Annotated in this window: 47 protein-coding genes, 1 other RNA gene and 7 pseudogenes (1 of these 55 only partly in view); 22 read left to right on the top strand and 33 right to left on the bottom strand. The window is 74.9% G+C overall.

The window, feature by feature from the left end:
* From ABEB13_RS13865 to ABEB13_RS13850, 4 genes and pseudogenes are all read right to left on the bottom strand, one after another.
* Positions 1 to 36 (bottom strand): annotated as a pseudogene (locus tag ABEB13_RS13865) (energy-coupling factor transporter transmembrane component T family protein); it reaches 1,094 nt to the left of the window's first position.
* An 11-nt stretch (positions 37 to 47) separates the two neighbouring features.
* Positions 48 to 683 (bottom strand): SCO2322 family protein, encoded by a 636-nt coding sequence (locus ABEB13_RS13860; protein ID WP_345705770.1) that lies wholly within the window; start codon positions 681 to 683, stop codon positions 48 to 50.
* The gene (locus ABEB13_RS13855) at positions 680 to 2,038 is read right to left on the bottom strand and encodes an SCO2321 family membrane protein (RefSeq protein WP_345705769.1); all 1,359 of its coding nucleotides are present in this window, start codon (positions 2,036 to 2,038) and stop codon (positions 680 to 682) included. Before ABEB13_RS13855 ends, ABEB13_RS13860 begins: the two co-directional genes overlap by 4 nt.
* Before the next feature lie 316 nt (positions 2,039 to 2,354).
* A complete protein-coding gene (locus tag ABEB13_RS13850) occupies positions 2,355 to 2,951 on the bottom strand; it encodes a TetR family transcriptional regulator (RefSeq protein ID WP_345705768.1) in 597 nt (198 codons plus the stop codon).
* Between the two features lie 207 nt (positions 2,952 to 3,158).
* Here ABEB13_RS13850 and ABEB13_RS13845 point away from each other — a divergent pair, with 207 nt between their 5' ends.
* The 3 genes from ABEB13_RS13845 to ABEB13_RS13835 are packed head-to-tail and all read left to right on the top strand — an operon-like array spanning position 3,159 to position 6,314.
* Positions 3,159 to 4,475, top strand: a complete 1,317-nt coding sequence (locus ABEB13_RS13845; RefSeq protein WP_345705767.1) for a glycosyltransferase family 4 protein — start codon at positions 3,159 to 3,161, stop codon at positions 4,473 to 4,475.
* Between the two features lie 49 nt (positions 4,476 to 4,524).
* Positions 4,525 to 5,259, top strand: coding sequence for a class I SAM-dependent methyltransferase (locus ABEB13_RS13840; RefSeq protein ID WP_345705766.1), 735 nt, complete (start codon positions 4,525 to 4,527; stop codon positions 5,257 to 5,259).
* A complete protein-coding gene (locus ABEB13_RS13835) occupies positions 5,256 to 6,314 on the top strand; it encodes a prenyltransferase (protein WP_345705765.1) in 1,059 nt (352 codons plus the stop codon). Before ABEB13_RS13840 ends, ABEB13_RS13835 begins: the two co-directional genes overlap by 4 nt.
* A gap of 69 nt (positions 6,315 to 6,383) precedes the next feature.
* Here the strand turns inward: ABEB13_RS13835 and ABEB13_RS40540 are convergent.
* The 4 genes and pseudogenes from ABEB13_RS40540 to ABEB13_RS13815 all read right to left on the bottom strand — a co-directional run bounded on the left by ABEB13_RS40540 (position 6,384) and on the right by ABEB13_RS13815 (position 10,657).
* Positions 6,384 to 7,315, bottom strand: a pseudogene (locus ABEB13_RS40540) (hypothetical protein).
* Positions 7,316 to 7,529: 214 nt separating this feature from the next.
* Entirely contained in the window at positions 7,530 to 8,435 is a 906-nt protein-coding gene (locus tag ABEB13_RS13825) for an N-acetylmuramoyl-L-alanine amidase (RefSeq protein WP_380232669.1), read from the bottom strand.
* A 73-nt stretch (positions 8,436 to 8,508) separates the two neighbouring features.
* Entirely contained in the window at positions 8,509 to 9,177 is a 669-nt protein-coding gene (locus tag ABEB13_RS13820; RefSeq protein WP_345705762.1) for a hypothetical protein, read from the bottom strand.
* Between the two features lie 811 nt (positions 9,178 to 9,988).
* Positions 9,989 to 10,657, bottom strand: coding sequence for a class I SAM-dependent methyltransferase (locus tag ABEB13_RS13815; protein WP_345705761.1), 669 nt, complete (start codon positions 10,655 to 10,657; stop codon positions 9,989 to 9,991).
* A gap of 233 nt (positions 10,658 to 10,890) precedes the next feature.
* On the opposite strand from ABEB13_RS13815, the gene ABEB13_RS13810 reads away from it, so the two are divergent.
* On the top strand, positions 10,891 to 11,973 hold the full coding sequence (locus ABEB13_RS13810; protein ID WP_345705760.1) for an alcohol dehydrogenase catalytic domain-containing protein: 1,083 nt from the start codon (positions 10,891 to 10,893) through the stop codon (positions 11,971 to 11,973).
* Between the two features lie 67 nt (positions 11,974 to 12,040).
* Here the strand turns inward: ABEB13_RS13810 and ABEB13_RS13805 are convergent, their stop codons facing one another.
* The 4 genes and pseudogenes from ABEB13_RS13805 to ABEB13_RS41110 form a co-directional block, all read right to left on the bottom strand.
* On the bottom strand, positions 12,041 to 12,196 hold the full coding sequence (locus tag ABEB13_RS13805; protein ID WP_345705759.1) for a hypothetical protein: 156 nt from the start codon (positions 12,194 to 12,196) through the stop codon (positions 12,041 to 12,043).
* A gap of 214 nt (positions 12,197 to 12,410) precedes the next feature.
* Entirely contained in the window at positions 12,411 to 14,414 is a 2,004-nt protein-coding gene (locus ABEB13_RS13800) for a S9 family peptidase (RefSeq protein ID WP_345705758.1), read from the bottom strand.
* A gap of 133 nt (positions 14,415 to 14,547) precedes the next feature.
* Positions 14,548 to 15,273 carry a hypothetical protein gene (locus ABEB13_RS13795; RefSeq protein ID WP_345705757.1) on the bottom strand — a complete coding sequence of 242 codons (726 nt, stop codon included), beginning with the start codon at positions 15,271 to 15,273 and terminating at the stop codon, positions 14,548 to 14,550.
* Between the two features lie 112 nt (positions 15,274 to 15,385).
* Positions 15,386 to 15,706: pseudogene (locus ABEB13_RS41110) on the bottom strand (class III lanthionine synthetase LanKC N-terminal domain-containing protein); the annotation flags it as partial.
* A gap of 566 nt (positions 15,707 to 16,272) precedes the next feature.
* Here ABEB13_RS41110 and ABEB13_RS13790 point away from each other — a divergent pair.
* The 3 genes from ABEB13_RS13790 to ABEB13_RS13780 are packed head-to-tail and all read left to right on the top strand — an operon-like array spanning position 16,273 to position 19,040.
* The gene (locus tag ABEB13_RS13790) at positions 16,273 to 17,109 is read left to right on the top strand and encodes a Nif3-like dinuclear metal center hexameric protein (protein ID WP_345705756.1); all 837 of its coding nucleotides are present in this window, start codon (positions 16,273 to 16,275) and stop codon (positions 17,107 to 17,109) included.
* Positions 17,110 to 17,146: 37 nt separating this feature from the next.
* A complete protein-coding gene (locus ABEB13_RS13785) occupies positions 17,147 to 17,890 on the top strand; it encodes a zinc ribbon domain-containing protein (protein ID WP_345705755.1) in 744 nt (247 codons plus the stop codon).
* A 4-nt stretch (positions 17,891 to 17,894) separates the two neighbouring features.
* Positions 17,895 to 19,040, top strand: a complete 1,146-nt coding sequence (locus tag ABEB13_RS13780; RefSeq protein WP_345705754.1) for a bifunctional RNase H/acid phosphatase — start codon at positions 17,895 to 17,897, stop codon at positions 19,038 to 19,040.
* 41 nt (positions 19,041 to 19,081) lie between these two features.
* Here the strand turns inward: ABEB13_RS13780 and yaaA are convergent, their stop codons facing one another.
* Together yaaA and ABEB13_RS13770 are read right to left on the bottom strand one after the other, a co-directional pair.
* Positions 19,082 to 19,879, bottom strand: a complete 798-nt coding sequence (gene yaaA, locus ABEB13_RS13775) for a peroxide stress protein YaaA (RefSeq protein ID WP_345705753.1) — start codon at positions 19,877 to 19,879, stop codon at positions 19,082 to 19,084.
* 72 nt (positions 19,880 to 19,951) lie between these two features.
* Positions 19,952 to 20,416, bottom strand: a complete 465-nt coding sequence (locus ABEB13_RS13770; protein WP_345705752.1) for a DUF3995 domain-containing protein — start codon at positions 20,414 to 20,416, stop codon at positions 19,952 to 19,954.
* A 148-nt stretch (positions 20,417 to 20,564) separates the two neighbouring features.
* On the opposite strand from ABEB13_RS13770, the gene ABEB13_RS13765 reads away from it, so the two are divergent.
* On the top strand, positions 20,565 to 22,016 hold the full coding sequence (locus ABEB13_RS13765) for an RNB domain-containing ribonuclease (protein WP_345705751.1): 1,452 nt from the start codon (positions 20,565 to 20,567) through the stop codon (positions 22,014 to 22,016).
* Between the two features lie 71 nt (positions 22,017 to 22,087).
* A pseudogene (locus ABEB13_RS13760) lies at positions 22,088 to 23,347 on the top strand (DHA2 family efflux MFS transporter permease subunit); the annotation flags it as partial.
* On the opposite strand, the gene ABEB13_RS40535 reads toward ABEB13_RS13760, so the two are convergent.
* The gene (locus ABEB13_RS40535; RefSeq protein WP_425559877.1) at positions 23,242 to 23,475 is read right to left on the bottom strand and encodes a hypothetical protein; all 234 of its coding nucleotides are present in this window, start codon (positions 23,473 to 23,475) and stop codon (positions 23,242 to 23,244) included. The pseudogene ABEB13_RS13760 and the gene ABEB13_RS40535 overlap by 106 nt on opposite strands.
* Positions 23,476 to 23,626: 151 nt before the next feature.
* Here ABEB13_RS40535 and rnpB point away from each other — a divergent pair.
* An RNA gene (rnpB, locus tag ABEB13_RS13755) (RNase P RNA component class A) lies at positions 23,627 to 24,029 on the top strand.
* A 96-nt stretch (positions 24,030 to 24,125) separates the two neighbouring features.
* On the opposite strand, the gene ABEB13_RS13750 is transcribed toward rnpB, so the two are convergent.
* The 3 genes from ABEB13_RS13750 to ABEB13_RS13740 form a co-directional block, all read right to left on the bottom strand.
* Entirely contained in the window at positions 24,126 to 25,787 is a 1,662-nt protein-coding gene (locus tag ABEB13_RS13750; protein ID WP_345705750.1) for a hypothetical protein, read from the bottom strand.
* Positions 25,788 to 25,986: 199 nt separating this feature from the next.
* Complete coding sequence (locus ABEB13_RS13745; RefSeq protein WP_345705749.1) at positions 25,987 to 28,767, bottom strand: protein kinase domain-containing protein; 2,781 nt, start codon at positions 28,765 to 28,767, stop codon at positions 25,987 to 25,989.
* Between the two features lie 64 nt (positions 28,768 to 28,831).
* A complete protein-coding gene (locus ABEB13_RS13740; protein WP_345705748.1) occupies positions 28,832 to 29,983 on the bottom strand; it encodes an FHA domain-containing protein in 1,152 nt (383 codons plus the stop codon).
* Between the two features lie 322 nt (positions 29,984 to 30,305).
* On the opposite strand from ABEB13_RS13740, the gene paaK reads away from it, so the two are divergent.
* Positions 30,306 to 31,655 (top strand): phenylacetate--CoA ligase PaaK, encoded by a 1,350-nt coding sequence (paaK, locus tag ABEB13_RS13735; protein WP_345705747.1) that lies wholly within the window; start codon positions 30,306 to 30,308, stop codon positions 31,653 to 31,655.
* Positions 31,656 to 31,704: 49 nt separating this feature from the next.
* On the opposite strand, the gene ABEB13_RS13730 is transcribed toward paaK, so the two are convergent.
* A complete protein-coding gene (locus ABEB13_RS13730; protein ID WP_345705746.1) occupies positions 31,705 to 32,973 on the bottom strand; it encodes a PucR family transcriptional regulator in 1,269 nt (422 codons plus the stop codon).
* 111 nt (positions 32,974 to 33,084) lie between these two features.
* On the opposite strand from ABEB13_RS13730, the gene ABEB13_RS13725 reads away from it, so the two are divergent.
* Positions 33,085 to 34,041, top strand: a complete 957-nt coding sequence (locus ABEB13_RS13725) for an esterase/lipase family protein (protein WP_345705745.1) — start codon at positions 33,085 to 33,087, stop codon at positions 34,039 to 34,041.
* 85 nt (positions 34,042 to 34,126) lie between these two features.
* On the opposite strand, the gene ABEB13_RS13720 is transcribed toward ABEB13_RS13725, so the two are convergent.
* The 5 genes from ABEB13_RS13720 to ABEB13_RS13700 form a co-directional block, all read right to left on the bottom strand.
* Positions 34,127 to 34,672, bottom strand: a complete 546-nt coding sequence (locus tag ABEB13_RS13720; RefSeq protein ID WP_345709663.1) for a serine hydrolase — start codon at positions 34,670 to 34,672, stop codon at positions 34,127 to 34,129.
* On the bottom strand, positions 34,573 to 34,800 hold the full coding sequence (locus ABEB13_RS13715) for a hypothetical protein (protein WP_345710006.1): 228 nt from the start codon (positions 34,798 to 34,800) through the stop codon (positions 34,573 to 34,575). The genes ABEB13_RS13720 and ABEB13_RS13715 overlap by 100 nt, the downstream gene beginning before the upstream one ends.
* An 11-nt stretch (positions 34,801 to 34,811) precedes the next feature.
* A complete protein-coding gene (locus tag ABEB13_RS13710) occupies positions 34,812 to 35,141 on the bottom strand; it encodes a serine hydrolase (protein ID WP_345705744.1) in 330 nt (109 codons plus the stop codon).
* Positions 35,142 to 35,346: 205 nt separating this feature from the next.
* Positions 35,347 to 35,745, bottom strand: a complete 399-nt coding sequence (locus tag ABEB13_RS13705) for an ACT domain-containing protein (RefSeq protein WP_345705743.1) — start codon at positions 35,743 to 35,745, stop codon at positions 35,347 to 35,349.
* A 176-nt stretch (positions 35,746 to 35,921) separates the two neighbouring features.
* Entirely contained in the window at positions 35,922 to 36,503 is a 582-nt protein-coding gene (locus ABEB13_RS13700; RefSeq protein ID WP_345705742.1) for a hypothetical protein, read from the bottom strand.
* A 601-nt stretch (positions 36,504 to 37,104) separates the two neighbouring features.
* Between ABEB13_RS13700 and ABEB13_RS13695 the strand changes: the two genes are divergently transcribed.
* The gene (locus tag ABEB13_RS13695; RefSeq protein WP_345705741.1) at positions 37,105 to 37,620 is read left to right on the top strand and encodes a VC0807 family protein; all 516 of its coding nucleotides are present in this window, start codon (positions 37,105 to 37,107) and stop codon (positions 37,618 to 37,620) included.
* A gap of 196 nt (positions 37,621 to 37,816) precedes the next feature.
* Here ABEB13_RS13695 and ABEB13_RS13690 read toward each other — a convergent pair whose 3' ends face one another.
* Entirely contained in the window at positions 37,817 to 38,335 is a 519-nt protein-coding gene (locus ABEB13_RS13690; RefSeq protein WP_345705740.1) for a hypothetical protein, read from the bottom strand.
* 854 nt (positions 38,336 to 39,189) lie between these two features.
* On the opposite strand from ABEB13_RS13690, the pseudogene ABEB13_RS13685 reads away from it, so the two are divergent.
* Positions 39,190 to 39,866, top strand: a pseudogene (locus ABEB13_RS13685) (PadR family transcriptional regulator).
* Between the two features lie 39 nt (positions 39,867 to 39,905).
* Here ABEB13_RS13685 and ABEB13_RS13680 read toward each other — a convergent pair.
* Positions 39,906 to 40,121, bottom strand: coding sequence for a hypothetical protein (locus ABEB13_RS13680; protein ID WP_100892895.1), 216 nt, complete (start codon positions 40,119 to 40,121; stop codon positions 39,906 to 39,908).
* A gap of 466 nt (positions 40,122 to 40,587) precedes the next feature.
* Between ABEB13_RS13680 and ABEB13_RS13675 the strand changes: the two genes are divergently transcribed.
* Positions 40,588 to 41,283, top strand: coding sequence for a bifunctional DNA primase/polymerase (locus tag ABEB13_RS13675; RefSeq protein WP_345705739.1), 696 nt, complete (start codon positions 40,588 to 40,590; stop codon positions 41,281 to 41,283).
* A 148-nt stretch (positions 41,284 to 41,431) separates the two neighbouring features.
* On the opposite strand, the gene map is transcribed toward ABEB13_RS13675, so the two are convergent.
* Entirely contained in the window at positions 41,432 to 42,277 is an 846-nt protein-coding gene (map, locus tag ABEB13_RS13670; protein WP_345705738.1) for a type I methionyl aminopeptidase, read from the bottom strand.
* A 214-nt stretch (positions 42,278 to 42,491) separates the two neighbouring features.
* On the opposite strand from map, the gene ABEB13_RS13665 reads away from it, so the two are divergent.
* Positions 42,492 to 42,653, top strand: a complete 162-nt coding sequence (locus ABEB13_RS13665) for a hypothetical protein (RefSeq protein WP_345705737.1) — start codon at positions 42,492 to 42,494, stop codon at positions 42,651 to 42,653.
* Between the two features lie 43 nt (positions 42,654 to 42,696).
* On the opposite strand, the gene ABEB13_RS13660 is transcribed toward ABEB13_RS13665, so the two are convergent.
* Positions 42,697 to 44,079: an MFS transporter gene (locus ABEB13_RS13660; protein ID WP_380232451.1), complete on the bottom strand. Its 1,383-nt coding sequence runs from the start codon at positions 44,077 to 44,079 to the stop codon at positions 42,697 to 42,699.
* 135 nt (positions 44,080 to 44,214) lie between these two features.
* Positions 44,215 to 44,804: pseudogene (locus ABEB13_RS13655) on the bottom strand (hypothetical protein).
* Between the two features lie 61 nt (positions 44,805 to 44,865).
* On the opposite strand from ABEB13_RS13655, the gene npdG reads away from it, so the two are divergent.
* Entirely contained in the window at positions 44,866 to 45,552 is a 687-nt protein-coding gene (npdG, locus tag ABEB13_RS13650) for an NADPH-dependent F420 reductase (RefSeq protein ID WP_345709661.1), read from the top strand.
* A gap of 84 nt (positions 45,553 to 45,636) precedes the next feature.
* Positions 45,637 to 45,822 (top strand): hypothetical protein, encoded by a 186-nt coding sequence (locus tag ABEB13_RS13645; RefSeq protein WP_345705736.1) that lies wholly within the window; start codon positions 45,637 to 45,639, stop codon positions 45,820 to 45,822.
* Positions 45,823 to 45,851: 29 nt separating this feature from the next.
* Here ABEB13_RS13645 and ABEB13_RS13640 read toward each other — a convergent pair whose 3' ends face one another.
* Positions 45,852 to 46,664: a site-2 protease family protein gene (locus ABEB13_RS13640; protein ID WP_345705735.1), complete on the bottom strand. Its 813-nt coding sequence runs from the start codon at positions 46,662 to 46,664 to the stop codon at positions 45,852 to 45,854.
* 208 nt (positions 46,665 to 46,872) lie between these two features.
* Here ABEB13_RS13640 and ABEB13_RS13635 point away from each other — a divergent pair, with 208 nt between their 5' ends.
* Positions 46,873 to 50,310, top strand: coding sequence for an AfsR/SARP family transcriptional regulator (locus tag ABEB13_RS13635; RefSeq protein WP_345705734.1), 3,438 nt, complete (start codon positions 46,873 to 46,875; stop codon positions 50,308 to 50,310).
* A gap of 29 nt (positions 50,311 to 50,339) precedes the next feature.
* On the opposite strand, the gene ABEB13_RS13630 is transcribed toward ABEB13_RS13635, so the two are convergent.
* From ABEB13_RS13630 to panB, 3 genes are all read right to left on the bottom strand, one after another.
* Positions 50,340 to 51,161 carry an ABC transporter permease gene (locus ABEB13_RS13630; protein ID WP_345705733.1) on the bottom strand — a complete coding sequence of 274 codons (822 nt, stop codon included), beginning with the start codon at positions 51,159 to 51,161 and terminating at the stop codon, positions 50,340 to 50,342.
* Positions 51,158 to 52,171 carry an ATP-binding cassette domain-containing protein gene (locus ABEB13_RS13625; protein WP_345705732.1) on the bottom strand — a complete coding sequence of 338 codons (1,014 nt, stop codon included), beginning with the start codon at positions 52,169 to 52,171 and terminating at the stop codon, positions 51,158 to 51,160. The genes ABEB13_RS13630 and ABEB13_RS13625 overlap by 4 nt, the downstream gene beginning before the upstream one ends.
* A gap of 166 nt (positions 52,172 to 52,337) precedes the next feature.
* Positions 52,338 to 53,222 (bottom strand): 3-methyl-2-oxobutanoate hydroxymethyltransferase, encoded by an 885-nt coding sequence (panB, locus tag ABEB13_RS13620; RefSeq protein ID WP_345705731.1) that lies wholly within the window; start codon positions 53,220 to 53,222, stop codon positions 52,338 to 52,340.
* A gap of 249 nt (positions 53,223 to 53,471) precedes the next feature.
* Between panB and ABEB13_RS13615 the strand changes: the two are divergent.
* The 3 genes and pseudogenes from ABEB13_RS13615 (at position 53,472) to ABEB13_RS13605 (ending at position 56,894) form a co-directional block, all read left to right on the top strand.
* Positions 53,472 to 55,063 (top strand): annotated as a pseudogene (locus ABEB13_RS13615) (MFS transporter).
* Positions 55,064 to 55,087: 24 nt separating this feature from the next.
* Positions 55,088 to 55,759, top strand: coding sequence for a TetR/AcrR family transcriptional regulator (locus ABEB13_RS13610; RefSeq protein WP_345705730.1), 672 nt, complete (start codon positions 55,088 to 55,090; stop codon positions 55,757 to 55,759).
* Positions 55,760 to 55,880: 121 nt separating this feature from the next.
* Positions 55,881 to 56,894, top strand: a complete 1,014-nt coding sequence (locus tag ABEB13_RS13605) for an endonuclease/exonuclease/phosphatase family protein (RefSeq protein WP_345705729.1) — start codon at positions 55,881 to 55,883, stop codon at positions 56,892 to 56,894.
* Positions 56,895 to 56,955 lie beyond the last annotated feature (61 nt).

Here is a 56,955-nt window from a genome sequence, read left to right as displayed (position 1 = left end):
CCGGGCGGCGACGCGTGGCGCGGAGGTCGGGGACATCGGGCCGTCCGTCAGTGCCGGCGCCGGGAGCGCAGGTAGGCGCCGGCGCCGAGGGTCAGGACGAGCACACCGCCGAGCACCGACCCGAGCGTGCCGCCGAGGGTGCCGGAGCCGCCGTGGTCGGGGGCCGCGTCGGCGACGGCCTCGCCGCAGCCCGCCCGCGGGTACCCGGCGATGGCGCACAGGATGCCGTTGGTGTCGTACCGCAGCGGCGGGGCGAGTGTCGCCAGCACCTCGGCCGAGGTGGCGGCTGCGGGCACGGACGCGCAGGCGCTGCGGGCGGCCGGCAGGGCCCCGGCGCCGGCCGGTGCGTCGGCGGCCGTCCCGAAGTCCAGCACCACCGCGACCCGCTTGTGGCCGGCCCGGGCCGGGGTGGCGGCGCAGAGCGCGGCGAAGTCGCCGGCGCTGCCGGGCCGGGCCGCGTCGCGGCCGCCGTCGGGGCTCAGCGCGAACCGCCAGCCGTCCACCGAGCCGTCCGGCGGCACGTACAGGGCGGGGCCCTGCTGCTGGTAGGCCCAGGTGCCGCCGGACCACGACCAGAACGACCAGTACCGGTAGGCGGAGGCCTGGGCTGGGGCGGCGGCGAGCAGGGTGGCCAGGACGGCGACGGCCGCGGCCGCCGCCGTCCTGCGCAGCGCGGAGGTCACGACTGTCCGTCGCCCCCGGCGGCGGCGTCGTCACCGCTGGGCGCGGCCGCGGCGGCCGCGGCCTGGCGGCGCCGGTTGATGCTGATCAGCAGACCGCCGCCGATGCCGACCACCAGGCCGATGCCGACCAGCCAGATCGGCGAGAAGCCGCCGTTGTCGTCGGCCTCGGTGATGCCGGAGCCGGGCGCCTTGGTGCCGTCCGGGTTCGCGGACGCGGCCGACGCGGCGGCCGCCGGGGTCTTCGCGGCGGCCGGGCCGGCGTCCAGCAGCAGCTGCACCAGGTTGGTGCCGCCGAAGTTGTACGGGTCGAGCTTGGCGGCCTGGGCGACCAGCAGCAGGGTGGCCGCGGCGGACGGGTCGGTGCCGTTCTTGCCCTTGGCGGCCCAGGTGTAGCCGTTGCCGGCCAGCCAGTCGGCGGCGGCCGCCGCCTGGTGCGGGTGCCCGGCCCGGACGAGCGCCAGCACCGCCCAGGAGGTGGCGTTGAGGTCCGGGGCCGGCTGGGCGCCCGGGGTGGTGAGCATGAGGTGCTGGCCGTTGGCGCCGAGCTGCGCCACCAGGTACGCGGCGGCGGCCTCGGCGGACTGCGCGTGCGGCACCGTCCGTGAGGTGTCGCCGGCCGGGCAGGCGAGCGCGGCGGGCGCGGCGTCGAGGCGGTCGGTCGTGGTCACCGGCAGGGCGCCGCCGGCCGCGGCCAGCGCGGCCTGCGCGCTGGCCAGGTCGTTCGCGGCGAGCGTGCCGTCGGGCGCCGGCTGGTAGGCGAAGGCGCCGCGGGCGGTGGGCGCGGTGCAGCCGAGCTGGAAGCCGGACAGGCCGTTCCAGGCGTTCCCGCCGGCCTTGGCGACGGTCGCCGGGTCGATGTGCGCGGCGGTCAGCGCGGCGGCCGCGAGACCGGTGGAGTTGGCGTCGCCGGGGCTGCCCGGGTTGTACGCCCAGGTGCCGTCGGTGTTCTGGTTGGCCTTCAGCCAGCCGACGCCCTTGGCCACGGCGTCCTGGTGCCCGCCGAGCGCGGTCAGCGCCTGGACGGCGACCGACGTGGCGTTGGAGTCCTCGGTCTTCGGGTCGCAGGCCGCGGTGGTGGCGGCGCGGAACGACGGCCAGCCGCCGTCGGCGCACTGCTGGCCGGTGAGCCAGTCGACGGCGCTCGCGGCGGGCACCACGTGGGCGCTCGCCAGGGCGGTCAGCGCGAGCGACTGGCGCCAGACGCCGTCGTACGTCGGGTCCCCCTTGCCGTACAGCGCGGCGGGCGGCGTGACCGGCGACGGCGCGGGCGTGTCGGCCAGGGCGGGGGCGGCGGCGCTGCCGGCCAGCAGCAGGCCGGCCAGCGCGGTGGCGCCCAGGCGGGCGGCGGTGAGCATGGTGAGGGTGAGCCTTTCGATGAGCGGTGCAGCAGCCCTGGCGGGCCGCCCGTAGACCTCGACGGAACCGGACGAGCCGGCCGGCCGCTCGCCCCCGGCCCGGGCAGTCCGGCTCGTCCGCCGGGACGGCGGGCTCACGGTTGCGGGTCAGCGCCGGATTCGCACCGGCTTCCCCCGGGAGGGGCGGATGGAGTTGTCGTGCGCAGCGAACTCTAACCGGCCGGGCCCCGGCGGCCGCAGGCACACCCGGTGGAACGTGTTGCAGTTCCGGCTCCGGTGCGGGGCCCGTCGCGCGGCTCCGGGCCCTGCCCGGGCCTCAGTCGGGCGGGGTCAGCAGCCGGGCCGCCGTCCGCAGGTCGGCCCGCACCTCGGCGAGCGAGCTGCGGCCGGACAGCCAGGCCAGCAGGCTGGCGTGCCAGGTGTGGCCGATCACCCGCAGCGCGGCCTGCTGCTCGGCCGTCGGCGGCTCCGCCAGGCCCGCCGCCTCCAGCACGATCTCCGAGGTCAGCGACGCGACGGCGTCCACCTCGCGGCCCACCGAGCGGTCCGCGAAGGACAGCGCCCGCACCATCGCCTCGGCCAGCCGCGGCTCGCCCTGCAGGGCGTGGAAGGCCTGCGCCAGCGCTGCGGCGACCCGCTCCGCGGGCCCGTCGCCGGCCGGCGGGCGACGCCGCACCTCCTCGCGCAGCCGCCGCAGCTGGGCCTCCATCACCGCCACCAGCAGGTGCACCTTGGACGGGAAGTAGCGGTACAGCGTGCCCAGTGCGACCTGCGCACCTTCGGCGACCTCGCGCATCTGGACGGCCTCGTAGCCGCCCCGGGCGGCCAGCGAGGTGGCGGCGCGCAGGATCGCCAGCCGGCGCTCGGCCTGGCGCGGGGAGAGGTGAACCCCTGCTGCGGTACTCGGTGCCAACGGTGCCCCCAGTGCGCCGACGGGTACGGACGGCCGGCGTGGCGTGAATCACCAGCCCCGGCCCGAAACGGGAAGCTACGGGCCGGTATCTTCGAGGTCTCTCGTCGTTCACTTGCCCGACGACGACCGCCACACCACCGTGAAACGTGATCTACTTTAACCGCTGCGGCCGCCGGGGCTGGGTTGGAGTAGGGATAAGGGGCCAGCATGACCGCGCTGCCGCGACCGCTGCGGATCGCCCTGCTCTCCTACCGTGGCGACCCGTTCTGCGGAGGCCAGGGCGTGTACGTGCGCCACCTCTCCCGCGAGCTCGCCCGGCTCGGCCACCACGTCGACGTGATCGGCGCCCAGCCGTTCCCCGTGCTCGACGAGGTCGACGGCCCCGGCAGCGTCCGGCTCGTCGAACTGCCCAGCCTCGACCTCTACCGCAGCGACGACCCGTTCCGCACCCCGGCCCTCGCCGAGTACCGCGGCCCGGTGGACGTCCTCGAGTACGCCACCATGCGCACCGGCGGCTTCCCCGAGCCGCTCACCTTCTCGCTGCGCGCCCGGCAGTACCTCGCCCGGCACCGCGGCCGCTACGACGTCGTCCACGACAACCAGACCCTGGGCTACGGCCTGCTCGGCCTGGAGCGGCACGGGTTCCCGCTGGTCACCACCGTCCACCACCCGATCACCGTCGACCGCCGCCTGGAGCTGGAGGCGGCCCCGACCGCCCTCAAGCGGCTGTCGCTGCGCCGCTGGTACGCCTTCACCCGGATGCAGAAGCGCGTCGCCCGGCGCCTGGAGCACATCATCACCGTCTCCGGCAGCTCCCGGGCCGAGATCGTCGAGCACCTCGGTGCCGCGCCCGGCGCCGTCGCCGTGGTACCGATCGGCGCCGACACCCGCCTCTGGTCGCCGGACGCGGCCGTCCCCGTGGTGCCCGGACGGATCGTCACCACCTCCTCCGCCGACGTCCCGCTCAAGGGTCTCGTCCACCTCGTCGAGGCGCTCGCCAAGGTCCGTACCGAGCGCGAGGCCCACCTGGTCGTCGTCGGCAAACCGCAGAAGGGCGACGGGCCGGTCGCCGACGCGGTGCGCCGCTTCGGCCTGGAGGCACACATCGACTTCCGCACCGGCCTCACCGACGCCGAGCTGGTCGACCTGTACCGCTCCGCCGAGGTGGCCTGCGTCCCCTCCCTGTACGAGGGCTTCTCGCTGCCCGCCGCCGAGGCCATGGCCACCGGCACCCCGCTGGTCGCCACCACCGGCGGCGCCATCCCCGAGGTCGCCGGCCCCGACGGCGAGACCTGCCTCGCCGTGCCGCCGGGCGACGCCGGGGCGCTGGCCGCCGCGCTCGGCCGGCTGCTCGACGACCCCGACCTGCGCGAGCGCCTCGGCGCCGCCGGCCGCGCCCGGGTGCTGGCGAACTTCACCTGGCAGCGGGCCGCCGAACTCACCGCCGAGCGCTACCGCGCGGCCGTCGCCACCGGGGCCGGGCAGCGCGCCCGCGCCGGGCACGGCTGGCGCTACGTCGCCTGACGCTCCGTCAACCCTCTTCAGTACAGCAGCAACGAATGGGAGCCCCGCAGTGCTGACCGTCGATTTCTCCCGCTTCCCGCTCGCCCCCGGCGACCGGGTGCTCGACCTGGGCTGCGGCGGAGGCCGGCACGCGTTCGAGTGCTACCGGCGCGGCGCCGACGTCGTCGCCCTCGACCAGAACGGCGACGAGATCGCCGAGGTCCGCAAGTGGTTCGCGGCCATGGAAGAGGCCGGCGAGGCCCCGGCCGGCGCCTCCGCCACCGCGATGGAGGGCGACGCGCTGAACCTGCCCTTCGACGACGACACCTTCGACCGGATCATCATCTCCGAGGTGATGGAGCACATCCCGGACGACAAGGGCGTCCTCGCCGAGATGGTCCGCGTCCTCAAGCCCGGCGGCCTGCTCGCCGTCACCGTGCCCCGCTACCTGCCCGAGAAGATCTGCTGGGCGCTCTCCGACGAGTACCACGAGGTCGAGGGCGGCCACATCCGGATCTACCGCGGCGACGAGCTCGTCGAGAAGGTCCGCGGCGCCGGCCTGGAGCCCTACGGCACCCACCACGCGCACGCCCTGCACTCCCCGTACTGGTGGATCAAGTGCGCGGTCGGCGTGAACAACGACAAGGCGCTGCCGGTCAAGGCCTACCACCAGCTGCTGGTCTGGGACATCGTCGGCACCCCGGTGATCAGCACGATCACCAAGGCCGCCGAGAAGGCCCTCAACCCGGTCATCGGCAAGAGCTTCGTGGTCTACGCCGCCAAGCCGCACCGGGCGGGCAAGTGACGGCCGCCGTCCCGGAGGCGCTGCTGCTGGACGGGGTGCTGGACGCCGAGCAGGCCGCCGCCACCGTCCGCTCGATCCTCGCCGACCAGCAGGCCGACGGCGCCATCCCGTGGTTCACCGGCGGCCACCTCGACCCCTGGGACCACACCGAGGCCGCGATGGCCCTGGACACCGCGGGCGAGCACGCCGCCGCCGAGGCCGCCTACCGCTGGCTCGTCGAGCACCAGAACGCCGACGGCTCCTGGTACGCCGCCTACACCGCGGGCGAGGTCACCAACGCGTCGAAGGAGACCAACTTCTGCGCGTACATCGCCGTCGGCGCCTGGCACCACCACCAGGCCACCGGCGACGACGCCTTCCTGGAGTGGATCTGGCCGACCGTGCGCCGCGCCCTCGACTTCACCGTCGGACTGCGCCTGCCCGACGGCCCGATCGCCTGGCGCCAGGACGAGGACGGCACCGCCCCGAACGAGGCGCTGCTCACCGGCTCCTGCAGCATCCTGCACGCGCTGCGCTGCGGACTCGCCGCAGCCGACCACCTCGACGACCCCCAGCCCGACTGGGAGCTCGCGGCCGGCCGGCTGCGCCACGCCATCGCCCACCACCCCGAGCGGTTCCTCGACAAGGACCGCTACTCGATGGACTGGTACTACCCGATCCTCGGCACCGCGCTGCGCGGCGAGGCCGCCGACCGCCGGATCGCCCGGGACTGGGACCGCTTCGTCGTCCCCGGCCTCGGCGTGCGCTGCGTCAGCGACCGCCCCTGGGTGACCGGCGGCGAGAGCGCCGAACTCGCCCTCGCCCTCTGGGCGGCCGGCCAGTCCGACCGCTCGGTGGAGATCCTCCGCTCGATCTCCCACCTGCGGCACACCGACGGCTCGTACTGGACCGGCTACGTCTTCGAGGACGACGCCCTGTGGCCCGAGGAGCGCACCACCTGGACGGCCGGTGCGCTGCTGCTCGCGGTCGCCGCGCTCGGCGGCGACCACGCCACCGTCACGGTCTTCGGCGGCGACCTGCTGCCCGCCGGCCTGGTGGTCAACGACTGCTGCTGAACCGGCCGTACAGCAGAGTGGGGCGGCTCCCGACCGGGAGCCGCCCCACTCTGCGCGTCGTGCCGCGGATCAGCCGCGCTGGATGCCCGAGGTGTCGGCCAGCAGACCGTGCGAACCGTCCTGCAGCTGCGCCACCAGGGCGCCGCCGCGCTGCTCGACCGCCAGGTACCAGGTGCCCGGCACCAGTTCGCCGGCCGGCGGGGCCGCCGGGTTGTCCTTGTTGGCCAGCTGACGGACGGCCGGCACCGCGAACCAGAACGGCTGGAACGGGGCGGCGGGCGCCTCCTGCACCGCCGGCTGGACGGCGGTGGCCGCCGGAGCGGCCTGCGCCTGCGGGGCCTGCGCCGCACCCGGGTAGCCGTAACCGCCGGCCGGCTGCGCCTCGCCGCCGTACGCCTGGGCCTGCAGGCCGCCCGGCTGGGGGCCTGCACCGCACCCGGGTAGCCGTACGGGCCGGGCTGGCCCTGCTGGCCCACGCCCTGCTGCCCCGCGCCCTGCGGGTAGCCCGGGTAGCCCTGCGCCGCGGGGGCGGCCGGGGCGGCCGGCTTGTCGGTCAGCAGCGGGGCCTGCAGCGCGGGCACCAGCGGACCCGCCGCGGCCGCACCGGCCAGCACCAGCGTGGACAGCAGCGCCAGCCAGGCGCCGAGACCGTGGCTCTGCGCGTCGCCGCCGCCCGCCAGCGCCCACAGCGCGCCCCAGAACGAGGCCACCGACAGTGCGGTGCCCCACTGGTCCAGCCGCAGCCCGAGGACCTGCCGGTCGGCCGAGGCGGCGCCCTGGAAGCGGTGCACCAGGATCAGCGCGGCCGCGATGATGCCGAGCAGGAACACCGACGGCAGCAGCGGGAAGAGCGCGGACTCCCAGGCGTTCGTCGACGAGGACTGGCACTTGCCGAGAATGCAGATGCTGACCGTCAGGTACGGCAGGAAGGACGCGATGAAGAGCAGCACGGCCGCACCTGCGACGGCTGCGTCTCCCCGCGTGAGAGCGCGCAGATTCACTGACATTCCCCTCGTTGGTGTGAGTCGTGGACTGCGTGTCGGGCTGGTCCGCCGACAGCCCGGGATGTGCCCGGACGGCCAAGAGCCTAGGCCCCGACCGCTGTGCGGTGCACAGCGCCCCGGGGATACCCCGGATTTCGGCGCCGAACCGGGGCGGCCCCGGGAAGGGACCGTGACGGTGGCCCCGCCGTCCGCCGCCGGGGCCGCCGCGCGGTCAGCGGCCGGCCGTCAGGTACGAGGTCAGCGCGTCGGCGACGGCCAGCGCCGCCTTCTGCCGCCACTGGGCGTCGGTCATGTGTCCGGCATCCTCGGTGTTGCGCATGTTCCCGCATTCGATGAACACCTTCGGCACCCGCGACAGGTTCAGCCCGCCCAGGTCCGTCCTGGTGTCCAGGCCGTCCTTGCCGATGTACGTGGCGTACGGCTCGCCCGTCGCCGTGTGGAAGGTGTCGCGCAGCAGCACGCCCAGCCGGTGCGACGGGTCGACGATCGCCGAGGTGTCGGCGGGCCCGGCCACCACCTTGCCGGGCATGATCACGTGGAAGCCGTGGGCGGAGCCGGGCGCGCCGTCGGCGTGCACCGACAGGGCGACATCCGCCTTGGCGTTGTTGCCGATCCGGGCCCGCTCGTCGATGCACGGGCCCCACGGCCGGTCGCCGTCCTGGGTCAGCACCACGGTCGCGCCGCGGGACTTCAGGATCTCGCGGGCCCGGTGCACCACGTCCAGGGTGTACTCGGCCTCGCTGTACCCGGCGTTGGTCGAGGTGCCGGTGGTGTCGCACTCCTTGCGGGCGTTGCCGATGTCGACCGTGCGGTTGATCTCGGTGGTGTGCGCGGCGTTGCCGGTGTTGTGCCCGGGGTCGAGCAGGACCGTCCGGCCGGCCAGCGGCCCGGCCCCCGAGGGCGCCGCGGAGGCCGCCCCCGCCGGGGCACCGCCCGCGGACGCGGACGGGCTGCTCACGGCCGTGCCGAACGGCGAGGGGAGGCCGGCCAGCGGGTCGAGCTCGGACGGGCTCTCGGCGGGCGGCGCGGCGGCCGGCCGGTTGTCGTCGCCGCGGGCCAGCGCCTGGCGGCCGAACCAGCCCGCCGTGCACAGGGCCAGGACGGCGCAGACGAGCACGACGGCGCGCAGGCGGGCGGAGCGGCGGGGGCGCTCGGGCTGGGGGTGGTACGTGGTGCCGGTCACGGGTGCGTCAGATCCTGTCCCAGGTGCGCTCGGTCAGTCCGTAGGTGGAGGCGATCGCGTTCCACTTCGCCACGAAGTCCCGCTTGGACTGGGTGGCCTGCGGGTTGAGGTCGTTGGCGCGCTTTCGGTCGGCGGTGTTCGGGGCGGTGCTGCCGCTGCAGCCCTGGCTGCTGACGGTACGGGCCCAGGCGGCGTACGCCCGGTCGATGTCGCCGGACTGCTGCCAGGCGCTCTTCAGCAGCACGGCGGCGTCGGCGCCGCCCGGCAGGTCGTGCAGGTCCAGTTTGGCGAGGTCGCCCAGCAGGGTGTCGCGCTGGGTGGCGCCGTCGTCGAAGACCTGGGCGGCGCTGTCGATCTCGGCCTTCGCCGGGCAGCTGGCGACCTTGGCCACCGCGCTGCCGATCGGCGCCTTGGCGCTCTCTCCGCGGGCCAGCAGCGCGTCCAGCGCCTTGGCCTCCGCGGCGGCCCCGGCCCCGGCGCTCGGGGAGGCCCCCGCCGAGTCCGAGGGCGAGGCGCCCGCGCTCGCCGGGGCACTCGCAGCGGCGGAGCCGCCGCCCGCCGCGGGCGGCGGTGCGGCCGTGCCGGCCGCCTTGCCCTTGCTGTCCGAGCCGGAGCCCTGCAGGGCCCAGACCGTCCCGCCGCCGAGCAGCAGGACCAGCGCCACGGCGCCGCCCACCAGCAGCGGTGTGCGGCGGCGGGCGGGCTCCTCGGCCCCCGGGTCCTCGTACCCGCCGCCGGGCCCGCCCGGGGCCTGCCCGCCGAAGGACTGCCCGGCGTACCCGGGGCGCCCCCGGCGGGCTGCCCGCCGAAGCCCTGGCCTGCGAAGCCCTGGCCGCCGTGGGCCGGGCCCTGCGGGGGAAGCCGGTCGGCGCCGCGCCCGGGAAGCCCTGCTGCGGGAAGCCCTGAGGCGGGGGCGGGAAGCCCTGCGGCTGCGGCGGGCCGAAGCGCTGCGGCGGGGCCGGCGGGAAGCCGGGCTCGGCGGCCGGGAAGCCGGGTCCGCCCGCCGCGGGCGGCGCCGCGGTGACGTACGGGCGGCCCAGCGGCGGGCCGTCGTCGAACCCGCCCGGGACGGGCGGCAGCAGCGTGGTCGCGTGGTCGTCCGGCCCGGCCGCGGGGGAGGGGGCGGGCGGCCCGGGCCTGCCCGGCGGCGGCTGGCCGCCCGGCGCCGGGACCGCAGGGGGACGCGGCGGTGCGGGCGGCGGTGCGGCCGACTCCTGCCTGCGGCGCACCCAGCCGCCCGCACCGCCCCGCGCGGTCGGGTCCCAGACCGCCGGCGCGGTGTTGTCCTGATCCGTCATTCCCTGCCCTCGCCCGCTGTCTGTCGCGTCCTGCCCACCGCGCCGTGCCCAGCCGTTCGACTGCTGTCGGACACCGTACCGACCCGTGGCCCGCCGTGGCACGGCGGCACCCGGGCGGCAGGGGCCGTGTCGTCAGACGGTGGAGCGGGCCCGAAAGTGCCCGGAACGGCGCAGCGGATCAGGACGGGCTCAGCGGGCGGTGCGGCGCAGCACCCGCAGCGAGCCGGTCACCGAGACCTCCTCGAAGCCCTCGGCGAGCGCGCGCAGGTAGACCCGGTACGGGGCCTGGCCGCCGTCCGCCGGGTCGGGGAAGACGTCGTGCACGACCAGCAGACCGTCCTCGGCCAGGTGCGGCACCCAGCCCGCGTAGTCGCCGCCCGCGTGCTCGTCGGTGTGGCCGCCGTCGATGAACACCAGCGCCAGCCGGCCGCCCCAGAGCGCGGCGATCTGCGGCGACCGCCCGACCAGGGCCACCACGTGCTCCTCCAGCCCCGCGTGGAACAGCGTCCGGCGGAAGGGCGGCAGCGTGTCCATCCGGCCGACCTCCGGGTCGACCAGCGACGGGTCGTGGTACTCCCAGCCGGGCTGCTGCTCCTCCGAGCCCCGGTGGTGGTCCACGGTCAGCGCCACGGTGCCCGTCCGGCGGGCGGCGTCCGCGAGCAGGATCGCCGAACGGCCGCAGTAGGTGCCGATCTCCAGCACCGGCAGGCCCGTCCGTCCGGCCGCCTCCACCGCGGCCGCGTACAGCGCCAGGCCCTCGTCGAGCGGCATGAAGCCGGTCGCCGCCTCGAAGGCGGCCAGCACCGCGGGCTCCGGACGGGCCGTGGACCGGGCGTCCGGCTGGTGGAGGTCGGTCATGGTGCTGCTCCCTGCTGGGCCGTGCGGACGGGGCGGTGGACCGGACCCTACCGGAGGGTAGCGGCGGTCCGTGCGCCGCTCGGCCCCCGGTCCGCGCTCCGTCGTGGAGGCCCGGGCGACGGGGCCGTGCGGGCGGCGTGACGAACGTCCGGTACCCGTCGGCGCGGGCCGACCGTACGCTCGGGTGGCCGCCGACGGCGGCCACGGGCGGGTACGAGGAACGGGAGCAGACCATGCGCGCAGCGATCCTGCACGAGACCGGACAGGACGTGCTGGAGGTCCGCGACGACGTCGAGACCGTCCCGGTCGGCCCGGGCACCGTCCGGGTGCGGCTGCACGCGGCGGGGCTGTGCCACTCCGACCTGTCGGCGATGAGCGGGGTGCTGCCGCAGCCGGCGCCGTTCGTGCCCGGCCACGAGGGTGCGGGGGAGATCGTCGAGGTCGGCCCGGACACGCCCGGCCGGGCCGTCGGCGACCGGGTGGTGCTCTGCTGGATGCCGCCGTGCGGCTCCTGCCCGCTCTGCCTGCGCGGCGAGACCCACCTGTGCACGGCCGGCCTGCGCCGGCTCTCCGTGCCCGGCTTCCGGCTCGGGGCGGACGGCCGCCCGGTGTACGGCTTCTACAGCACCGGGGCGTTCGCCGAGGAGGTCGTCGTCGCCGCGGACGCGGTGCTGGAGGTCCCCGCGGACCTGCCGTACGAACTGGCCGCCCTGGTCGGCTGCGGCGTCACCACCGGCTTCGGCGCGGTGGTCAACACGGCCGGGGTCGAACCGGGGGCCTCGGTCGCGGTGCTCGGCGCCGGCGGCGTGGGGGTCGCCGCGGTGCAGGCGGCCCGGCTGTGCGGGGCGGCCCGGATCACCGTGGTCGACCCGGTGGCCTCCCGCCGCGAGCGGGCGGTCGCCCTCGGCGCCACCGACGCCCTCGCCCCCGAGGAGCTGAAGTCCGCGGCCCGGGGCCTGCCCGCCGGCGGCTACGACTACGTGCTGGAGGCCGTCGGCCGGGCGCAGACCGTCCGGGCGGCGTACGACGCGACCCGCCGCGGCGGCGCGGTCGTGGTGGTCGGCGCCGGAGCCAGGGACGACCTGGTCTCCTTCAACCTCGGCGAGCTCTTCTTCAACGAGAAGCGGATCCTGTCCTCGCTGTACGGCGGCGGCGACGTGGCCCGGACGGCGGCCCGGGTCGTCGAGCTGTGGCGGGCCGGCCGCTTCGACCTGGCCGGACTGGTCACCCACCGGGTGCCGCTGGCCGGCGTCAACGAGGCGATCGCGCAGATGCGGGACGGCACGGCGCTGCGCACCGTGGTGACGATGGACTGACCCGCCGGGCGGTGCCGACACCGCGGCCCGGGGCAGTCTGCCCCGGGCCGCGGTGGTGGATCGCGGGTCAGCGCCGGTGCCGTCCGTGCGGGTCGGCGTCGGGGAGGTCGTCCGGGGCCGTCGAGCCCCGGTGCCGGCCGTGCACGTCGTGCTCGGCCGTGGCCTCGTCGGCGCCGGGCGCGGTGCGGTCGTGCTCGGTGGTGTCGGTGAGGGTTTCGGACATCAGGTCTGTCTTCTCCGTGCTCTGCGGTGCGGAAGGCGCACCGTCGGGCGGGCCGGGTGCGGTCACGGCCCGGGCTGGCGCCGCCGAGGCGGCCGAACGCCACAGGAGCCTACCCAGCCGGTCACCGTCCGCGCACGGCGTCCGCGCATCGGGGCCCGCGCGCCGCAGTGCGCGGACGGCCCGCCGGGCGGCGGCCCGGCCGCCGCCCGGCGGTTCAGCCGGGCTGCCCGGTGCGCAGGAATCCGGCGAGCAGTTCGTGCAGCACCGCGGCGCCGTCCTCGGCCAGCAGTTCGTGCCCGGCCCCGACCGCCTCGACGTACCGGAACGCGGCGCCCTCCGCGCGGCCCAGCCGCAGCAGCTCCTGCCGCAGCGTGCGGGACTGGCCGACCGGCACCACCTCGTCGCGGTCGCCGTGCAGGATCAGCAGCGGCGCGGCGATCCGGTGGGCGAGCTGCAGGACGTCGCGCGGGCCGCGGGCGTCGTCCAGCGGGACGTCGCCGCCGAGCCGGGTGGTCAGTGCCCGGACGGGCGCCGCCGACTCGGCCAGCAGCCGCTGCCCGGACAGGAACGGGGCGACCACCGCGCACCGGGCGACCTGCCCGGCGGGCGCGTGCGCGGCGGCGAGCAGGGCGAGGAAGCCGCCGTAGCTGACCCCGAACAGCGCGGGCGGCTCCAGGCCGAGCGCGGCACGCTGCCCGGCGAGGACGTCCAGCAGGTGCAGGACGTCGTCGAGGTCGGGGCCGCCCCAGGCGTCCTGGATGGCGGCGGCGTGGTCGGGCCCGTAGCCGCTGGAGCCGCGCTGGTTCGGGGCGACCACGGCGAGGCCGGCGGCGGCCATCCGCTGCAGGGCGGGGTCGAACTCCAGCCGCCAGGCATCGGCCGGGCCGCCGTGCAGGGCCAGCACCAGGTGCGGGGCGGCCTGCCAGGTGTCCCCGCCGTAGACCACGGCCTCGACCGGACCGGCCGCGCCGGTCAGCTGCAGGGCCCGGGCGCCGTGCCAGCGGCCGCCGTCCGCGGGTGCCGTCGATCCCTCCAGCCGCCAGCCCGCCGCCGCTCCGGCCGGGCCGGCGGCGCGGGCGGCCGGGATCCGGGCCGTCTCCGGTCCGGCGGCGGGGTGCGCGGCGCCCGGCGGGGGCAGGTGCAGCGGGGCCAGGTGCAGCGGGAGCGGTCCGCCGGCGGCCACGGTGGCGGCGCCCGGTCCCGCGGCGGCGGCGTCGACGTCCAGGGTGGCCAGGGCGGCCGGGTGGTCGGGGGCCGAGTACGGCATCCGCAGGCCGGCCGCGGACCAGTGCGCGACGGCCCCGAACCGGCCCGGCGGGACGGCCAGCGGCACCGGCCGTGCGCTGCCGGGCCGCCACAGCAGCAGGGTCGACGCGGCGCCGCGGTCGGCGAGCAGCACCACCCGGGAGCCCTCGTCCGGGGCCGCGGCGGGGGCCAGGGCCACCGGCTGCAGGTGCGGGCCGAGGGCGTGCAGGTACTCGGGGAAGCGGATCGGGCCCGCGCCGCCCAGCAGGCCCCAGCCGAGCCGGTCGGTGCCGGGTGCGTCGCTGCGGACGAGCCCGAGGCCCGTCCGGACGTCGTAGCGCAGCAGCCGGTCGTTGCTCTGCTCGCCCAGCTCCAGCAGCGGGGTGACGGCGCCGGAGGCGAGGTCGACGGCGACGGTGCGGACGTGTCCGGCGGCGAGCCGGTCGACGGCGAGCAGCCGGCCGGTGTCGTCCAGCCACACCCCGCCGCCGTGCAGTCCGGGGAGTTCGGCGAGCGGCTGCGGCGGCCCGCCGTCGGCGGTGACCAGCCAGACGGTGGTGACCGGGCGGGCGTCGGTGCCGAGCGCGAGTGCCACCGGGCCGCCCGCCGCGGCGCCCGCAGGCAGCGGCAGCAGCCGCAGAGCCGGCACCCGCAGCACGGCGATCTCCCGCTCGCGGGCCTCCTCCGCGGCGGCCAGCAGGACGAGGGCGTGCCGGTCGCCCTCGTGCCGGCAGAGCAGCACGCGGCCGTCGGGCAGGGCCAGCGGCTGGGCGAGCATGCTCTCGGTACGGCCGCCGGGCAGCGCGAGCGCGGTGACGGCGGCGGGCGAGCCGTCCGGGGGCAGCTGCCAGCTCTCCGCGAACCAGCCGCCGTTCGGCCCGGCGGCCAGGCAGGCGGCGTGCGAGCCGTCGGGGGCGAAGGTGAAACTGAGCCGGCGCAGGGCCTGAGCGGCGGTGCGGGCGACGGTGCTCACGGGCGGCTCGCCTCCTTGGGTGGCGGGGTGCGGCGGGGGCCCGGGGCGGCGGGCGCCGCCCCGGGGCGGGACGGGCCCGGTCGGGCGGACCCGGCCGGGCGGACCGTGCGGCACCGTCCTCACCCCGGTGCCGTCAGCAGCCGGTGGTGAGGACGGACCTGGCGCGGGCCGTCGTCCACCGTTCGGCGGGGTCGGCGGCGCGCAGACCGAGGACGGCCGGGGCGAGCCGGCGGGCGCTCTCGCCCTGCCGGCCGGCCAGGGCCAGCCAGCGGCCGAGCCGGACGAGGTCGGGTGGTGCCTGCGGGGCGCCGGCCCGGGCCTCGGGGAAGCCCTCGGCGAGGGCCGCCGGCCGGCCGGTGGCGAGCAGGAACAGCAGCCCGCCGAGGGCGTGGCCGTCGGCGCCGTGCCGGGCCCGGCGGGCGGCCAGGGTGCCCGGTTCGGCGCATGCGAGGGCGTGGACCAGCCGGACACCGCCGTCGGGCCCCACCACCACCGACCCGGGGGTGAGCCCGGTCGGCGGCAGGCCCTCGGCGCGGGCGCCGTCCACCAGGTCGAGCAGGGCCAGCGCGACCGGCCCGGCCTCGGCCCAGCAGACGCCGGGATCGCCGTCGTGCCGCAGCCGGTCGGCCACCCAGCCGTCCAGCGGCCGGCCGGGGACGTGGCGGCGGACGAGGTGCAGCATGCCCTCGTGGCCGATCAGGCCGAGGGCGCGCGGTGCCAGGCCGGCCCGGCCGAGCCGCGCCCGCAGCCGGGCCTCCCGGCGCAGCGCGTCGCGCGCGGCCGTACCGCCGGGGCCGTCGAGCGGCGCCCGCCGGACGACGACCGGCTCGCCGGTCAGGGTGTCGGTGCCGAACACCACGCCGCCGCCGCCGGGTGGTGCGGGCGGCAGCGCGTAACGGCCCCCAGCAGACCGTCGGTCGACCCCTCCCCTCGACGGGGTCGACCGACGGGCGTGCCTCGGGGCCCGGGCCGACGGGCGTGTCGGCGAGCACGGCGGTGCCGGGCAGCGCGGCGGTGGCCCGCCGCAGGGCTGCCGTGAGCCGCCGGGTCTGGGCTTCGTCGACGGGCAGCACGGTGACCGCCCGCCCCGGCAGGCGTGCCGGGGCCGCCTCCGGGCGTTCGCCGGCGGGTGCCGCCTGCTCCGCGGTGAAGCGGAACGGGCACGGGTCCGCGGCGACCACCCGGGCCACCGCGGCCAGGACGGCCGGGTACGCCCCGGGGGCGCGCCGACGTGCAGCCGCGGGCCGGGCGGCGTGCCCGACCCGGTCGGCGCGGGCGGCCGCATGGTGCACCAGGGGCCCTCGACCGCGACCCCCAGCCGCCGTCCCCTCCTTGCCCCCGGGCACCTGCCACGGCCGCCCGCGCCACCTCCAGCAACGAGGCCACCGGCCCCGGCCGGGCGGCCGAACGCAGTGGTGTGCCTGTGCCCATCCCGCTCCACACCCCTTCGTCTCGGCGTCCGGTGCCCACTGCTCCGGCACCGCTGCCCGGTTGTTCCTGGAGGACGAGCGCAGCCCGGCGCCGCACCGCCGAGCCCCCTTCCGCCATCGGCCCGGGATTCGGCGCGGCGCCCTCCGACCCCCACGGCCTGGGCAACTCTCGTTCGCGGAACTGAAGTTACTTCCGAGGTGGATGGGGCTCAACGCAGCCCGGGTCACTTCACTCGTACGAGTGATCCAGATCGCGTTTCCCCCATGGGCCGATCCACCGGTGTGGGCGTGCGCCGAAAGGGAGCGCCGGGAGCGGCGACCGTCCGCACCCCCGGGCGGGCCGCCGGTGCCGGTTGACGCGCACCTGTGCGGTGCCGGGCGGCCCCGGAGCGGGCGGCCCGGCCCGCCGGGCGCGGTAGTCTCGACAGGTGCCGAAACTGTCCGACGTCATCACCGCGCTCGAAGAGCTGTACCCGCCGCAGTGGGCGGAGTCCTGGGACGCCGTCGGCCTGGTCTGCGGGGATCCCGAGGACGAGGTCCGCCGGGTGCTGTTCGCCGTGGACCCGGTGCAGGCCGTCGTCGACGAGGCCGTCGGCTGGGGCGCCGACCTGGTGGTCACCCACCACCCCCTGTACCTGCGCGGCACCACCACCGTCGCCGCGAGCACCGTCAAGGGCCGGGTGGTGCACACCCTGATCCGGCAGGGCATCGCCCTCCACGTCGCCCACACCAACGCCGACCACGCCGACCCCGGCGTCTCCGACGCCCTCGCCGAGGCCGTCGGCCTGCTGGTCACCGGCCCGCTCGTCGCGGACCCGACCGACCCGGCGGGCCGCCGCGGCAGCGGCCGGGTCGGCATGCTGCCCGAGCCGATGCCGCTCTCCGCCTTCGCCGCGCAGGTCGCCGCCGGCCTCCCGCCGACCGCCGCCGGCGTCCGGGTCGCCGGGGACCCGCAGCACACCGTCAGCCGGGTCGCGGTCTGCGGCGGCGCCGGCGACAGCTTCCTCGCCGAGGCGCGCGCCGCCGGTGTCGACGCCTACCTCACCGCCGACCTGCGCCACCACCCGGCCTCCGAGGCCGCCGAGGCGTCCCCGGTCGCCCTGCTCGACGCCGCGCACTGGGCCACCGAATGGCCCTGGCTGACCCTGGCCGACCGGGCCCTGACCGACGCCGCCGGCAAGCACGGCTGGCAGCTGGAGACCCGGGTCTCCCGCCTGGTCACCGACCCGTGGACGGGGCACGCCCCGATGCCCTACACCGCCTGATCCCCGCCGACCTGACGAATCCCACAGGAGCCCCCGCGTGAACGCCGCGCCCGCCGACCAGATCCGCCTGCTCGACCTGCAGGCCATCGACTCCCGCCTCGACCAGCTGGCCCACCGGCGCCGCACCCTGCCCGAGCTCGCCGAGATCGAGAAGGTCGCCGCCGACCACGTCGCGCTCAAGGACCTGGTGATCGCCGCCCAGGCCCAGCTCTCCGACACCACCCGCGAGCAGACCAAGGCCGAGCAGGACGTCGAGCAGGTCCGCACCCGCGCCGCCCGCAACCAGCAGCGGATGGACTCCGGCGCGGTCACCTCGCCGAAGGACCTGGAGAACCTCCAGCACGAGATCGGCTCGCTCGCCAAGCGCCAGTCCGACCTGGAGGACGTCGTCCTGGAGGTCATGGAGCGCCTGGAGTCCTCGCAGACCCGGGTCACCGAGCTGACGGCCCGTCTGGAGCACTCCACCGTCGTCCTCAAGGAGGCCGAGGAGCGCCGGGACGCCGCGTTCGCCGAGATCGATGCCGACGTCGAGAAGGTCGGGCGCGACCGCGAGGTCGTCGCCAAGGTGATCCCGGCCGACCTGCTCAAGCTCTACACCCGGCTCCGCGAGCAGCAGGGCGGGGTCGGCGCGGCCCGGCTCGCCCAGCGCCGCTGCGAGGGCTGCCGGGTCGAGTTCGCCAACGCCGACCTCAACGCGATCAAGGCCGAGCCCAAGGACGCCGTCGTCCGGTGCGACAACTGCGGCCGCATCCTCGTCCGCACCGCAGAGTCGGGCGTCTGACCAGGTGGCGCGCAGGTTCATCGTCGAGGCCGACGGCGGGTCCCGGGGCAACCCGGGGCCGGCCGGCTACGGCGCCGTCGTCCGCGACGGCGACACCGGTCGGATCATCGCCGAGGCCGCCGAGTTCATCGGGCACGCCACCAACAACGTCGCCGAGTACCGCGGCCTGATCGCCGGCCTGCGGACGGCCCACGACCTCGACCCGGACGCCACCGTGGACGTCCGGATGGACTCCAAGCTGGTCGTCGAGCAGATGTCCGGGCGCTGGAAGATCAAGCACCCCGACATGCAGCCGCTCGCCGCCGAGGCGCGCACGGTCTACCCGCGCGGCCAGGTCGCGTACACCTGGATCCCGCGCGAGCGGAACAAGGACGCCGACCGGCTCGCCAACGAGGCCATGGACGCCGGTCGGGCCGGCCGCCAGTGGGAGCCCAGGGCGCGCCCGGCGGAGCCGGCCGCCCCCGTCGAGGAGGCGCTGCCCGCCCCGGCCGCGCCCAAGGCCGGCTGGGCCGCCCCCGCGGACCTCGGCACCCCGACCACGTTCGTGCTGCTCCGCCACGGCGAGACGGCGCTCACCCCGCAGAAGCGCTTCTCCGGCAGCGGCGGCAGCGACCCGGAGCTCTCCGAGCGCGGCCGCTGGCAGGCCGAGCGGGCCGCCGAGGCGCTCGCCGCCCGCGGCAGCGTCCAGGCCGTGGTCAGCTCGCCGATGCGGCGCACCCGGGAGACCGCGGAGGCGGTCGCCGGCCGGCTCGGCCTCGAAGTCCGGATCGAGGACGGGCTGCGCGAGCTCGACTTCGGCGCCTGGGAGGGCCTCACCTTCGCCGAGGTCCAGCAGCAGTACCCGGACGACCTGGACGCCTGGCTCGGCTCCGCCAAGGCCAGGCCCACCGGCAGCGCCGAGTCGTTCACCGCGCTGACCCACCGCTCGGGCGTGGCCCGCGACAAGATCCTCGCCCGGTACCCGGGGAAGACCGTGCTGGTCGTCTCGCACGTCAGCCCGATCAAGACCCTGGTCCGGCTGGCGCTCGGCGCCCCGCCGGACGCGGTGTACCGGATGGAGCTGTCCGCGGCCTCGATCTGCGCCGTCCAGTACTACAGCGACGGCAACGCCTCCGTGCGGCTCCTCAACGACACCTCGCACCTGCGCTGACCCGGGCCCACCGGGCGGGCGTGCCGCCCGGTGGGCAGCGGTCAGTGGATCTCGTCGACGACCACGTCGAGCTGCCAGGGCCGCCCGGCGGCGCCCCGGGCCGACACCTCGACGCGGTACCCGAGCCCGGCGAGCGCGTCCACCAGCTCGCCCGGCCCGGCCGGCTCGGCGCCCGCGGTCAGCAGGTCCCGGACGAGCCGCCCCTTGGTCGCCTTGTTGAAGTGGCTGACCACCGACCGCTTCAGCACGCCGCCCACCTCGCGCTCGTGCAGCACCCGCACCGTCGCCGTCCGGGCCGCCACCTCGCTGGCCGGCTTCCACGCCGCCGCGTACGCCGCACTGCGCAGATCCAGCACCAGCCCGTCGGCGACCTCCGGCAGCACCGCCCCGGTCGCCGCCCGCCAGTACGGCCCGAGCGCCCCGAGACCGGGCAGCTTCACCCCCATCGAACAGCGGTACGGCGGGATCCGGTCGCCGATCCGCACCGCACCCCACAGGCCGGAGAACACCAGCAGCGAGCCCTCGGCCCGCGCGTACGCGGCCGCGTCCAGTGTCGCCAGGCCCAGGTTGTCGAACAGCACCCCGGTGTAGACCTCGCCGGCCGGCAGCGCCCCCGCCGCCGGCAGCCCGGCGTTGCGGGCGACCTCGCCGCGCAGCCCCTTCGACAGGCCGAGCACCTCGGCGGCCTTCTCCTCGTCGCCGCGGCACAGCTCCACCAGGGCGTCCAGCACCGCCCGCCGCCCCGCCGTCAGCCCCGGCAGCGACAGCGCCCCGAGGTCCACCGGCACTCCGGCGCCCGACGCGGCCTTGCCCTCCGACGGCGGCAACAGGACCAGCACAGCGGCACTCCTTCAACAATCCGTGGCACGACCCCGCCACCCTACCGAGGCCGCGGCACGGACCGCGCCGGGCTACCGGCCCCCGGCCGCCACCACCGCCGCGCCCGCGCCCAGCACCAGGCAGAGCGGCGCGTAGTACCGCCGGTCCAGCCGCACGAAACGCTCCGTCCGCACGATCCGCCCGCGGCCGTACAGCACCGGGCCGATGGAGCCGCGGGCCAGCAGCACCCCCGCCACCCCGGCCGCACCGGCCGTCCGCAGCACCCGGGGCCCGGCCGCCGGCAGCACCCCGGCCCGCGCCCCGACCAGACCGGCCGCCGCGCCCAGCGCGCCCGCCACCCCCAGGCACATCGCCGGAGTCGGCACCCGCTCCACCCCGACCCCGACCACCGCGTCCGCGAAGTCCGCGCGATCCGCCAGCGGCCACGGTGAACGCGACCACACCGCATGGAGCCCGGCCACCGCCGCCAGCGCCCCCGCCGTCACCGCCCCCACCGCCCGCACCGGGCCCGCAGGCCGTCCCGCAGCTGCCGTCATGGTCTCCCCCTCGGTCGTCCGGCCCGGCCGGCCGGAGCCCCAGGCCACCCTACGCCGATGACACCCCGTCAGCCCGGGGCACCCCCGCAGCGGTGACGCCGGGCCCCCTCGGGGCGCCGAGCGGCCCGTTGCGCCTTACGCTGCGACCATGCCGCGCCGACAACTGAGCGTCCGCACCGCCGACACCGCCCGGATCAACACCGAGCTCGACGAACTCCGCACCCGCCTGGAGATCCGCACCGACTGGCCCGCCGACGCGCTGGCCGAGGCGGAGCGCGCCGCCGCCCTGCCCCGGCTGCCCGACCTCGACGCCACCGACCTCGACCTGTTCACCCTCGACCCGCCCGACTCCCGCGACCTCGACCAGGCGATGCACCTCGCCCGCCGCGACGGCGGCTACCGGGTGCACTACGCCATCGCCGACGTGGCCGCCTTCGTCACCCCCGACGGCGCCGTCGACACCGAGGCCCGGCGCCGCGTGCAGACCCTCTACTTCCCCGACAGCCGGGTGCCGCTGCATCCCGCCCGGCTCTCCGAGGGCGCCGCCAGCCTGCTGCCCGGCGAGCTGCGCCCCGCCGTGCTCTGGCAGATCGACCTCGACGCGGACGGCGCCGTGCTGCTCGCCGACGTCCGCCGGGCCCGGGTCCGCTCGCGCCGCCGGCTCGACTACGACGCCGTGCAGGGCGCGCTGGACACCGGCACCGCCGACGAGCAGCTCACCCTGCTGGCCGAGATCGGCCGGCTGCGCGAGCAGCAGGAGGCCGCCCGCGGCGGAGTCAGCCTGCCCGTGCCCGAGCAGGAGGTCGAGCCCGCCGACGGCGGCTACCGGCTCTCCTACCGTGCCGCCCGTCCCGCCGACGGCTGGAACGCCCAGATCTCGCTGCTCACCGGCATGGCCGCCGCCGACCTCATGCTCGACGCCGGCATCGGCGTGCTGCGCACCCTGCCCGCCGCCCCCGGGAGCGCCTACGCGCGGCTGCGCCGGATCGCCCGCGGGCTCGGCGTCGACTGGCCGGACACCCTGACCTACCCCGCGCTGATCCGCACACTGGATCCGGCGGACACCCGCAACGCGGCGTTCCTCAACGAATGCACCGGCCTGCTGCGCGGCGCCGGCTACGCGGCGTTCGACACGGCCCGGCACGTGCCGCCGCCCGCCGACCCGGGCCACGCGGCGCTCGCCGCCCCGTACGCGCACTGCACCGCACCGCTGCGGCGGCTGGTCGACCGGTACGCCCAGGAGATCTGCCTCGCGGTGGCGGGCGGTGCCGACGTCCCGGAGTGGGTGCGGGACGGCCTGCTGGACCTGCCGGGGCTGATGGAGCGCGGCGACCGGCGGGCCCACGAGGTGGAGCGCGCCTGCGTCGACCTGGTGGAGGCCGAACTGCTGCGCGGCCGCGAGGGCGAGGACTTCGACGCCGTGGTGATCGACGTCGACGAGAAGCGGCCCCGCAGCGGGACGGTCCAGCTCGCCGACCCGGCCGTGGTCGCCCGCTGCGACGGCGCGGCCGACGGCGGACTGCCGCTCGGCCAGCGGATCCGGGTCCGCCTCGCGACCGCCGACCCGGCGACCCGTACCGTCCGGTTCGCCGCCGTCTGACCCGCGGCACCGCCCGGCCGGCGTTCTCCCCACCCCGTCCCCCTGCCCCCGAACCCCTGCGAGTCGCCCGGATGTCCACGATCCGACCCGTACCGGCACAGTCCGGACCCAGGTGTGATGATCGTTCCGTGAACGAAGAATCGGCCGGCCGTGCCCGGCGCCGACGCCTGCTGATCCTCGCCATCTGCTGCCTGAGCCTGTTCATCGTCGGCCTGGACAACACGGTGGTGAACACCGCCCTGCCGTCCATCCAGCACGACCTGAACGCCCCGGCGTCCGGCCTCCAGTGGGTCATCGACGCCTACACCCTGGTGCTGGCGGCCCTCCTCATGCTCTCCGGATCCGTCGCCGACCGGATCGGACGCCGCCGGGTCTTCCTCACCGGCCTGCTGGTCTTCGCCCTCGGCTCGCTCCTGTGCAGCCTCGCACCCGGCCTCGGCTGGCTGGTCGGCTTCCGCGCCCTGCAGGCCGTCGGCGGGTCGATGCTCAACCCGGTGGCGATGTCCATCATCACCAACACCTTCACCGACCGGCGCGAACGCGCTCAGGCCATCGGCGTCTGGGGCGGTGTGGTCGGCATCTCCATGGCACTCGGCCCGCTCGTCGGCGGCTTCCTGGTCGACAGCTACGGCTGGCCGTCGATCTTCCTGATCAACGTGCCGGTCGGCCTCGCCGCCTTCGCCCTCACCCTGCGCTACGTGCCCGAGTCCCGCGCCCCGCGGGCCCGCCGGCTCGACCCGGTCGGCCAGGTGCTCATGCTTGTGCTGCTCGGCTGCGGAACCGCCGCCATCATCGAGGGGCCCTCGCACGGCTGGACCTCCCCGCTGATCCTCGGGCTGGCCACGGTCGCGGTGCTCGCCCTCGTCGCCCTCCCGCTGTGGGAGCGGCGGGTCGCCGAACCGCTGATCGACCCGCGCTTCTTCCGCAGCGTGCCCTTCGCCGGAGCCACCGTCACCGCGGTCTGCGCCTTCGCCGCGCTCGGCGGATTCCTCTTCCTCAACGCCCTCTACCTGCAGGACGTCCGCGGCTACAGCCCGGTCGAGGCCGGCCTGTGGACCCTGCCGATGGCCCTGGCCATGCTGGTCTTCGCCCCGCTGTCCGGCCGGATCGTCGGCCGGCAGGGGCCCCGGCTGCCGCTGGTCGGCGCCGGCGTCGCGCTGGCCGCGAGCGGCCTGCTGCTGACCCGGCTCACCGCCGGCACGCCGGGCTGGCTGCTGCTCGCCGCCTACCTGCTCTTCGGGATCGGCTTCGGACTGGTCAACGCGCCGATCACCAACTCGGCGGTCTCCGGCATGCCGCTCGCCCAGGCCGGGGTCGCGGCCGCGGTCGCCTCCACCAGCCGGCAGGTCGGCCAGTCGCTGGGCGTCGCCGTGATCGGCACCGCGGTGACGGCGGCCGTCGTCGGACCGTTCGCCGCCGGGTTCCCGGCCGCCAGCCACGTCGGCTGGTGGATCGTCACCGGCCTCGGGCTCACCGTCCTGGCACTCGGTCTGGTCACCACCACGCCGTGGGCCGCCCGCACCGCCGCCCGCACCGCGGAGCTGCTCGACCCGGCCCGGCCCGGTGTGCCGGGGAGCCCGCCGAGCGGCTACGATGACCACTACGGCGGACGAGCCGGCCGGGCGGTCGCGACGGGTCTCCACGAGGCCCGCCGAGGAACGTCCGGGCTCCACAGAGCAGGGTGGTGGGTAACGCCCACCCGGGGTGACCCGCGGGACAGTGCCACAGAGAACAGACCGCCTGCGGCTTCGGCCGCAGGTAAGGGTGAAACGGTGGTGTAAGAGACCACCAGCGACCGAGGTGACTCGGCCGGCTCGGTAAACCCCACTCGGAGCAAGGTCAAGATCGGTGCCCCTCGGGGCGCCGTGCGCGGATGATCGAGGGCTGCTCGCCCGAGTCCGCGGGTGGACCGCACGAGGCTGCCGGCAACGGCAGCCCTAGATGGATGGCCGCCTCCCCGGGCCGCGCAAGCACCCCGGGAGACAGAACCCGGCGTACAGGCCGACTCGTCCGCCGCCCAAGGCGTGCACCCGTGCGGGCCCCCGACTCCGGTCGGGGGCCCGCACTGTTCATGCCCGGTGTCCGTCGGCCCGGGCCGATGCCCTTGGGTCAGCCCGTGGTGCCGAAGGTGCCCGTCACCTGCCGGACGGTGGCCGGTCCGCCGGTGGTCACATCGGTGATCAGGTGGGCCGTGACCGTACCGTCCGTGCCGACGGTCCAGAGGTCGGGCACCCGGTCCCCGTCGATGTCGGCGGCGTGCAGGTCGATGTCCTCGCCGGTGTGCCAGCCGGTCGCGATCGGATAGGAGTCGGCGTACACCTCGCTGTTGTCGACCTCGGCCGAGATGCCGTTCCACAGGACGAGGTCCCCGGTCGCCTTCTTCCAGAGGAAGAGGACGGGGTAGTTCCTGTCGGGGTCCGTGGGTATCTGGACGGAGGCGATCGTCCACTCGTTCCAGTCGGCGGTGCCGTCGGGTGTGGTGATGTCGAGCGCGACGGGTGCCCGGTAGGTGCCGACGGTGTCCCCGGCCGCGTAGAGGTTGAGCCGGTAGCCGTCGGTGTCGCTGCCGGAGATCCCGAGCAGGTCCGAGGGGCCGAAGCGGCCGGTCGCGTGACCGGCGTTTACCAACTGGGAGGGGTCGTGCCCGTTGGCGTCCCGGAACGTGCCGGGAGGCAGGCTGTAGTGCGTATCGGAGCCCGGGTCGAGCGGTGCCCCGGTCCCGTTGCCCTTGATGATCGAGGCCGAGCCGGTCGCCGGGTGGTAGCTGAGCACGTCCTGGGTGCCGCTGCCGGTGAAGCGCCCGGTGAGGACGGTCGCTCCGTCGAAGGAGGCCGGTCCGGTGCCTGTGCCGTCACCGTTGGCGCCGATGTTCACAGCGGCGGCGACGCGGCCGTCGTTCGACCCGGCGGCCAGCCAGAGCCCGGAGGGCACGCCGCCACGGCCGCCGACGACGAGAAGGTCGGACACCCCGTCACCGCTGAGATCCTCCTCGGCCGGGATCGGGGGCGGTGGCGGCGGAGTGGAGGAGATCGTGATCGTCGCGCTCTCGCCCGGGTTGCCTCCGGCCGAAAGGCCGGTCACCGTCAGGATTTCGGTGGCCCTGGGCGGAGTGAAGGTCATGGAGGCGTGGCCGAGGGCATCGGCGGCGACCTCGCCGTTCACGGTGGCGTCGGGGGAGAGCATGTACTGGTACCGGCTGGGGACGACGCCGTCCCCGGTGGCCGCCGCCCCGACGGAGATGGTGACCGGTGTGCCGACCGCGGTCGGGCCGGGCGTGGAGATGACGGGGAGCCGGGGCCGCGTCGGGTCGAACGAGAAGTGGCAGGTGGGTGACCAGTCGCTCTTGTGCAGGGAGTCGGCCGCCCGTGCCTTCCAGTCGAACCGGGTGATCCCGCCGGCCGCGGCCTTCAGCAGGAGATCGCGGCTGAGGACGAACGCGGCCGTGGTGCCGGAGCCGGCGGGCAGCGTGCTCGTCTCGGCGACGACCGCACCGGTATCGTGCCGCGTCACCCGGAAGCCGGCGGTGAGGGTGGCGTCGTCCGGGTCCGTGACCTTCGCGTAGAGGGTGACGTCACCGGCGCCGAGGATGTCCTGACCCTGGCAGGTGGAGGCCGGGGACGTCGTCAACGGGCCGGGTACGGCCGGCGGCAGGTTGCGGGCCGCGGCAGCCGCACCCGGGGCGGCAGCGCCGCTCGCCGCCACCAGGACAGCGGCTGCTGCGGCGGTCGTGACGGCTCGTCGGATCCGTGGGACAGGGGATCGCAGGGGCATCGGCTGCTCCTTCTCGGCTGGATGATCTTTCATGATCGTCGACAACCTAGGGCACGCACCGTGCGGCGCAACAGTGGTTTGTGTCGGTACGGAGGGTGCGGCGGGGCGAACCGCCCCTCCGGGCCGCCGCGTCTGCCTGCGGCCCGTGGGGCACGTCGCGGGCGGGCCTGGCGGCACTAATGGTCGCCGGGACTTCCGGTCAACCCCAGGTGCGGCGCAGGCGGTCGGAGACGCGCTGCCAGAGGGCGACGCCGGGGTGGGCCGTTTCCAGGCGGGTGACGTGCTGGGCGGCGCTCTTGTCGCCGTTGGCCACGGCCCAGCGGTACCAGTCGAGGGCGTCCCGGTGGGCGCCGCGCTGTTCGTGGATCCTTGCGCCGTCCATCGCGGCCGCCGCACTGCCCGCCTGCCCGGCCCGGTGCAGCCAGACCAGGGCGGCCCGGACGTTGTCCTCACCGCCCCTGTCCAGCCGCACCCTGGCCACCGCCCGCATGGCCTTGGTACTCCCCGCCTCGGCCGCCTGGACCTGCCAGTGGTTGGCGTCGTGGGCGCCGTGCTCGACCAGGGCCTGCATGGCCCGGACGTCGCCGGTAGCGGCGAGTTCCCGGTAGCGCCGCAGCGCCCGCTTCCTGAGCCGGCGCTGCTCCTCGGTGTCGGACGCCCGGTCGCGGAGCCGCAGGCACAACCGGGCGACGTCCCACTTCGAGGCCTGGTCGGACAGCTGCTCGGCCTGGGTGTAGCAGCGCACGGCGTCCTCCAGCCGGCCGGCCTGCTCGTGCGCCCTTGCCTCGGTGCGGGCGGCGGCCACCAGGTCCGCGACGGGGCGCTTCGCCTTCTTGGCGGCGGATTTCGAGGTCGCGGGCTTCGGGGTCGCGGGCTTCGGGGTCGCGGGCTTGGCAGCGGCCGGGGCGGCCGCGGGCTTGGGCGTGGCGGTCTTCGTCGCCTTCGGACCGGTTGCCCTCCACGCGAGGGCGGCGCGGATCCGTTCGGCCTCCTGCGCCGCCCCGGGGTGTCCCTTGGCGGCGGCCCGCTCGTACCACTCCCGGGCGCGGTCCTCCTGCCCGTTCTGCTCCACGAGTTCGGCCACGGCGAACGCGGACGGGGCGTGGTCCTTCTCGGCGGCCTGGCGGAGGCGGGCGAGCGCCTCAGGCCGGCGGCCCTCCGCGCGCAGGCGCTGCCCGAGCCAGTACAGGGCCTCGGTGTTCCCGGCCGCCGCCGACCGGTGGTACCAGTCCAGCGCCTCGGCCTGCCGCTGCGGGTCCTTGGCCAGGAGCTGGCCGGTGAGCAGCATGCTGTGCGGGTGGCCCGCCTCCGCGGCCCGCCAGTACCAGAGCAGGGCGTCCTGGGGGCGCTTCTCCTTCTGGTACCAGTTCCCCAGCGCCAGGATGGCGTCGATCTGTCCCTCCAGGGCGGCGGCCCGGTGCTCGCGCAGTACGGCGCGCTCGGCGGCGGGCACCGCGGCCAGCGACACCGCGGACCGGACCCGCAGTACCGCCGCCCGGGACTTCCCGTAGTTGTGGACGGCCGCCCGCTCGAACCACGGCAGGGCCTCCTCCAGCCCGCCGGGTTCCTGTTCCAGCAGTTCGCCGAGCCGCATCGCGGCATGCAGGTCCCCGGCCTCGGCGGCCCGCCGGTACAGTGCCGGCACCTGGCGCTGCTGCTCCGGGAAGTGCTTCTCGATCAGATGAGCGGCCTCGCGCGCACCGGTGGCGTTGCCGGCCTCGGCAGAGCGCAGGTACCAGTGCAGGGCCGACGGACGGTCGCCCGCCTGCTGGTGGGCGGCCGCGAGCCGTCGCATGGCCTCCGAGTCCCCGGCATCGGCCTCCGCCCGGAACTTCGCACCGGGCCCGGTCGGCTTGGCCGCGGCCGGCCTGGCCGGGGCCGGGCGGTCCGCCGTCGGTGGCGCTGCCCCGGGCACGGCCCGGGGTGGCGCTGCGACCGGCGGCAGGGTGGTCGCCCCCTCCCGGGCCGGGGCGGGCGAGGCGCTGGTGCGGTCGGACCGGCGGTCCGCCGGCGGCCCGGTCGTCGGTACCCGGGCGGGCGCGGGGCGGGCGGGCGCGCCCCGGCGGGGCCGGATGGGTTCGGCGAGGTCGAGGGCCGTCCCGGCGCGCTCGTCGACGGCGCCCCGCAGCTCCGGGGACAGCCACTCGTGCCCCTTCGGCGACCCGTCGGCGGGCAGCAGCGCGGAGAGCTCGTCGAGGCCGGGACGGTTCCGGGTCTGCGGCTCCAGGCAGGCGCGGACGACCTTGGCGATGTCGGGCGGCAGCCCGTCGAGCCGGGGGCGGCCCTGGAGGATGCCGACGCCGATCTGGGTCGCCGAGCCCGGGCCGAAGGGGTGGCGGGCGAGGGCCGCGTACGCGAGGACGAGGCCCAGCGCGAAGACGTCCCCGGCCGGTCCGACCCGCTCGTCGCGGAGCTGCTCGGGCGAGGCGAAGGTGAGGGTCCGCGGTGCGAACCCGGTGGCGGTCAGGGTGGTGCCGGCGTCCGGCGAGAGCTGCCGGGCGATGCCGAAGTCGATCACGGCCGGGCCGGTGGCGGCGAGCAGGATGTTGGCGAGCTTCAGGTCGCGGTGCACCAGCCCGGCGGCGTGGATGCTGCGCAGTGCGTCGACCAGCCCGGCGGCCAGCACCCGCCAGGTCCTCCGCGGCAGCGGACCGCCGTGCAGGTCGAGCGCCGTGGCCAGGTCCACCCCGGGGATGTAGCGGGCGGCGAACCAGGGTTCGGCGGCCCGGGTGTCGGCGTCGACGACCTCCGCGGTGCAGGCGGAGCCGACCACCCTGGCCGCCTCGACCTCCCGGGCGAACCGGCTGCGGAACCGCTCCGGGTCCTCCTCCAGGCGGTCGGGCCGGATCGTCTTGAGTGCCACCGCACGGCCGTACTCGGGTCGGGCGAAGTAGACGTTCCCCCAGCCGCCCCGGCCCAGCAGGGCGAACAGCCGGTAGGGGCCGATGAGTTCGGGGTCGTCCTCCCGCAGCGGCTCCACCTGACCCCCTTCCGTGTCCGCACCCGTCGTGGTGCCCGCCCCCGTCGGCGGAAGTCCGCCCGGGTCAGCCGATCCGCGTCAACTCGTCGCCGTCCGGCGGCCGTCGGGGTGGTTTGGCGCGGACGCCCCCGGGCCGTTCCCCCGGCCAGCGCTGGCCGCTGCGGCGCAGTACGACGCCCGGGACGAGTTCGATCTCGTCGTCGGGGCCGAACGGTCCGAACAGCCGCTCGCGGGGCGTGCCCGCGGACTCCTCGTCGCTGTGCCGGAGCCGTTGCCACGGGGTGGGGACACCGCCGGGCCGCAGGGTGCGGATCTGGCTGAGCGCCGTGCTGGTGTCCAGGATCTTGAGGGTGCCGCGGTGGGCGACGATCAGCAGGTGCTGCCGGCTGATCCGCAGCCGGCGGTCCTCGGCGAGGTGCCGGCTGTCGATCCGTGCGAGGTGGCCGCGGCCGAGGGCGAACTCCCGGCTCCCGTCCTCGGCCAGGTTCTCCCAGGCCCGGCACACGCCGTCAACCAGGATCTTGAGCTGGACCCGCGGCCGGCGCGGTCCGCCCTCGGCGAGCAGGGTGCCGTGGGCGCGGCAGACCACCCGGCCGCCACGGATCGCGGGGCTGGGGTTGCACGGTGTCCGCGGGCAGCGCCAGGAGCGTTCGAGGACGTCCGCGCGGGGCCGTCCGTGGAAGTCCACCAGGTTGCGGGCCTTGAGGTCGTCGCGCTCGCCCTCCCGTGAGACCTCCCGGTCGGCGAAGACCCGCATGTCGCGGCGGACGAGCCGGACCGGACCGTCCGGGGTGGGGCGTTCGGGTTTGAGGAAGTGGTCCCGGTCGCCCTGGATCCACGGATGCTCCCCGCGGTGGCCCTTGAAGAAGTCGCTGCTGATGACCGGGGTGCCGAGGACCTTCGCGTGGTCGAGCAGGTCCGGGTCCGCCTTGCCGATGGCGGCGATCAGCCCGCTGCCGCGCCAGCTGCGCAGCAGCTCCGCCTCCGCGGGGTCGGAGAAGTCCTGGTCGTACCGCGGGTCCAGCAGGCTGTTGTCGGCGATGGCGTGGACGGTGACCTCCGGGTCGCCGGTGGATGCGCGCAGCGCGGCGAGGACGAGCCGCAGCCGTTCGAGCGCCCTCGGCGCGCCGCCGCCGAGTCCGGTCTCGCGGACGATGTTGGAGAGGTCGACCAGGAAATCGGCCCGGTCCGCGCTGCCGCTCAGGTGACGTTCCATGCGGCGGAACGCCGCCAACTCACGCGCCACGTCCTGCCACCCCACACGCCGTCGGCCGCTCCGTACGGGAAACGAGGCTAGCGTCCGGCGGCCCGGGGCGCGGCGGTATGCGGCATTTCGGGCGCGACGGCCGCCGGCGTGGTAGAGCGGTCCGCCGGTCCGGTGACGCCCTCGCCCTCGGGGCGTCGTACCGGGTGCGGGGGCGGTGGCGGCAGCCCCGGCGCCGGGCGGCCGCGACCCTTGACAGGCTGGTCAGGGCCTGGATTACTGGATCCCCCAGGCAGTGACCGAACGGTCGGTCGGCGGATGGTCGGGAGGCGTGATGAGCGGCAACGGCACGGCGGACGGGACGCGAGGGCCGGCCCGGCTCGGCGAGCCGCTGCCCGCGGACCTCCGGGACGCGGGCGAGCGCCTGGAGCGTCGCGAGCTCGCCGACCTCCAGCTGCGGCGGCTCCAGCACACGCTGCGGCACGCCTATGCGAACGTCGAGTTCTACCGCCGCTCCTTCGACGCGGCCGGCGTCCGGCCGGAGGACTGCCGCTCGCTCGCCGACCTGGTGCGCTTCCCGTTCACCACCAAGGCGGACCTGCGCGACAACTACCCGTTCGGGATGTTCGCCGTGCCGATGGCCGACGTCCGCCGCGTGCACGCCTCCAGCGGCACCACCGGCCGTCCCACCGTGGTGGGTTACACCGAGAACGACCTCGCGATGTGGGCCGACGTGGTCGCCCGCTCCATCCGCGCCGCCGGCGGCCGCCCCGGCCACAAGGTCCACATCAGTTACGGCTACGGGCTGTTCACCGGCGGGCTCGGCGCGCACTACGGCGCCGAACGGGCCGGCTGCACGGTGATCCCCGCCTCCGGAGGCATGACGGCCCGCCAGGTCCAGATCATCCAGGACTTCCGGCCCGAGATCATCATGGTCACCCCCTCGTACATGCTCACCCTGCTCGACGAGTTCGAGCGCCAAGGCGTCGACCCGCGCAGCACCTCGCTGCGGATCGGGATCTTCGGTGCCGAGCCCTGGACGGAGGAGATGCGCCGCGAGATCGAGGAACGCCTCGACCTCCACGCGGTCGACATCTACGGCCTGTCCGAGGTGATCGGCCCCGGGGTCTCCGCCGAGTGCGTCGAGACCAAGGACGGCCTGCACATCTGGGAGGACCACTTCTACCCGGAGGTCGTCGACCCGTTCTCGGACGAGAGCCTGCCCGACGGGGAGAGCGGCGAGCTGGTCTTCACCTCGCTCACCAAGGAGGCGCTGCCGATCATTCGCTACCGCACCCGCGACCTGACCCGGCTGCTGCCCGGCACCGCCCGCCCGGCCTTCCGGCGGATGGAGAAGGTCACCGGACGCAGCGACGACATGATCATCCTGCGCGGGGTCAACGTCTTCCCCACCCAGATCGAGGAGATCGTGCTGCGCACCCCCGCGGTCGCGCCGCACTTCCAGCTCGAACTGACCCGGCGCGGACGGATGGACCACATGGCCGTCCGGGTGGAGTGCCGTCCCGACGCCACTCCCGAGCAGCGCACGGCCGCGGCGGCCCTGATCGCCACCGGAGTGAAGGACGGCGTCGGGGTGAGCGTCACCGTCGAGATCGTCCCACCGGAGACGATCGAGCGCTCGGTCGGCAAGATCCGCCGCATCGTGGACGCCCGCGACCGCTGAGCGGCGGGCATCGGGACGGGGCGCGGGGCGGTGGGTCGATCGCCGTGGTTCAGGCCCGTTCGGCGTCGTGGGCCGCGATGGCCGCGGTGATCCGCAGCAGGTCGGCGGGGCGGGCCGGGTCGAGGCCGGTGAGGGCGGCGATGCGGCGCAGCCGGTAGTCGACGGTGTTGGGGTGCAGGTGGAGGGCGCGGGCGGTGTGGCGGCGGTTGAGGCCGCCGGCCAGGTGGGTGCGCAGGGTGGTGAGCAGTTCGCCGCCGGGTGCCAGGGGCTCGATCAGTGAGGCGAGCCGGGGTCTGGCCTGGCTGGGCCGGGTGAGCTGGTACTCCAGGAGCAGGTCGTCCAGCCGGTGCAGCCCGGCCGGGCGGTCGAATGCCTGGGCGACGTCGAGGAGTTCACGGGCGAGAGCGGCCGCCGCGGCGACCCCGCGCGGTTCGGCGGCGGCCGCCCCGGCGAGAACGGGCACCCCCGCCGCGTGGGCGGCGCGGGCGAGGGCCTCGGCGATCCGGTCCCAGTCGGCGGTGGGGACCTCGCCGGGTCCGCACTCCAGCGGGACGAGCACCGGGCCGCCGTCGGCGGACAGCAGGGAGAGCGCCGACTGCCTTGTGTGGTGGTCGAGTTCGGCGCGCAGGCGGCGCAGTTTGCGGTGTCCCGCGACGGTGCGGTCCACCCCGTCCGCCCGTTCGTCGGGGTGTTCGGGGACGGCGAGGACCAGCACGGCGTAGCAGGGCGGCAGCCGCAGTCCGGCCCGGCCGGCGGCCTCCTCGGCGGGGCCGCCGTCGAGCAGGGCGGTGAGCAGGGCGTGCCGGGCGGCGTGGTGCTCGTCGGCCATGGTGCGGCGTTCCTCGAAGTAGCCCGCGCCGGCCGCGGCGGTGACCTGGCGGAGGTGGTCGAGGAGCAGCCGATTCAGGGTCAGCAGGTCGGCGGTGTCGCCCTCGCGGGCCTGACCCGCGACGAGGTCCCAGCAGATCTGCAGCCCGAGGTGGTGGGCGAGCAGGACGGCGTCGAGCGGCAGCCCCTCCTCGGCGCGGCGGGCGGCGGCGTCCCGGACGGCGTCGAACTCCGCCGCGGGCACCGGTTCTCCGGTGCGGACGGCCTGGGCGAAGGAGCGGATCCGGCCTTCGGTGATCCGGGTCAGTTCGCCGAAGACCTGTTCGCGGGGGAGGCGCCGGTAGGTGGGGACGCGGTCCAGCAGAGCCGCGATGACGGCGTCGACCAGGGCCGGGACGGTGGCCAGCAGCCGCTGGTCGGCCGGGACGCCGCCGATCACCGGAATGCGCCAGAGCTTCTCCGACACCGCCGCGCCGTTGTGACTGCTCACAGAAATCACCGTCCAGGTCTGGAGGACGCCCAAGGGTCGGCCCGGCACGGCGCCCCCATCATGGAGCTCCGGTTACCTGTTGGTAACAAACTTCTGGTGTGGAGGCAACAGTTGAGAACCCCACTTCTCCGCTTCTCCGCAAGACTCCCGCTCCGCAGGCTGTTCGGCACGCTCACCCCGGCGTTCCTGGCGGCCGCCCTGCTGACCGGCGGCACCGCCCCCGCACATGCCGCCGTTCCCGCCGCCGAGTCGGCCGCGGCCACGAGTTCGACCGCGCCGGACGGTGACTCGGTCGCCTCCCCGCCGGGCGCCAACGACTGGAACTGCCGCCCCTCGGCGGCCCACCCCGATCCGGTCGTCCTCGTCCACGGCACGTTCGCCAACCGCTACGAGAACTGGCTGACCCTGTCGCCGTTGCTGAAGTCCCTGGGCTACTGCGTCTTCGCCCTCGACTACGGCACGGTGCCGGGCATCACCTCCTCCGGCAGCGGCCTGCTGCTGCCGATCGGCGGGCTCGGCCCGGCGGCCGACTCGGCGGCCCAACTCTCCCGCTTCGTCGACCTGGTGCGCTCGGCGACCGGTGCCGCCAAGGTCGACCTGGTGGGCCACTCGCAGGGCGGCATGCTGCCGAACTACTACGTGAAGTTCCTCGGTGGCGCGGCCAAGGTGGGCAAGGTCATCGGCCTCGCCCCGTCCAACCACGGCACCACCCTGGACGGCATCGCCAACCTGGCGCCGTACCTGCCGCGGGTCACCGAGCTGATCTACACCTCCTGCCCGGGCTGCCGGGACCAGGTCGTGAACTCGGCGTTCAACCAGAAGCTGGCCTCCGTCCCGGACACCGTGCCCGGGGTGCAGTACACGGTGATCATGACCGCGCTGGACGAGGTGGTGACCCCGTACCGGACCCAGCGGCTGTCGGGGTCGAACGTCACCAACGTGACCATCCAGGACAGTTGCCCGATCGACCTGGCCGAGCACGTGCTGATCGCGTTCGACCCGACCGCGCTGCACTACGTGGTCAACGCGCTCGACCCGGCGCACGCCACACCGGTGTTCTGCGGCTGACGGCTGACGGCTGACGGCTGACGGCTGACGGCTGACCGTGCGGGCCCGGGTGGGAAACCATCCGGGCCCGTACCGGCTCGGACCGTCAGCCGTCCTGCTCCAGCAGGGCGAGGGCGAGGTCGCGGAGCGGGGTCAGCCGGCTGGCGCTGAAGCCGTGGTAGACCGCGTTGGTGAGCAGTGCCAGGTAGCGGCCGGTGGCGGGGGCGAGGTACAGGCTGGTGCCGGTGTAGCCGTGGTGGTACGCCACCCCGGCGTCGGTGACGATCCAGCAGAGACCCCGGCTGCGGCCGGCCTCGATGGCGATCTGCGGGCGCAGGCTCTCGGCGAGCCACCGGTCCCCGGCCAGCAGGTGTTCGGCGAAGGTCGCCAGGTCGGCGGCGGTCGAGAACACCCCGGCATGGCCGGCCACCCCGCCCAGCAGGGCCGCATTGGGGTCGTGCGGCACGCCCCAGGTGCGCGGGGCACCGCGCAGCCGCTGCTCCGTCGGTGCGACCTGCGGTGAGCGCCGGAGCGGGCCGAACTCGGTCTCGTTCATGCCGACTTCGGCCCAGTAGTCGTCCGCGAGCACCTCCAGGCGACGCCGGTGTGCGGCGGCGAGAAGTAGGCCGAGCAGCACGAATCCCCGGTCGATGTAACGGTGTTCGCGACCTGGAGGGGACACCAGGGGGCGGCGCAGAGCAGTTCGGCCAGCGGCCGGTCGGTGAGCAGGTAGCGGTCCAGCCGGGTGACGGGTTCGAGTCCCGAGCTGTGGGTGAGCAACTGCCGTACGGTCAGTCCGCCTCCGGGCAGGGGAGTTCCGGGAAGCGCGCGGCGATCGGCTCGTCGAGGCCGAGCAGGCCGTCGGTGAGGGCGCGGCCGGTGAGCGCCCAGGTGGAAGTGATCTTCGTGAGTGAGGCGAGGTCGTAGCGGGTGTGCTCGTCGGGTGCGGCGGGGCCGCATTCCGGTGCGACGGTGCCGCGGGCGTGGACGAGGCGGCCGGTGCCGGCGCAGTCCCCGAGGAGGAGCACCCCGCCCGGTACGCCGCGGTGGTGGACGGCGGTCTCCAGCGCGTCGGCCAGGGCGGCCGCCGCGGTGGACGTCCAGGGCGTGGTGGTGGTCACGGTACGTCCCTCCGTTGCCGGTTGAACGGGGTGCGTGCGGTGGTGCGGTGGTGCGGTCCCGCACGGATTGTCGCCCTCCGCGGGTGTCCGGGCCAGAGGGCCTCCGGGTGCCGACGGGTGCGGATGGACGGGTGCGGACGGGTGCGGACGGCCTGGAGGGGTGTCGGCGGGGTGCCGGTGGGGTGCCGGTGGGGTGCCGGTGGCGTCAGCTCCGGTCCGCGGACAGCTCCCGGAGGGCGGCCGTGGCGCGCTCCGCGTCGTCGGCGCCGACGAACAGGTGGTCGTGGTGGAAGCCGGCGACCACGTTGCAGCTGATCCCCTCCCGGGCCAGCGCGCCGGCGACCGCCGCGGTCAGGCCCACCGCGTCCAGGGCGGAGTGCACCTTGAGGGTGATCCAGGCCGCCACGTACGTGTAGCGCAGCCCCAGTGAGTCGGCCTCCTCCTGGGGGACGACCGCCGTCACGCCCTCCGGTTCGGCGACCGTGGCCACCGGGCGCAGCCCGGCCGGCACCTTCGCGGGGAACGTGCAGTACACGTACCGCCCCGGGTTGAGCACGGGCTCCAGCCCGGCGAGCAGCACGGCGAGGTCTCGTTCAGCGGCCATGCGGCCCACCGTAGTGCGCCCCGCCCCCGGTACGGGGCATTCCACGCCCGCCCGGGTCCCGAGTCGGGTGCGGTGGCAGGGCGGGCTGTCCTCTGCCAGCGAACCTGGTTGGCTTCAGTGGTCGAGTTCCAGAGGCTCCCGGTCGAGGCCGGAGGGCGCACGACCGGGTGGTGGGCTCATTGCATGACTTCGAGATGCGGATGGTCGAACGACGTCGGGCAGACGTAGATCTGCATGTTGTAGCCCCGGCCGATCTGAACCATCGGCGGATCGGAAGGACGGCGCAGCCCCGTGGGGCCTGAGGGCTCCTCGCGGTCCTCCAGGGGGATCCAGCTGCCGCTTCCACCGTCCCATTCGCCGGAGTCGACGGTGAACAGGGGCTTGTACGGGGTGTTGCAGCTCCGGCAGTGCATGGGTGAGGGGTCGCGGAAGCTCCACGGGCCCCAACCGCCGACCTTCCAGCCGGGAGCGACCGAGAGCTCGTACTGGTAGTAGGCGCCGCCGGGGCCCTCCTCCGATTCCTCCTCCTGCTCTTCCCCCCAGTTGTGGAGGCGGTCGGCGAGTTCTTTCGGGAGTTCGAGGGGTGCCGGGTACTCAGTGACGACCTCGGGGTGCAGGACACAGGGCTCGGGAACGTAGTCGCCGTAGTGCTCGACGTCCGCGGGTTCCGGGGGTCGGTGAGCAGCGTGCCGACGCTTGCTGCGTTCCGCCAGACGAGGTGTGCGGCGGGGAGCGCCTCGTCGTGGTCGAGGGGGCACCACAGCACTTGCAGAAGGTCGCTTCCCTCCGGGCCTGAGAGCCCTGGGATGTCGCGGAGGTAGAGCTGGGCGACCGGCAGCAGGGCGTTCGGCTCGGTGTGGGCCGGGTGCCCTGCTTTGAGCTTGTCGAGGTACGCGCGCTGGTCAGGGTCGAGGAGGTCTTCGCGGGGTTCGCGAGGGCGAAGCCAGGCGGCTTCGAGCAGCGCCCGCATCTGGCGGACGTCGTCGAGGGAGACGGGCAGCTTGTGGTTGTAGTGCTCCTTCGTGCAAGCCGGCCACACCTCGTTGGCCGGCCACAGGAGCGGTCCACCGACGGAGCTGTCGTGAACAGTCGGCCGACCCGCGCGGGGGTGCAGGCGGACAGCCTGCCGGGCCAACGGCGCCAGCTCCGGGAAAATGGACGCGATGTCAACAGGCCGGGGTGGGGTGGTTCTCGACATCTGTGCTCCTCCAACAGCCACCTGCGAGTTCGTGTGGACTCTACAAGCGGGGCGTGACAGCCCTGATGATCAGCCCGAACCGGTCTGGCTGAGGACCACCGGACCACTCGAAATGGACGCTGCCGCATCGATGGCGACCGTCCGCCAGGCCCAGAGCGGCGATGCGGCATTTGTGCTCCAGTGACAGCCTCGATTCGTTCTACGGTACGGACGGCCGACCAACCGTCGGTGAGACTGATCAAAGCGTCGCAGCCGCGCTGGTCGGCGCCAGCCCCCGGTTCCTGCTGGCCAAGGACGGCTGGCTGACCGGCGTCGCCGGGCTCTGGTTCCTGATCTCGATCAGGGCCAGGCGCCCGCTGCTCTTCCACGGCGGCCGCCCCCTGCTGGAGGGGCGCTTCCGATCCGACGGCACCTCGTGGGACGTGCTGTGGGAACGCGAGCCGGCCTTCCGGCGGATCTGGCGGGTCTCGACCGCGATCTGGGCAGTGGCGATGCTGATCGACGCCGCCGTGCGGATCGTGATGGCCTACACCCTGCCGATGGACCTGGTCCCCGGCCTGGGCGCACTGCTCTGGCCCGTCACACTGGTGCTGCTGCAACTGGTCAACGTCTACTACGAGGTGGCCGGACTCTGGCGGCTGACCGCCGGCACGACCACGCCCTCGACGGATGACTGAGCGCCCGCCCGCCACCTCCGGCCACGCCAGGAAACTCGCCGCAGGCCTCGACGCCGAACGCTCACCCACCGACTCGACCACTCACTCGCCAACTTGGCGTTGTTCACGAGTCGCGGTCGGGTGATGGTCACGGAACGGGAGGCACCCTGCAGCTGGCCCACTCCTAGGTATCGTCGGCGTCCCCTCGCGGCGCCGATCAAGGCCTTTTAGACGGGCCCTGGACCGTTCGCCAACGTGGGGCCTCGTCGTCGGGCACGTCCGGGGAGGCAAAGTGGAACGGCACCCCGAGGTGCTCGGCCAGGGCCCGGCCCGCCTCGGCTGCGGCAGCGCCCGGCGGGGGGCCACCACGGCGGCGATGGACGGTTGCCAGGTGGCCTTCCCCGGTCGGATGCTCCAGGACCGCGACCAGCAGCACGAACCAGTCGTGGACGGTGTCGCCGTCCCACAGGGCCTCAACGGCGGCCACCTGGCCTGGCAGAGCCACGGCGCGAGTCGCAAGGGAGGGAACGTCGAGCGGATCATGCGGGCTGTGCACGCGGTCACCGAGGGCCTCGTAGCGCCCGATGACCACCTGCTCCGCCTCGCGCAGGCCCACCCCCAACGGCTGCAGAGCAACCCACACGTCCTTGACTGCTGCAATCCGGCGGTCTCGCAACACGTTCGCGTCGACCTCCTGGCGGGTCTGTTCCTCCAGGTGGGCCCACCAACCGCTCACCGGGGTACTCCGCCGGATTCCATGGCTTGCGTCATGAGCCGAACGTACGTCAGGACCGCCGGGCGATCCAGTCGGCCCGTCGCGCGGGAGGCACGGTGCTGTCGAAAACGTGAACACTCTGCCTCGGCCTCAGGAGACTCCTGCCTCCCGAGCCAATGTCGAAGTGCTGCTCATTCTCGCGGATGAAGCCAACCGCCGCAGCCGAGGCCTCTCTTGGCACGCTGGTGACATGAACGGCTTCCAAGATCAAGAGCTGATTGATTCGCTCGTCGCTGCAGAGTCTTCCTCATGGAGCATCAGGGCTGCTGCGGGGCTTCGGCTGGCGGCGGCGCCTCGGATCGGGGCCGTCGCCGATGTCCTGCGCCGCCTCTTGCTGGACGTTGGAAGACACCGCAGTGACCTCGGGGGCAGCCGCGGCCCTGTTGGCACGTGGGGACCCGGCCGGTCCGCGTGCCGTGCTTGCAGCCCGAGCCGACACGACCGCCCAGGGGACTGCTGACCAGCTCGGCGCAGAGTTGGACGGTGATCCGCGCTGGATGACCGGTGACGGCGTGACGGCACTCTTCCGGCAACTTCAGGTGCTGGCGGCGGATGCGGATCCAAGGGTTCGCGACGAGGCCCAACGGCGACTGTCGCTCCTGGCCAGGACGGCTGACCTGTGGCGGCCCATCGTCACTGTCGCAAACTGCCGTCGGTCCACCTTCAGTGGCACGCGGTCCAGATTCGCCGGCACAGGACACGGGCCGCGGGTCGTCAACCGTCCAACCGTTGACGAGCGACAGTCACCGATATATCGTCGAGTTATCGAGATGCTTCGGTGAGAGGAGCGTCCACGTCGAGAGGTGGTGCGCGTCATGCGCGCAGGAAAGCGATACAGGGGAGAGCGTCGGCGCGGCGGAATGCCCGGTGAGGGCTTCGAGTCGTTCGAGGGGCGGCCGGCCTTCGGGCCGTTCGGTGGCCCCGGCGGGCCCGGGATGCCCGGCATGCCGCCGCGGCCGATGGGTCCCTTCGGCCACGGGTTCGGCCCGGGGCACGGCCACGGCGGCCGGGGTGGCGGGCGCGGCTGGGGAGGGCCCCGCCGCGGTGGCCGGGCCAGGCGCGGGGACGTCCGGGCCTCGCTGCTCGCGCTGCTCAAGGAGCGGCCGATGCACGGCTACGAGATGATCACCGAGATCGGTGAGCGGACCGGCGGGGCCTGGCGGCCCAGCCCGGGATCGGTCTACCCGACCCTCCAGCTGCTGGAGGAGGAGGGGCTGATCGCCGCTCAGGAGACCGGGGGAAGAAGCTGTTCGACCTCACCGAGGCCGGGCGTGCCGAGGCCGAGGCCGGCCCGGACTCGCCCTGGGAGGAGGCGGGCCGGGGAGTCGACTGGGAGGCCGTCCAGGAGGTCGGCGCGGCGCTGGGCGCCGTCGACCACGCCATCCGCCAGGTGATGACGACCGGCAACGAGGAGCAGCGGGCCAAGGGCCTCGCCGTCCTCAACGAGGCGAAGCGCAAGCTGTACCTGATCCTCGCCGACGAGCAGGTCTGAGACCGGGTCCGCCCATGTGGCGGGCGGCGCCGGGGCCGGTCAGGCCCCGGCGTCGTACTCGTAGCGCCAGCGCCAGCGGCCCTTGGTGTCGTACTCCTTCGCCCGGCGGTAGACCAGGGTGACGGCCGGGGTGTCGTGGTACGCCGGAACGGGGACGCGGTAGACCTTCGGCACGTTGTGGAACGGCGTCAGCATGACCGGCAGGGCCCTGCCGTCCAGGGGGCCGCCGACGAATGGGGTCTCCGTGCTCTTCACGTCCACCAGGGTACGCGGCGGCCCCGCCGCCACCGGCCCGGCCGCGGTCCCCGCCGGGCAGGGGCCGTGCGGCGCCCCCGGCGGACCGTCCGGGCGGGCCCGCGTGCAGGTCCGGCAGAGGTGGTGTGGAGCAGGTGTGACCGGTGCAGCACCGCCCCCGGTCATCCGGGGGTCCCCGGCAGCCTTATCCTGCTCTGTACGCCCCCGGGTTCCGCCCGGGTCCGCGGGCCCCGTACGGGCCGGTGCCGAGCGCACGTTGGTGCGTCCGCCCGCCGAGTCGCAACTCTCGAACTCCGTACCGTGACCCCGGGCGCCGGCCGTCCGGAAACCCCGGATCCGGCCCACGGCAGACTCGGCACCCGGCCACCCCGGGAAGCAGCGGGCCGCGCCGGGCGTTGCGTCGGATGTTGCGTCGTCGACGTGCCGCACCAGGCACGGCGGATCACGGCAGAGCGGAAGGGGCCCGATGGAAGCCAGCAGCAGGTGGACCACCTGGTGGCGGCGTGAGCGGCGGCAGGACGAGCCGGTCACGGGCGGGGAGGCGGCTGCGCGGCTGGATCTGCTGCTCGGTGCCGTGCGTGCCGGATTCCCGCTGGCACCGGCCGCCCATCCGGCCGGACACCGATGTTCCTGCGACCGGGTCGGCTGTCCGGCGCCCGCGCAGCACCCGCTGTCCTTCGCCTGGCAGACCCAGGCCACCACGGAGCCCGAGCAGCTCGCCCGCTGGCTCTCCCGCGATCCCGAGGCCAACTTCGTGACCGCCACCGGCCGCATGCACGACGTCCTCGACGTCCCGGCCGCCGCCGGCCGCCTGGCGCTGGAGCGCCTGGACGAGATCGGTGTCGGCGGCCCGATCGCCGCCGTCGGCGATGACCGCTACCTCTTCTTCACCGCGACCCGCGGCACCCCCGACGAGGACGAGTGGTGGACGAGCGCGCTGGACTCCACTCCGGACACCATGTCCGAGCACCCCGGTCTGCGCTGGCATTGCCGCGGCTCGTACACCCTGCTGCCGCCGGCCGCGCTGCTCGACGGCAGCCAGGTGCGCTGGCTCCGCGGCCCGGAGCAGCCGCTGCCGGACCCGCTGCGGGTCCTCGACGTGCTCACCGACGCCTGCACGGAGGTCGGCGCGGTCGCCGAGGAGCAGTGGCTGATCGGCTGACCGCTCGACCGCCCGGTCGACCGCCTGCTCGATTGCTTGACCGCTCGACCGCTTGATCGACGGGCCCGCCGGCCCGTCCGCGACCGGACCGGCCGCGGTCCCGCTCGATGCGGGCCGCGGCCGTCGTCGTCGGTGCGCAGGGCCTGCGCTACGGCAGGGTGAGGATCTCCGCGCCGGCGCCGGTGACGACCAGGGTGTGCTCGAACTGGGCGGTGCGCTTGCGGTCCTTGGTGACGACCGTCCAGCCGTCCTCCCAGACGTCGTAGTCGTAGCTGCCCAGGGTCAGCATCGGTTCGATGGTGAAGGTCATGCCGGGCTTGATCACCTCGGTGGCCCGCTCGCTGTCGTAGTGCGGGATGATCAGCCCGGAGTGGAACGACGTGTTGATGCCGTGGCCGGTGAAGTCCCGCACCACGCCGTAGCCGAAGCGCTTGGCGTAGGACTCGATGACCCGGCCGATCACGTTGACCTGGCGGCCCGGCTTGACCGCCTTGATCGCGCGGTCGAGGGACTCGCGCGTCCGCTCGACCAGCAGCTTCGACTCCTCGTCGACGTTGCCGCACAGGTAGGTGGCGTTCAGGTCGCCGTGCACGCCGTGGATGTACGCGGTGGCGTCGATGTTGACGATGTCGCCGTCCTGCAGCACGGTCGAGTCCGGGATGCCGTGGCAGATCACCTCGTTGACGGAGGTGCAGATCGACTTGGGGAAGCCCCGGTAGCCGAGGTCCGACGGGTAGGCGCCGTGGTCGCACATGTACGCGTGGGCGACGGCGTCGAGCTCGTCCGTGGTGACGCCGGGCGCGATGAGCTTCGCGGCCTCCTCCATCGCCTGCGCGGCGATCCGCCCGGCGATCCGCATCTTCTCGATCGTCTCCGCGGTCTGCACCTCGGGGCCGTTGTACGGCGTCGGCGCGGGCCGTCCCACGTACTCCGGGCGCGCGATGTGCGCGGGGACCTTGCGGGTGGGGGACTGCGTGCCGGGTACGAGAGCCATGACCGCGAGTCTATCGGGCGCACCCCGGCAGGCCCGGCCGTGTGTACGGGCCGGGTGTCGGGAAAGGATCATCCCAGGACGACGGGCGGTGCGTCGGAGCACGGCGTCCGTATGCGACGAAGGAACGAACGGGAGCAGTACTGATGGCACTGGGATTCGGCCGCAAGCCCACCGGCAAGCCGGGGAGTGGTTCTACTGCATCAAGCACGCCAAGGTGGAGGAGGGCCCGGAGTGTCCGGCCAAGGACCGGCTCGGCCCGTACGCGACCCGGGAGGAGGCCGCGCGCGCCCTGGAGACGGCCGACGAGCGCAACCGCGAGTGGCGCTCCGACCCGCGCTGGAGCGACGGCCCGCCCGCCGGCGACGACCAGGGCTGACGACAACGCCGGCGGCGGCGCCGACGGCAGGGCTGAGCCGCCGTCAGACACCCACCGCCTCGGCGCCGTCGACCGGTCCGGACTCGCCGGACTCCCCGGCCGCGCCGGAGCGCTCGGCCGCCGCGGCGCGGACGGCTGCCGCATGGGGGTCCGTCCGGTCGTCGTAGGCCAGCAGGGCGGGCAGTGCGGCCGCCAGCGCCGCCACCCCGAGGACGCAGGCCACGCCGCCGCTCCACACCGCGGCGCGGACCCCGACCAGGCCGGCCATGCCGCCCGCCCTGACCTGCCCGAGCTGCGGGCCGACGGAGTAGCTCAGCAGCTCGACGCCGGCCATCCGGCCGCGGACCGAGTCCGGGATGGACTGGTTCCACATGGTGGCCCGGGCGGTGCCGCTGATCTGGTCGGCGCCGCCCGCCACGGCCAGGCAGAGCAGCACAGCCCACAGATTGCCGGCCAGCCCGGCGAGGGTCATCGCGACACCCCAGCCGAGCGCGGCCAGCACCAGCATGCGGCCGTGCCGGTGGATCCCGGACGTCCAGCCGCCGGTCGCCGAGACCACCAGCGCCCCGGCCGCCGGGGCGCCGTACAGCAGGCCGAGCGCCCAGTTCGCGTGCAGTTCGGTGGCGAGGAAGGGGAAGATCGCCACCGGGAAGGCGAACAGCATGGCGCAGATGTCGATGGCGTACGTGCCGAGCAGGTCCTTGCGGCTCCAGGCGTAGCGGACGCCGGTGGCGATCGCCCGCAGCGACGGCGGTTCGGCCCTGCCGGACGGCGGGACGGCCCGCATCCGCGCGAGCAGCAGCAGGGACGCCCCGAACGTCAGCACGTCCAGCGCGTACGCGGTCTGCACCCCGGCCGCGGCCACCACGACGCCGGCCAGCGCCGGACCGGCGACCGAGCCGACGTTGCGGTACAGCGAGTTGAGCGCGAACGCCGCGGACAGCTGGTCGTGCGGCACGATCCGCGGCGTGAGCGAGTCCAGGGCCGGGCGTTGCAGCCCGTCGACGGCGGCGACCAGTGCCGCCACCAGGTACACCGGCCAGAGCACCGGGTGCGGCAGCAGGGCGTTCAGCAGCAGCAGCGCACTCAGCAGCCCGAGCCCGCCCTCGGAGAGCAGCACCAGCCGGCGGCGGTCCAGGGCATCGGCGAGCGCACCGCCCCACAGCCCGAAGACGATCAGCGGGACGAGCTCGAAGGCGCCGACCAGGCCGACCATGAAGGTCGACGCGGTGAGGTCCTTGACCTGCATCGGCACGGCCACGTAGGTGAGGAAGCTGCCGAAGCTGCTGACGCAGCCCGAACCCCAGAGCAGCCGGAAGTCACGCGAGCTGTGCCACGGGGTGGTGTCCGGCCGCAGCCTGCGGAGCAGGGCGCGCAGCCGGGCCGGTGGGGCGGCCTGCGCGGACGGGGAGAGTTCTGGGGTCACGGGGCGCCATCATCGGCGGGGCCCCGGCACCCGGCAACCGGTTTTCGCCCGCCGCCGCATCCGGCCGGCTCCCCGCACAGCCGCAGGACCGCCGGGGGACGGGCAGGGGCCCACCGGCGGCGGAGGACCGGCGGATCACCAGCGGAGCACCGGCGGGGCCGCCAGCTGTCCGGCGAGCCGCGCCAGCCGGACCCGCAGCCCCCGGTGCCGGGCCGGGCTCGCCGCCGCCGCGCTCACCAGGTGCTGGACGAGGTCGAACGGGCCCTCGCCGGCCACCGGGACGGCCAGCCGCTCGTGCGCCAGGGACCCGAGCTCCTGATCCCCCGCGTCCAGGGCGAGCACCGTCGCGCCCCCGCGCCGGGCGTCGTCGACCCGCTCCAGCAGGGCGTCGCCGGGCCGGTCGGGTGCCACCACCAGCACCGTCGCCCCCGCCGGGCCTCGGCCAGCCGGGGCAGCCCGTGCGCGAGATGGGCCGGCGCGCCGGCCGCCACCCGGTGCCGCAGCAGCACGGGGGCGAGCGCGCCGATGCCCGCCCGGGCCGCCTCGTCGCCCAGGTGCGCGGCCAGGTGCCACGGCTCGTACGCGTCCGTGCCGACCAGCAGCAGGTCTGCGGCGGCGCGCCGGGTGACCGAGCGGTGCAGGGCACCGCCGAAGGCCCGGGTGACGTCCAGCAGGCCGGTGCCGGCCAGCGACGCGCTCAGTGCGGAAAGTCTCACCGCGTCCATGCCGCCCAGAATGGAGCAGCGGGCCGTGCTTTGGCAGGATCTTCGGCATGACGCAACCCGAATCGGTGAATCCCGCCCCCGCGGCGGCCCCTGCCCCCTCGACGTGTCCGCCCTCGTCGTCGGTGTCCTCGGCGGTACCGGCGACCAGGGCCGCGGGCTGGCCTACCGGCTGGCCAAGGCCGGACAGCAGGTGGTCATCGGCTCCCGGACGGCCGAGCGGGCCGAGGCCGCCGCCGCCGAGCTGGGCCTGGGCGTGCGCGGCGCGGACAACGCGGCGTGCGCCCGGGAGAGCGACATCGTGATCGTCGCGGTGCCGTGGGACGGCCACGCGGCGACCCTCACCGCCCTGCGCGCGGAACTCGCCGGCAAGATCGTCGTGGACTGCGTCAACCCGCTGGGCTTCGACAAGCAGGGCGCCTACGCCCTGAAGCCGGAGGAGGGCAGTGCCGCCCAGCAGGCCGCCGCCCTGCTGCCGGACTCGCGGGTGACCGCGGCCTTCCACCACCTGTCGGCGGTGCTGCTCCAGGACGCGGCCGTCGAGGAGATCGACACCGACGTGATGGTGCTGGGCGACGACCGCGCCGCCACCGAGGCCGTGCAGGCGCTCGCGGCGCGGATCCCGGGCATGCGCGGGATCTTCGCCGGGCGGCTGCGCAACGCCCATCAGGTGGAGTCGCTGGTGGCGAACCTGATCTCGGTGAACCGCCGCTACAAGGCGCACGCGGGCCTGCGGATCACCGACGTGTGACCGGGCCGACCGGCCCCCGGCCGCGGGCGGGGGCCGGTCGGTGACAATGGACGGCGACCGCCCCCGTCCCGAGGAGCCCCCGCCATGCCCCGCAACGCCCTGTTCGCCTCGATCGTCCTCGTGCTCGCGGTGACGGCTGCCGTCGTCTCGTTCGTGGAGGGCAACTGGTTCGGGGTCGTGTGGGTGCTGATGGCGGGCGTGTCGTCCAACATCGCGTGGTTCTACATCCGCAAGGACCGGCTGGAGCGGGCCCGCGCCGAGCAGGCCTGACCGGCGCGGGCGGCCCGGCGCCCCGGCGGTCAGTTCTCCCAGAACCGGAACAGGAACTGCCCGACCACCGGGTACGCGTCGGACACCCCGAACAGGTGGATGATCCGGAACACCAGGTCGGAGAACCACCGGCTGGCACCGGTCTGCCAGAAGATCACGAAGACCGCGAGCATGCCGTACGGCGCGAACGGCGCCACCGCGCGCCGGGCCTTGTACGACAGCCAGGGCTCCAGGATGCCGTAGCCGTCCAGCCCGGGCACCGGCAGCAGGTTCAGCAGCGCGGCGCTGACCTGGAGGAACGCCAGGAAGCCGAGCGCGGACGGGAACGCCGAGACCACCAGGTCGTGGCCCTGGTACTGGGCCGGGAGGGACGGGTCGTCGAACACGCCGGAGTTCACCAGCACCAGCAGGGCGATCCCGCAGACCACGTTGACCAGCGGACCGGCCGCGGAGATCAGGCTGTGCTTGAGCCGCCCCTGGATGCGGTGCCGCTCGATGTAGACCGCGCCGCCGGGCAGGCCGATCCCGCCCATGATCACGAAGATCACCGGCAGGACGAAGCTCAGCAGGGTGTGCGCGTACTTGAACGGGTTGAGGGTCAGATAGCCCTTCGTGCCGATCGTGATGTCGCCGCTGTGCATCGCGGTGCGGGCGTGCGCGTACTCGTGCAGGCAGAGCGAGACCATCCAGCCGGCCACCACGAACAGGAAGACCCCGAAACGGGCGTTGCCGAAGCCGCTGGCCACCGCCCAGCCCGAGGTGCCGAGGGTGGCGAGGAGCACCCAGAACACCGGGCTGATCCGGTTCTCCTCGCTGCGGCGCTGCGTGGTGGCGAAGGTCATGGTGCGGAGCTCCGAAATCGGCCGGGGAGGGGCAGGGGACGATCATGCCGGGCTGCCTGCGACGACGACAAGCCACCAGGAGTGAACGCGTGGCGGCCGTCCGCGGTTCCGCCCGCTCCTCCGGCCGTGGCCCCGCCCGGCACTCCGGCCGCGCGTCCGCCCGGACATATGTGCGTGGGCGAGCCGTCGCGTCGACCAGAATGGTGCCGTGCACTACGGCATCCTCGGAACCACCACGGCCCACCACGACGACGGCACCCCGGTGCCGCTCGGCGGTGCCCGGCTGCGGGCCCTGCTCGCCGCCCTCGTGCTGCGCGAGGGCCGGCCCGTCCCCGCCGACCTGCTGGTGGACGAGGTGTGGGGCGACGCACCGCCCCAGGACTCCGCCGCCGCGCTGCAGACCCTGGTCGGCCGGCTGCGGCGCACCGTCGGCCGGGACGAGATCGGGTCCGGCCCCGCCGGCTACTGGCTGACCGGCCGGCAGACCGACGTCGGCGAGTTCCAGCGGCTCGCCGCCGAAGGCCGCCGGACGCTCGCCGACGGCGACCACCGGCAGGCCGCCGACCATCTGCACGCCGCGCTCGCGCTCTGGCGCGGCCCGGCCCTCGCCGACCTCCCGGAGCTCTCCGGCCCGGCCGTCCGGCTGGAGGCCCGGCGCGACGAGGCCCGCCGCCACCGGATCACCGCCGACCTGGCGCTCGGCCGCGCCGCGGAACTCACCGCCGAACTCGCCGAACTGTGCGAACACCGCCCGCTGGACGAGCAGTTGCACGCGCTGCTGATCCGCTCCCTGCGCGCCGAGGGGCGCACCGCCGAGGCCCTCCAGCAGTACGACCGGGCGCGGCGCGTCCTCGCCGACCGGCTCGGCGCCGACCCTGGGCCGGAACTGCGCGCCCTGCACGCCGAGTTGCTGGCCCCGGAACCGGCCGCGAACCCTGCCCCGACGCCGCCGGCCGCACCGGCCCCGTCGCCCGCCGCCGCACCGGCCGTCCTGTTCGCCGCCGTACCGGCCGCCCCGGCCGCCCTGTTCGCCGCCGCACCGGCCGCCCCGTCCGCCGCCGTACCGGCCCCGTCGCCCAGGCCGCAGGGCAACCTGCGGCCCCGGCTGACCAGCTTCGTCGGCCGCGACAGTGACCTCGAAGCTCTCGAACTCGCTCTCAGAGCAGGCCGGTTGACCACCCTGACCGGCCCCGGCGGCTCCGGCAAGACCCGGCTGTCCGTGGAGGCCGGCCGCGCCGAACTCGCGTCCGGCACCTGGCCGGACGGCGTCTGGATGGTCGAACTCGCCCCGCTGGAGGACCCGGCCGCGGTGCCGGACGCCGCCGCGGCCGCTCTCGGGCTCCGCGAGACCGTCCTGCACACCGGCAGCGCGGTCGCCGAGGTGATCGACAGCCGCCGCAGCGACCCCGCCCGCCGGCTCGTCGAGCACTGCGCACCCCGCCGGATGCTGCTCGTCCTCGACAACTGCGAACACCTCGTCCAGGCCGCCGCCGACCTCGCCGACCGGCTGCTCGCCGAGTGCCCGCAGCTGACCGTCCTCGCCACCAGCCGCGAACCGCTCGGTGTCCCCGGCGAGAGCGTGCTGCCGGTGGAACCGCTGCCCGACCCGGTGGCCCTGCGGCTGCTCGCCGAACGCGGCGCCGCCGCCCGGCCCGGCTTCACCGTCGCCGACGACCCGGAGGCCTGCGCGGAGATCTGCCGCCGGCTCGACGGTCTGCCGCTGGCCATCGAACTGGCCGCCGCCCGGCTGCGCGGCCTGACCCCGCGGCAGATCGCCGACCGGCTGGACAGCCGCTTCGGCCTGCTCACCGCCGGGTCACGCACCCTGCTGCCGCGCCAGCAGACCCTGCGCGCCGTCGTCGACTGGAGCTGGGACCTGCTCGGCAAGCGCGAACGTGCCGTGCTGCGGCGGCTGTCGGTCTTCGCCGGCGGCTGCACGCTGGAGGCCGCCGAACAGGTCGCCGCCGACGGCGTGGAGGTGCGCCGCGAGGACGTCGCCGACCTGTTGCTCTCCCTCGTCGACAAGTCGCTGGTGATCGCCGACCTCGGCGGCGAGCCGCGCTACGGGATGCTGGAGACCATCCACGAGTACGCCGTGGAGCGGCTCGCCGAGTCGGGCGGCGACGGTGCCCAGGAGCGCCACGTCCGCTGCTTCCGCGAGCTCGTCCGGGTCGCCGACCTCAGCCTGCACGGGCCGGAACAGCTGGAGTGGCTCGCCGCCCTCGACCGGGAGCAGGAGAACATCCGGGCGGCGACGCGCGCCGCCGTCGAGGCCGGGGACGAGCAGGAGGCGCTCGTCCTGGCCCTCGGCATGAGCTGGTTCTGGTCCCTGCGCGACTACCGGCGGGAGGCGCGGGACTGCTACGAGGCGGTCTGCGCCCTCGGTCCCGACCCGTTCGCCGACGACGCCCCGGCGCCGGTGCCGCTCGCCTGCGGGCCGCTGGACACCCCGCCGCCGCTGGCGCCCGCCGTACTGGAGGAGGGCCGCCGCCAGCTCCACCTGCACCGGCTGGTCGCACTGTTCACCGGCGACATGGCGATGCTGGGCGAGCCCGCCGCGCTCGAACTCTCCCGCCGGGTCCTGGCGGCCTACACCCCGGACCTGCCGCAGTCGTACCGCTTCCCGGCGCTGCTGCGGGTGTTCGCGGTGTTCCTCTCCGGGGAGATGGACGGCATGCGGCTGACGATGGACGACGCGGTGGCCGGCGCCCGCCGGCACGGCCGGCCGCTCGACCTGGCCTTCGCCCTCCAGCTGCGGTCGCGGCTGCTGAACGACTGGGTGGGCAGCCTGCCGCAGGCCGTCGCGGACAGCGCCGAGGCGCTCGACATCTTCACCCGGCTCGGCGACCGCTGGGGCATGTCCGAGGCCCTGTCGGCCCAGGCGGAGAACGCCGCCCACCAGGGCGACGGCCGGGCCGCCGCCGAGGCCTACCGGCGGGCCATCGACATCGCCCGGGAGCTCGGGGCCTCGCAGGAGGTGCCGCTGCTGGAGGTCCGGCTCGGCGAGGTGCTCTTCGAGTTCGACGAGGAGGCCGGCGAGCGGATGGTCCGCGAGGCGGTGGAGGCCGTCAACCTGGGCAACCACGGCACGGACGGCGCCGTGCTCTACGGCCGCCTGGTGCTCTGCAACATCAGCACCCAGCGCGGCGACCACCCGGCCGCCCTGCACGAACTCGACCGGCTGGAGGAGAGCCGGGAGCTGATGGGCCCGATCCTGCCCGGCGCCTTCCGCGGCATCGTGGACTGCATCCGGGGGTGGGTCGTCGCCCGTTCCGGCGACCCGAGGCGCGGCCTGGACCTGCTGGCGTCCGGCCGGCGGCGGATGAGCGAGGTCCCGGGTGCGGCGACGGTCTTCGCCGAGCACATGTCCGTGATGCTGCTGCTCCCGGGCGCCGGCGTGCTGCTGGCCTGCGCCGAACTGCTGGGCGAGCCGGACGCGGCCCGCCGGGCGGCGGTGCTGCTGGGGGCCCACGACGGACTGCACGGCGCGCGCGGCTCCTTCATGGAGACCCGGGAACGGGAGCGGCTGGCCGGGGCCCTGACCGGCTTGCTGGGCGAGGAGGAGTACCGGGCGGCAACGGAGGAGGGCGGCCGCCTCGGTGTGTCCGAGGCGACCGCCCTCCTGAACGCCGCCGGGAGCCTCTGACCCGGCCCCCGGCCGTCCGTGACCGCGGGTCAGGTCCGCTTGCGGAAGCGGGCGACGGCCAGCGGTGCGGTGATCGCGGTGATCGCCACCGACCAGACGACCACGATGGTCACCGAGTGGGTGAGCGCGCCGCCGTTGATGAGGCTGCGGCAGGCGTCGGCCAGTGCCGACAGCGGGTTGTACTTGGTGAACGCCTGGAGCCAGCCCGGCATGGTGGTGGTCGGGGCGAAGATCGAGCTGCCGAACTGCAGCGGCATGATCACCAGCATGCTGACGCCCTGGACGGCCTGGGCGCTGCGCAGCGACATGCCGAGCAGCATGGAGATCCAGACGATCGACATGCCGAAGAGCAGCGAGAGGCCGACGGCGGCCAGCAGGTGCAGGAAGTCGGTCTTGATCTCCAGCCCGAGGATCATCGAGAAGCCGATGAGGATGGTGAAGGAGACCAGCCCGCGGCAGGTCTCGGCGACGATCTTGGAGAGCAGCACCGCGGCCCGGCCGATCGGCAGGGTGCGGAAGCGGTCCATCACGCCGGACTGGAAGTCGCTGTTGAGACCGGTGCCGACGGCCATCGCCAGGTTGAGGCCGGTGGTGCCGAGCAGACCCGGGATCATGTACTGGATGTAGTCGTGCTGGCTGCCGGAGACCGCGCCGCCGAACACGTAGACGAACAGCACGGTGAAGATGATCGGGATCAGCAGGGCGTCGAGCATCGACTCGGGGTCGGCCTTGATCCGCATCAGGTTGCGGCGGGTCAGCGCGCCGACGTGCCGCAGGTGGCCGGAGAGGCCGATCCGCTGGTCGTCGAGGTGGGCCGGGGCGGTGCCCGGGGTCAGGGTGGCGGTGGTCATGCCACGGGCTCCTTGTCGCGGATCGGGGCGGCGGACGGGGACGACTTGCCGGTGATCGCCAGGAACACCTCGTCCAGGCTGGGCAGTTCGGTGTGGATGCCCGCGATGCCGAAGCCGCGGGTGCCCAGCGTGCCGATCACCGCGGTCAGCTGGCCGTCGTCGGTGAGCTGCACGGACAGCAGGCCGGTGTCGGCGGAGAAGGTGGCGGCGATGCCGGCCTCCTGCAGGCAGCGGGCCATCTCCGGGAGTTCGGCCGGGTGCAGCGGCCGCACCTGGAGGGTCTGGCCGCCGACCTGGGTCTTGAGCTCCTCGACGCCGCCGGCGGCGATCACCCGGCCACGGTCGATCACGGTCAGCTCGTGGGCGAGCTGCTCGGCCTCCTCCATGTACTGGGTGGTGAGCAGCACGGTGGAGCCCTCGGCGACCATCCGCTGCACCTCGTCCCACACCTCGTTGCGGGTGCGCGGGTCGAGGCCGGTGGTGGGCTCGTCCAGGTAGAGCACCTTGGGCCGGCCGATCATGGAGGCGGCCAGGTCGAGCCGGCGGCGCATGCCGCCGGAGTAGGTCTTGGCGGGCCGCTTGGCGGCGTCGGTGAGCGAGAAACGCTCCAGCAGCTCGCCGGCGCGGGCCTTGGACTCCTTGGCGGAGAGGTCCAGCAGCCGGCCGATGAGGTACAGGTTCTCGTAGCCCGAGAGGAGTTCGTCGACCGAGGCGTACTGGCCGGTGAGGCCGATGGTGCGGCGCAGCTGCCGGGGCTGGCGCAGCACGTCGTAGCCGCCGACGACGGCGGTGCCGGCGTCGGGCTTCATCAGGGTGGAGAGGATCCGGACGAGGGTGGTCTTGCCGGCGCCGTTGGGGCCGAGCAGGCCGAGCACGGTGCCCTCGCGGACACTGAGGTCGACGCCGTCCAGCGCCCTGGTGGCGCCGAAGGTCTTGACGATGCCGCGGACTTCCACGGCGTTGCCGGTACGGGGCCCCCGGTCGGTCGGGGCGGTGGCGATCGCTGTCATGCCCCCAGGCTGCCCGGCCCGTCTGTCGCCCCGCTGTCAGGCCGCTGACAGCGGGCCGGTGCCGCTGTCGGCGCGCTGTCGGCGGGCCCGGGCGGCCGGACGTGCCGAGGGCGCGCCCACCGTGCGGTGGACGCGCCCTCGGCGCCGGTGCGGGGTGCGGGTGCGGTCAGCTGAAGCTGTGCTCCGCCGCCGGGAAGGCGCCGGACGCGACATCGGCCGCGAACTCACGGGCCGCGCCGCCGAGGACGGTGCGCAGGTCGGCGTACTGCTTGACGAACTTCGGGACGCGGCCGGCGGTCATCCCGGCGAAGTCCGTCCAGACCAGCACCTGGGCGTCGGTGCCGACACCGGCGCCGATGCCGACGGTCGGGATGGCGAGCTGCTCGGTGACCTGCGCGGCGAGGTCGGCCGGGACGGCCTCCAGGACGACCGCGAAGGCGCCCGCCTGCTGGACTGCCTTGGCGTCACGCAGCAGCCGGTGGGCCGCCTCGTCGCCGCGCCCCTGGACGGGGTAGCCGCCGAACGCGTGCACCGACTGCGGGGTGAGCCCGATGTGGGCCATGACCGGGATGCCGGCCTCGACCAGCAGCTCGATGGAGCGGGCGCTGCGCTCGCCGCCCTCCAGCTTGACCGCCTGGACGCCGGCCTCCTTCAGCAGCCGGGCCGCGTTGTGCATGGCCTGCGCGGAGGACTCCTGGTAGGAGCCGAAGGGGAGGTCGGCGACGACCAGGGCGCGCTTGGTGCCGCGGACGACGGCTGCGGAGAGCATCACCATCTGGTCCATGGTCACGGGCACGGTGGTCTCGTAGCCGAGGTGGCAGTTGCCCGCCGAGTCGCCGACGAGCAGGACGGGGATGCCCGCCTCGTCGAAGACGCCGGCGGTGAGCGCGTCGTACGCGGTGAGCATGGCCCAGCGCTCGCCGTGCTGCTTGGCCTTGGCCAGGTCGCGGACGGTCACGCGCCGGTTGGTGATGCCGCCGTACAGCACGGCGCCTTCCTGGCTCTGGACCGTGTTCTGCGCCTGGGCAGGCTGAAGCGGAGAAGCGTTCATCGAACAGACTCCTGAAGGGTTGACGTCTCGTGGCGCCCTGCGGCGTCCCCGGATCTGCTCCCATGCTTGCACGCCGCCGCCACGGCGCAAAGGCCCGGGGTGCCGCGTTGTTCGCCGGGGCTTTGCCGAGGCTTTACGATACGGGTCCGTCTCGTATCGAAAGAGGCGCTACTCTGGTCCGAAAGGGTTACGAGACGACGCCGACTCGTAAGTCCGCACAGCCCACTCGTACGGACGGGGATCCGCACCATGACCGACACCGCCACCGCGCCACCGCGCATACCAGAGGCCATCCACCGCCGCCGCTGGGCGATCCTGGGGACGCTGATCCTCGCCCTGCTCGTGGTCGTCCTCGACAACTCGATCCTCAACGTGGCGATGAAGACCATCGCCCAGCCCGCCCCCACCGGTCTCGGCGCGAGCCAGAGCGACCTGGAATGGGCGATCAACTCCTACACGCTGGTCTTCGCCGGTCTGCTCTTCACCGCCGGACTCCTCGGCGACCGGCTCGGCCGCAAGTGGACCCTGCTCGGCGGCATGTTCGTCTTCGGGCTCGGCTCGCTGCTCTCCGCCATGGCGAGCAGCCCCGGCCAGCTGATCACCTTCCGTGCGGTGATGGGCCTCGGCGGCGCCTTCGTGATGCCGGCCACCCTGGCCATCATCATGAACGTCTTCGAGCGGCACGAGCAGCCCAAGGCGATCGGCATCTGGGCCGGCGCCGTCGGCCTCGCCATCGCCATCGGCCCGATCACCGGCGGCCTGCTCATCGAGCACTTCTGGTGGGGCTCGGTCTTCCTGGTCAACGTCCCGATCGTGCTCGTCGCCCTGGTCGCGATGAGCGTGCTGGTGCCCAACTCCCGCGACCCCCGGCCCGGCAAGCTCGACCCCGTCGGCGTGCTGCTGTCCATCATCGGCCTGGTCGCGCTGATCTACGGCATCATCAAGGGCGGCGAGCTCGCCGACTTCTTCGCCGCCGACGCCCTCGTCCCGATCGTCGTCGGCGTGATCGCCCTCGCCGCCTTCGTCCTGTTCGAACGGCGCACCTCGCACCCCGCGCTGGACGTCACCTGGTTCCGCAACAAGGTCTTCTCCGCCTCCGTGGTGGTCATCGGCGTGGTCTTCTTCGCGCTGATGGGCGTCTCCTTCTTCGGCGTCTTCTACACCCAGAGCGTCCGCGGCTACAGCGCCCTGCAGTCCGGCGTGCTGATGCTGCCGCTCGCCGCCGCCCAGATGGCCTTCGCCCCGCGCGCCCGCCTCGTCGTCGACCGCTTCGGCATCCGCGCCACCTGCGCCGGCGGCATGACCCTCATCGTCCTCGGCTTCCTCGGCTACCTGCTGCTCGGCACCACCACCCCCATCTGGGTGCTGGTCGTCATCGGATTCGTCATGGGCGCCGGCATGGCCCACGTGATGCCGCCCGTCACCGTCGCCATCATGGGCTCGCTGCCCCGCGAGAAGGCCGGCGCCGGCTCCGCCATCAACAACACCTTCCGCCAGGTCGGCGGCTCCTCGGCGTCGCCGTCCTCGGCGCGGTGCTCTCCACCGTCTACCGCAACGGCATGAGCGACCAGCTCGCCCAGCTGCCCCCGGGCCTGCGCGACAAGGCGGGCGAGTCCCTGGAGGCCACCCTCGCCATCGCCGACCGGACGCACGCCCAGGGCCTGGTCGCCCCGGCCCAGGACGCCTTCGTGCACGCCATGCACGTGGTCGCCGGACTCTCCGCCGGCATCACCGTCGTCGGCGTCGTCCTCGCCCTGCTGCTGCTCCCGGGGAAGGCCCCGGCGGCCCGCCCCGGAGCCCCGGCCGAGGCCGAACGCCAGCCGCACCCCGCCGAGGCCTGATCAGAAGGGGTGGACAATAGCGCCATGCAGACCGAACCGACCGTCTCGGCATGCGGCGCCGCCCCGACCGGCCCCGCCGCGGAGCTCTGCTCCCCGCGGCGGGGCCGCCCGCGCAGCGAGGCGGCCGAACAGGCCATCATCGCCGCCGTCGAGGAGCTCATGGAGGCCGGCACCAGCCTCTCCGAACTCTCCGTCGAACGGATCGCCGCCGCCGCCGGAGTCGGCAAGGCCACCATCTACCGGCGCTGGCCCAACAAGGAGGCCCTGCTGGTCGACGTGGTCGCCCGGCTGGAGGAGCCCACCCCGGAGCCCGCCGGCGGCAGCGTCCGCGACGAACTCGTCGGCATGATCGAGTTCATGCGCCGCCGCGGCCTGGCCAAGCGCTCGCGCTGGATGCTCAAGTCCGCGCTCAGCCAGATGAACGCCTGGCCCGAACTGCGCGACGCCTACCAGGAGCGGGTGGTCAGGCCCCGCCGCGAGCTCGCCCGCACCATCATCCGCCGCGGCATCGACGAGGGCGTCCTGCGCGACGACCTCGACGTGGAACTCCTCTGCGAGATCGTGATGGGCCCGATCCTGCTGCGCTCCGTGCTGTGGGAGGAGGCCCCGCTGGACGACCCCGGCCTCGCCGAGCAGATGGTCGACGCCGTGCTGAGCGGGGTCGGCGCACAGCCGTCCGGAGGGCGTTCCCGCTGATCGGGCGCGTCCCGCAACCTCTGCGCCCCTCCTGCGCGTCTGTGCCGTCATAGGCTGAGCCGAGAATCCGACTAAACCGGTATCAGCCGGACGGCACGGTCGGTACGGAGGAGCGGGGCGCATGGTTCAGGCGGACGGGACAGTGGCGGCGACCGACGGCGCGGGGGAACCGGAGGAGGCCCCCGGAGCCCCCGGAGCCCGGAACCCCTGGCTCGACCCCCGCCGCGGCTGGGTCACCGCCGGTCTCGCCGTCCTGCTCGCCCTGCTGCTCGCCCTGCACGCCGAGGTCCCCAACGCCCTCGGCAACCTGGGCAGCCTGCTGGAGACCTTCCTGCCCTGGCTGGGGCTGGCCGTGCCGCTGCTGGTCGCCGCCGGCCTGTGGCGCCGCTCGGCCACCGCGCTGGCCGCCGTCCTGCTGCCCACCATCCTCTGGTTCAACCTGTTCGGCGGCCTGCTGACGGACAAGAGCTCCGGGACCGGCGACTTCGGGGTGCTCACCCACAACGTCGCCGCCGCCAACAGCGACACCGCCGGCACGCTGAAGATGATCAACGGCTCCGGCGCCGCGATCGTCGCCCTGGAGGAGCTCGCGCCCAGCGCCGTGAAGACGTACAGCACGGGCCTCGCCGCCCGTTACCCGTACCACGCCGTCGAGGGCACCGTGGGCCTCTGGTCCACCTACCCCATCACCGAGGTGCACGTGGTCGACATCAGGATCGGCTGGACGAGGGCCTTCCGTGCCCGGGTGACCACCCCCGCCGGACCGCTCGCCGTGTACGTCGCCCACCTGCCGTCCGTCCGGCTCGAGTCCGGCAGCGGCTTCACCGCGGGCCGCCGGGACGTCAGCGCGCAGGCCCTCGGCGACGCCGTCGAGGCCGAGCCGCTGAAGAAGGTCCTGCTGATGGGCGACCTCAACGGCACCATGAACGACCGCAGCCTCGCCCCGATCACCTCCCAGATGCGCTCCGCCCAGGGCGCGGCCGGCGACGGGTTCGGCTTCTCCTGGCCCGCCGCCTTCCCGATGGCGCGGATCGACCAGATCCTCAGCAAGGGCGGGCTGCGCCCCACCGACTCGCGGGTGCTGCCCGCCGACGGCAGCGACCACCGCGCGGTCGCCGCGGACTACCGCTACTGAGACGAGCGGGGGTCGCCGCCGGCCCGCGCGGCCGACGCGGGCCGCGCCCGGCGCGGCACAA

It is taken from the genome of Kitasatospora paranensis (genome assembly GCF_039544005.1).
In the GTDB taxonomy this organism is placed as follows: Bacteria; Actinomycetota; Actinomycetes; order Streptomycetales; family Streptomycetaceae; genus Kitasatospora; species Kitasatospora paranensis.
This window is presented reverse-complemented; position numbering and strand designations above follow the sequence as displayed.

Bases quoted from the DNA above. Each gene is read 5' to 3' on its own strand.
- ABEB13_RS13855 (WP_345705769.1), bottom strand. From the start codon at position 2,038: ATGCTCACCGCCGCCCGCCTGGGCGCCACCGCGCTGGCCGGCCTGCTG.
- ABEB13_RS13845 (WP_345705767.1), top strand. From the start codon at position 3,159: ATGACCGCGCTGCCGCGACCGCTGCGGATCGCCCTGCTCTCCTACCGT.
- ABEB13_RS13815 (WP_345705761.1), bottom strand. From the start codon at position 10,657: ATGACCGACCTCCACCAGCCGGACGCCCGGTCCACGGCCCGTCCGGAG.
- ABEB13_RS13810 (WP_345705760.1), top strand. From the start codon at position 10,891: ATGCGCGCAGCGATCCTGCACGAGACCGGACAGGACGTGCTGGAGGTC.
- ABEB13_RS13805 (WP_345705759.1), bottom strand. From the start codon at position 12,196: ATGTCCGAAACCCTCACCGACACCACCGAGCACGACCGCACCGCGCCC.
- ABEB13_RS13770 (WP_345705752.1), bottom strand. From the start codon at position 20,416: ATGACGGCAGCTGCGGGACGGCCTGCGGGCCCGGTGCGGGCGGTGGGG.
- ABEB13_RS13765 (WP_345705751.1), top strand. From the start codon at position 20,565: ATGCCGCGCCGACAACTGAGCGTCCGCACCGCCGACACCGCCCGGATC.
- ABEB13_RS13750 (WP_345705750.1), bottom strand. From the start codon at position 25,787: ATGCCCCTGCGATCCCCTGTCCCACGGATCCGACGAGCCGTCACGACC.
- ABEB13_RS13740 (WP_345705748.1), bottom strand. From the start codon at position 29,983: ATGGAACGTCACCTGAGCGGCAGCGCGGACCGGGCCGATTTCCTGGTC.
- paaK (WP_345705747.1), top strand. From the start codon at position 30,306: ATGAGCGGCAACGGCACGGCGGACGGGACGCGAGGGCCGGCCCGGCTC.
- ABEB13_RS13705 (WP_345705743.1), bottom strand. From the start codon at position 35,745: ATGGCCGCTGAACGAGACCTCGCCGTGCTGCTCGCCGGGCTGGAGCCC.
- ABEB13_RS13695 (WP_345705741.1), top strand. From the start codon at position 37,105: ATGCGGCATTTGTGCTCCAGTGACAGCCTCGATTCGTTCTACGGTACG.
- ABEB13_RS13675 (WP_345705739.1), top strand. From the start codon at position 40,588: ATGGAAGCCAGCAGCAGGTGGACCACCTGGTGGCGGCGTGAGCGGCGG.
- map (WP_345705738.1), bottom strand. From the start codon at position 42,277: ATGGCTCTCGTACCCGGCACGCAGTCCCCCACCCGCAAGGTCCCCGCG.
- ABEB13_RS13645 (WP_345705736.1), top strand. From the start codon at position 45,637: ATGCCCCGCAACGCCCTGTTCGCCTCGATCGTCCTCGTGCTCGCGGTG.
- ABEB13_RS13640 (WP_345705735.1), bottom strand. From the start codon at position 46,664: ATGACCTTCGCCACCACGCAGCGCCGCAGCGAGGAGAACCGGATCAGC.
- ABEB13_RS13630 (WP_345705733.1), bottom strand. From the start codon at position 51,161: ATGACCACCGCCACCCTGACCCCGGGCACCGCCCCGGCCCACCTCGAC.
- ABEB13_RS13625 (WP_345705732.1), bottom strand. From the start codon at position 52,171: ATGACAGCGATCGCCACCGCCCCGACCGACCGGGGGCCCCGTACCGGC.
- panB (WP_345705731.1), bottom strand. From the start codon at position 53,222: ATGAACGCTTCTCCGCTTCAGCCTGCCCAGGCGCAGAACACGGTCCAG.
- ABEB13_RS13610 (WP_345705730.1), top strand. From the start codon at position 55,088: ATGCAGACCGAACCGACCGTCTCGGCATGCGGCGCCGCCCCGACCGGC.
- ABEB13_RS13605 (WP_345705729.1), top strand. From the start codon at position 55,881: ATGGTTCAGGCGGACGGGACAGTGGCGGCGACCGACGGCGCGGGGGAA.